The following is a 57,671-nucleotide window of genomic DNA, read 5'->3' as shown; positions in this document are numbered from 1 at the left end:
GGATATGACAGCGAGGAAGGTGACCGGCGCGGCCGGCCCATCCGGCTGAACCCTGTGGAGGCGCTGGCACCTCTCGGTCTCCAGCCGGAGGATATCGGCACCATCATCGTCACGCATCTTCACTATGACCATGCTGGTGGCCTGAAGCACTTTCCCAATGCGACCATTCACCTGCAAGCTGCAGAAATGGCCTTCGCCACAGGGCCCTGCATGTGCCACGGCACGCTCAATGCCCCTTTCACGGCCGACCATGTCTGCGAGGCCGTGCAACGGCTTTATTCGGGCCGCGTCATCTTTCACGACGGCGACGGCGACGTTCGTGAAGGCGTCACGGTGCACAGGACCGGCGGTCACAGCAAGGGCCTTCAGGTCGTACGCGTTCTGACAGACGCAGGCTGGATGTGCCTTGCCTCCGATGCCTCGCACTACTACGAGAATTTTCTGGAAGGGAAACCTTTCCCGATTGTCGTCGACCTGGACGACATGTTCAGAGGATTTTCGATCATCCAGTCCCTCGCCAGTTCGAATGACCTGGTCATTCCGGGGCACGACCCCCTGGTGCGTGAGCTTTTCCCCTCACACGGCCCGGATCACATTGTCCGGCTGGACCGCGGACCGCTGAAAGGGATTGGATCATGAAACTCGGTGTCATAGCCGATGACTTCACCGGAGCGTCCGACATTGCCCTGATGCTGTCGGAAGGAGGCATGCCGTCCGTCCAGTATGTCGGGATTCCGGACCATCCATCCGGACACGGCGTTGAGGCCGGCATCATCAGCCTGAAGTCGCGTACGGAACCGGCGCGCGATGCGATAACCCAATCGCTTAAGGCCTGCGACTGGTTGCTTGATCAGGGCTGCACGCAGATTGTCTTCAAGATCTGCTCGACATTCGATTCCACGGACAAGGGCAATGTCGGCCCGGTGACCGAAGCGCTCGCTGACCGGCTCGGCGAGACCAATGTTCTCGTCTGTCCGGCCTTTCCGGAAAACGGACGCTCCGTCTATCAGGGCCACCTGTTCGTGAAGGACAGGCTTTTGAATGAAAGCGGCATGGAGAACCATCCGCTGACACCGATGTACGATCCGGATCTGCGACGGGTCCTGCAACGGCAGACCTCCTGGTCTGTCGGTCATGTGCCCATCGACGCAGTGTGGCGCGGCGCTGACGACCTGGACGGAGAGGCAAGAAAGGCAGGAAAGGCGATGATGATCGTCGATGCCATTCGCGACGATGATCTGAGAACGCTCGGACGTGCCGCCGCAGAGCGGAAACTGCTGACGGGAGGTTCCGGCATTGCGCTCGGCTTGCCGCAGAATTTCGGCTTTGAGGCGTCGAACTCGGGCTGGGCTGGCGTCTCGGGCGAGGCGGTCGTTCTGTCCGGCTCCTGCTCCACCGCAACCCGGGAACAGGTTGCTGTCTACAAGGACCAGGCCCCGTCGCGAGAGCTTGTTGCCGACGACATCATCGCCGACAGACTGTCGCTGCAGGAGTTGGTCGAGTGGACCCTCAAGCAGGAGCGCCCGCCCCTTATCTATTCTTCCGCCGATCCGAAAGTCGTCTCGCTGGCGCAGGAAAGGTTTGGCCGCGAGCGGAGCGCTGCGGCAATCGAGCGCCTGTTTGCCAACCTGGCGGCCGCATTGTCCCAGGCAGGCGTCAAGAGGATCGTCGTTGCAGGTGGTGAAACATCCGGTGCCGTCGTTTCCGGGTTACAGGCCAACAGCCTGGAAATCGGCCCAAGGATCGCCCCCGGCGTTCCTGCGCTGAAGGTCGCCGAGCGGCCACTCGCACTGGCGTTGAAATCCGGTAATTTCGGCGGACCAACGTTCTTTTCCGAAGCGCTTGCGGTGCTGGAGGGCGCCCAATGAGCGAGATCGCAGACAGCCGCGAACAGATCTGCAGATTGTCGAAATCCCTCTTCGACCGCGGTCTGAGCCATGGATCCACCGGCAATATTTCCGTACGCCTTTCGGATGGAAGTTTGCTTGTGACACCGACCGGTTCTTCAATGGGGTTCCTGCAACCGGACCGCATCAGTCACCTGTCGGCGTCGGGTGTGCTTCATTCCGGCGATCCCCCCACAAAGGAACTGCCGCTGCACACGGCATTTTACGAGACCCGCCAGCAGACCGGCGCAGTCGTGCATCTCCATTCCTGTCACTCCGTTGCCCTGTCGATCCTTGCAGATGTCGATCCGGACAACGTTCTGCAGCCGCTTACGGCCTACGGCATCATGTTGCTCGGAAAGGTTAAACTGTTGCCGTTTTTCGTACCGGGCGACCCGGAAATGGGCGAGGCAGTCCGGCAGCTCGACGGCAAGCGTTCCGCGGTGATCCTCGCCAATCACGGCCCGGTCGTTGCGGGCAAGGATCTGGCAACAGCGGTCAATGCCACCGAAGAGCTGGAGGCAAGCGCCCGGCTCGCCCTTTTGCTGCGTGGCGCGCCTTTAAACGCCCTGAGCGCGGCCCAAACACAACAGATTGTCGACCGGTTCGACGTCGATTGGACTTAAGGATTTTCCGATGAAAATAGCCCTGATCAAAGGTGACGGTATCGGCGTCGACGTGGCCGAAGCGGCCATGACCGTTTTGGAAGCGGCTCTTGAAAAAACCGGGCAACCGCTTCCCGTCTACGATGAAATCCTGGCCGGTGCCAGCTATTTCGCAGAGACCGGCCGCGACATCGAACCTGATGGGGAAGAGCGCGCGGAAGCGGCCGACGCGATCTTTCTGGGCGCCATTGGCCTGCCGTCCATTCGACACGCGGATGGCACGGAGATCTCGCCACATCTGCGCCTGCGCGACCGGTTCGGACTTTATGCCGGTGTCCGCCCGGTCAAGGCCTATCCGAATGCGCCGCAGCGTCTTGCCGATCCCAGAGCCGCCGGCATCGACCTGGTCATCTTGCGGGAGTCGACGGAAGGCCTCTTCTATTCCGCTGCCGCTCACAAGCGCAGCCTTGTGGTCAGCGATGACGAGGTCATGGATATCCTCAGGATCACCCGTGCGACCACCACCAAGCTGCACGACTTTGCCTTCCGCCTTGCTGAAAAACGCCGGGAACGTGGCCGGCCGGGTCATCTGACCTGCGTGGACAAGGCCAACGTGTTCACATCGATGGCGTTCTTCCGTCAGCTGTTCGACGAGGTAAAAACGGGCTTCCCGGGCGTGCCGGTTGGCTACAACTACGTCGACGCCATGGCACTCGACCTGGTTCGAAAACCGTGGGATTTCGACGTGCTGGTGATGGAAAACATGTTCGGCGACATCTTGTCCGACCTGGCCGGCGGCCTCGTTGGCGGGATGGGCATGGCTGCCTGTGGCGAAATCGGCGATACAACTGGCCTGTTCCAGCCCGCTCATGGCAGTGCGCCGGACATCATGGGCGAGGACAAGGCCAATCCGCTGGCTGCCATTTTGAGCGGCGCGCTCATGCTTGACTACCTGGCGGAAAAGCTCGACAGACCGGCACTCACCGACGCTGCGGAGCTGATCAATGATGCGGTCGAAAGCGGCTTTCACGACAACGCGCTGAGGCCGATGGAATTCGGCGGTGACATGGGGACGAGAGCCGTCACCAACGAGCTCCTTGCCCGGGTCACCGGCCTGGAGCATGCCCAAAAGACCCTTAGCGCGTGACTGGGTGGCGCCTATCGGGCGGGCGCCTCCTACCTCCCTCCATCAAGAGCGACCTCGCGACACGCCGGCACAGCTTTCGCGCACGATTAGGTCGCCATGCAGCAGATGGGTCTGGTTTTCGAGGCTGCGGTTGGCAAGGCGGTCGAGAAGGATCGTCATCGCCTTTTCGCCGATATGGTGTCGCGGCTGGCGGATCGTGGTCAGTCCGGGCGTGAAATTGTTGGCAAAGGGAATGTCGTCAAAACCGAGTACGGAGAAGTCTTCGGGCACCCGATAGCCCCGAAGCTGCAGGGCCGAGATGACGCCAATTGCGGTGTTGTCGTTGAAACAAAAGAAGGCCGTCGGTAGATCGTCCTTGATGAACAGGCGCTCCACGGCAGCACGCCCGCTTTCGGCAGTGCCTTCCCCGTCGACACGCCAGTCCCGCAGGGCCTCCGGCGATTCCCTCAGCCCCTGGCGGTAGCCGGAGTGACGCAGGTCGCTGCGCACATCCGAAGGTCCGCCCGAAATGTAGGTGATGCGCCGATGCCCCAGCGAGATCAGGTACTCGGTCGCCATCTTTGAAGCAGCAACATCATCCACTCCGACATAACTCACATCCGTACGGGACAGCGGACGTTCCGTTGCAACGATGGGCGGCAAGGAGGCGAGTGGTGCCTGGGGCTCTCCGGCCACCGGAATATGCCCTGTGAGCAGCACCAGCCCATCGGCCATGCCGGTCGACAGGAAACGCATATAAGACTGCTCGATCCCGGTGGTTCCCTCCGTATTGCCGATCAGCACTCCGTAGCCCCGGTCCGCAGCGGCCTTTTCCAGCCCGGTCAGGATACCGGCAAAGTTGGGATCTGCGATGGAGGAGGCCAGAACCAGTACCATCTGCGACCTTTGCATGCGCAGGTTCTGCGCCATCGCGTTGGCGGTGTAACCGGTTCGGGCAATCGCGGCGGTGACCTTCTTGCGCGTGCTCTCGGCGACCTTCTCCGGCGATCGCAAGGCCCGGCTGACGGTCGCGATCGACACGCCCGCAAGTCTTGCAACGTCTTCAATGGTGGCCGGCCGGTCTACCGGTTCGCTCATTTTTTCGGTCCCGCGATGGTGCAGCGCAAGACGGGAATAAAGCCCTGATTCTCAACGCCATCTATGCTGTATAGAGCGCATCGCACCTTGTGAAAAGGTTTTCACAGCTCAATGTAAAGGTTTACATGATCTATGAAAACGTTTACACAAACATCATGGCGTGAATGTGGAGGAGAACATTTTCGCCCGGGAGGATTCAGAACATGAACGCGCAAGCGTCCACACCGACGGCGGTCATCGAGGCCGTCAACATCAGTAAATCTTTCGGCCCCGTCCCGGTGCTTTTCAGCGTCAGCATGGATGTGCGGTCCGGTGAGGTGCATGCACTGATCGGCGAAAACGGCGCCGGCAAGTCGACACTGATGAAAATCCTGTCCGGCTTCCACGACCCGACCTCCGGCCAGATTCGCCTGGACGGTCAGAAAACCGCCCTGCCCCCGAACGGGGCAGCCGAGAAGCTCGGCATCGTGCTCATCCACCAGGAACTCAACCTCGCCGAACAGATGACAGTCGAAGAAAACGTCTTCCTGGGTCGCGAAATTCGGTCCAAGGGTTTTCTCGACAAGGCCACCATGCGGGCCGCCGTTCAGACCTATCTGGACGAAATCGGTCTCGATATTGCCCCGACAGACCGTATCTCCGACCTCACCATTGCCCAGAAACAGATGGTTGAGATCGTCAAGGCTGTCAGTCGCAACGCCCGCATCCTGATCATGGACGAGCCGACCGCCGTCCTGACCGAAGAAGAGACGGAAGTCTTTTTCCGTCAGGTGGAAAAGCTGAAGGAAAGCGGTGTCGGCATCGTCTTTGTGTCTCACAAGCTCAATGAAGTGAAGGCGATTGCCGATCGGGTCACGATTTTGCGTGACGGCCAATGGATCGACACGCGTTCCTCCACCGAGCTGACGCCCGACATGATGGCTCAGATGATGGTGGGCCGGGAACTCTCTGACCTTTACCCACCGATGCATGAAGCCGATGTCGATGCCCAGCTTGCGCTGGAAGTTGACAGCCTTGTTGCCCCAGGCATCGGCCCTGTCAGCTTCTCGTTGCGCAAGGGGGAAATCCTTGGATTTTCCGGCCTGATCGGTTCCGGGCGGACAGCCGTCTTTGAGGCGATCTGTGGCCTGAGCCCAATTGAAAGCGGCTCCGTCAGGCTGTTTGGCCGCGACACCAGCCCCCTCTCCGTCGCAGAAGCGCGTGATCTGGGCCTTGCCTATCTGACCAAGGATCGGAAAGAAAAAGGCCTGCTGCTCGACAAGAAGATGCAACCCAATCTCACCCTGTTCGCCCTGCCGAAATTCGTGAAGAATTTTGTGCTGAACGGCAAGGTGGAAGAAGACGCTCTCAGCCGGGCCATTCGTCGCTTTGACGTCCGATCCAAGGACCGGAACATCACCGTCGGGAAGCTGTCGGGCGGCAACCAGCAGAAACTCTTGTTGGCGAAGATCATGGAATGCGATCCCAGGATCGTCATCATCGACGAGCCAACACGGGGCATCGATGTCGGAACCAAACAGCAGATCTATCACTTCATTGCCGCGCTCGCCGCGGAAGGCGTGTCGGTCGTCGTGATCTCATCCGAAATGCCGGAAATCATCGGCATCTGCCACCGGGTCGTCGTGATGCGCGAAGGCCAGATCACCGGCGTCCTGACGGGCGATCATATCAACGAAAACGAAATCATGCGCTATGCCGCCGGGCTGAAACGTGAGGACCTCCATTGACCATGATGACCGCATCCAACGAGCAAGCGGCAAAGCCGGCCAAGCGGCCTTCCGTGGACTTCAAGACCATCGGGCCGGCCCTTGCCCTGTTGATCCTGTGTATCATCGGCTTCCTGCTGAACCCGGCCTTTATCAGCGAGGGCAATCTGACCAACTTGCTGACTAGGTCGGCCTTTATCGGCATCATTGCCGTCGGTGCGACTTTCGTCATCACTGCCGGTGGCATCGATCTCTCCGTCGGCTCCATGGCAGCCGCCATAGCCGGTGTCATGATCATCATCATGAACAGTGCGGTTGAAACCATGGGCACGGGTGTTGCAACAGTTCTGCTCGGCTGCGGCTGCGCCCTTGTGCTGGGTGTTGGTGCCGGCTGGATCAACGGTGCTCTGACCACCAAGGGCAAAATCGAGGCCTTTATCGTCACGCTTGGAACCATGGGCATCTACCGCTCGCTGGTGACCTATTTCGCCGATGGCGGCACACTGTCGCTCAACTTTGACATCCGGGGCACCTACCGGCCGGTCTATTACGACAGCTTTCTCGGCCTGCCTTATCCGGTCTGGGTGTTCATCGGTGTCGCCATCTGCGGCTGGCTGCTGTTGAACCGGACGGCCTTCGGTCGCTATTGCACGGCAATCGGCTCCAACGAGGCGGTGGCCAGATACTCCGCGATCAATGTCGACCGGGTGAAAACGCTCACCTATGTCATCCAGGGTCTGTGCGTCGCCTTTGCCACCATCATCTATGTACCGCGCCTTGGCTCAGCTTCTGCATCGACCGGCGTGCTGTGGGAACTGGAGGCCATCGCGGCGGTGATCATCGGCGGCACGGTCCTCAAGGGCGGCTATGGCCGGATTGGCGGCACCATCCTCGGTGCGCTGATCCTGACCACCATCGGCAACATTCTGAACTTCACCGATCTGATCTCGAACTACCTGAATGGAACCATGCAGGGCCTGATCATCATCGTTGCGGTTCTTCTGCAGCGCAGCGACTGGAAGCTCGGCAAGAGCAAGTAGGCCGCCCGCACTGAACTCAACCGAATAGGGACCCGTCCCCAAATCTGAACCGGCTCGCACCGGACGGGAGAGGTGCGTCCAAACGGAATGACATTGGAGGAGGAAACGATGTTTATGAAAAAAGCTCTGGGCGCAGTAGCCGCCGTTGGCCTGTTGGCCTTCGCCGGAACCGCGATTGCCCAGGACAAGATCAAGATCGGCGTCAGCTACCCGACACCGACCCATGCCTGGGCCGCCGGCATGAACTGGCACGCGGAACAGGCTGAAAAACGGCTCGAGGAGCTTTATCCGGATGTGGACCTGATCCTGGTCAACTCCCCGGACCCGGAAGCCCAGGCCAGCGCGCTGGAAGATCTGGTTTCCGTCCACCAGATCGATGCCCTTGTTGTTCTGCCGTTTGAATCCGAGCCGCTCACCGACCCGGTTCTGAACGTCAAGAAATCCGGTGCCTGGATCACAGTTGTTGACCGTGGTCTCAGCCAGCCGGGCATCGAAGACCTTTATGTTGCTGGCAACAACCCGGAACTCGGCCGCGTTTCCGCACAATACATGAAGGGCCGCCTGAAAGACGGTGACAACATCGTCGTCCTGCGGGGCATTCCGACCGTGATCGACAACGAGCGTTTCGATGCGTTCATGGCGGAAATCGAGGGATCCGGCATCAATGTGCTTGACCACAAACACGCCAACTGGAACCGCGACGACGGCTTTGAAGTGATGCAGGACTTCCTGTCCCGCTTCCCGGACATCGATGCCGTCTGGGCACAGGATGACGACATTGCCATCGGTGTTGTTGCTGCCCTGAAACAGGCCGGCCGTGACGGTAACGGCATGTTTGTCGTCGGCGGCGCCGGCATGAAAGAGATCATCAAGGGCATCATGGATGGTGACGAACTGATCCCGGTCGACGTTCTTTATCCGCCGGCAATGATCGCAACCGCCATGGATGCAACGGTTCAGGCCTTCAAGTCCAACGGACCGGTTGCCGGCCGCTACATTCTCGGTGCGACGCTGATCACGAAAGAGAACGCCGAAAGCTACTACTTCCCAGACTCGCCGTTCTAAACAGCGAGCCACCTTGAGGCCGGGACTTGGTGCGATGGGACCCGGCCTCTTTTTTCCCTTCCTTGCCCATTTTCGGGAGGCACTCCATGAAAACGATAAAAGGCCCTGCCCTGTTTCTCGCCCAGTTTGCAGGGGACGAGGCCCCCTTCAACTCCTGGGCCTCGATCACGAAATGGGCGGCAGACTGCGGCTATCTCGGTGTTCAGGTGCCGAGTTGGGACGGCCGGCTGATCGATCTGGAAAAGGCGGCCAGTTCCAAAACCTATTGCGAAGAATTTGCCGGCATAGCGCAGGAGAACGGGGTCACGATCACGGAGCTCTCGACCCATCTTCAAGGACAGCTTGTCGCCGTTCATCCGGCCTATGACACCGCGTTTGACGGCTTTGCAGCCCCCCATGTACAGGGCAATCCGGCTGCCAGACAGGCCTGGGCGGTGGATCAGGTGAAACTGGCGCTGGCTGCCAGCCGCAATCTCGGCATCACGGCTCACGCAACTTTTTCAGGTGCTCTGGCCTGGCCCTATCTCTATCCCTGGCCGCAACGTCCTGCAGGCCTCGTCGAGACTGCCTTTGACGAGCTGGCCAAACGCTGGCGGCCGATCCTCGACTATGCAGACGATATGGGGGTCGATGTCTGCTATGAAATTCATCCGGGCGAAGACCTGCATGACGGCATAACCTTCGAGATGTTCCTGGAGCGCGTGGAAAACCACACGCGCTGCAAGATGCTTTACGACCCGTCCCACTACGTCCTGCAATGCCTCGATTATCTGGACAATATCGACATCTACAGGGACCGGATCGGCATGTTTCACGTCAAGGATGCCGAGTTCAATCCGACCGGACGGCAAGGCGTCTATAGCGGCTATCAGCCGTGGGTGGAGCGGGCCGGCCGGTTCCGCTCGCTCGGAGACGGTCAGGTCGATTTCGGCGCTATTTTTTCCAAGATGGCCACCAACGACTTTGACGGCTGGGCTGTTGTGGAATGGGAATGCTGCCTGAAACACCCCGAGAACGGGGCACGCGAAGGCGCGGCATTCGTTCGGGATCATATCATCCGCGTCACGGAAAAGGCCTTTGACGACTTTGCCGGCGGCGGCAGCGATGAGGCCGCTAACCGCAAAATGCTGGGGATCGGGTGAAGCTGAGACCAGTTTGAGACGCCGCAAGCGACTATTGCATGGAAGCAACCACACTTTTCTGCCTCATCCCGAGAGCCTGACCCGAAAGAGATGGCCGGGGCGAATGCTTCACTCACATTTGTCATTCCCGCGAAAGCGGGAAACCAGGACACCGTGAGGTAAGATCCAAATTTATAGAGCCGATTCATGAGTTTACTGGGACCCCGCTTTCGCGGGGATGACAACCGAGAGGGGGCGGGTTCGTGCCAGGAACGATGAAACTGCGTCCTAGAGCACTTTCGGACCAGACACTGAGGAGGACTGACAGGTCCGTCTCGACGGACCGGCCGCAGTCTCCGGAACAAGTGGCCCATCCTCCGACAAAGCACCAAAGCGCTTCCTCAGGAGGACGCAATTGGGTATGTAAACTCTTTATGTAATCGATTACAGTGCGTAGAACGACGCATCATCAAAGCTTCAGGAGGAACACCATGGCCATCGAAGGCAAAGACAACACGCAGACGCGCCCGATCCGGCTTGGCATGGTCGGTGGCGGCAAGGACGCTTTTATCGGCGCTGTCCACCGCATCGCCTCGCGGATCGACGGTGATTATGAGCTTGTGGCCGGTGCGCTTTCCTCAACCCCGGGAAAGGCCTTGGAGTCCGGACGCGCGCTCGGCCTCAAGGAAGACCGGATCTATGGTTCTTTCGCAGACATGGCCAAACGGGAAGCACGGCTGAAGGACGGTATCGAGGCCGTGGCGATCGTAACGCCGAACCACATGCATTATCCGGCGGCGAAGGAATTCCTGAAACGCGGCATTCACGTCATATGCGACAAGCCGCTGACCTCGACGCTCGCGGACGCAAAGAAATTCGCCAAGGCGGCGGAAAGCTCAGACGCGCTGTTCTTCCTGACACACAATTACACCGGTTATCCGATGGTCCGTCAGGCCCGTGAGATGGTCGCCAAAGGCGATATCGGGACGCTTCGGGTCGTTCAGGTCGAATACCCGCAGGACTGGCTCACCGTGGAACAGAACAACAAGCAGGCCGACTGGCGGACTGACCCTGCCCGGACAGGCCTCGGCGGTTCCACCGGCGATATCGGCACGCATGCCTTCAACCTGGCTGCCTTCATTACCGGAGAAACCCCGGAAAGCCTTGCCGCGGATCTGCAATCCTTCGTGCCGGGCCGGCAGGTTGATGACAATGGTCACGTGATGATGCGTTATGCCAGCGGCGCTCGCGGCATGCTGTGGTGTTCGCAGGTAGCTCCGGGCAACGAGAACAATCTGAAGATCCGTGTCTATGGCGACAAGGGTGGCCTGGAATGGCACCAGGAAGACCCGAACTACCTGCACTACACCCCGTTCGGCGCACCAAAACAGATCCTGACACGCGGCGGAGCGGGCATGCTGGACAGCATTGGCTCCGCAACCCGTATCCCGCCAGGCCATCCGGAAGGCTATCTGGAAGGGTTTGCCAATCTCTATAAGGACGCGGCTGAGGCGATCCGAGCGCACAGCCAGGGCAAGAACATGGAAACGCTCGTGCCCGGAATTGGCGACGGCCTGTCAGGCGTCCGCTTCATTGACGCCTGTGTGCGATCTTCTGCAAGGAACGCTGCCTGGGTGAAGCTGGAGAGCTAAGCCGCCTGCCCGCAGTTCAACCCGGCCGAGATGGCCGGGTTTTCCTTCGGATCTTTGCTCTGGGTTAACCGCTCATATTTCTTAACAGACAACGCAGCTTGAGCCGGTCGAATCGAGAGCAATCGAGCACCGCTGCTTGCCGCTTCATCGCCGTAAAGACCATTGTCAGTCCTGACAGAGCTCGGAAGCCGCGTTCGAACACGGATTTCATGCCCCCCGAAGACCACAACCGGCACTCAACCGCCCGCAGTTGATCCGGCGCCTTCCCGAGTGAAAAAAACCTTCAAAAAGTTTTCAGGCAGTGGAACAGCACCACCTGTTTTCAGTCTTCTGCCAGAAATCAAAAATATTCTCTAAGTATTATCCAGCTTCACACCAGCAAATCGATTACGCCTTAAAAATCATACGCTTAACAAAATTCAATTTGTTAAAAATTTACTTAAAATACTTCCAACAAATTATTATCTAATTATTGCAATTTTTTCGCCTTATTTGATCAATTTTTTCGCCAAATTGAGGCGAATACATTAATCCCATAACAACACACCACTGAAATTAATCACTTGGGCACCATACTTTTTAACGCCGTGGGCAAGCCGGCGTAGGGGATTCTTTTACCTTGTGGGAGGTCAAAATCATGCAATCGACTGCTGCGTCCAGCACCCTTTCTCCTGTCTTTTCCATTGAAGGCGATACTGAGTTTTCCGGCGAGAAAGGCGATTATCTCGACGCGGGCAATCCAGATGCGCTTGACCTGACCAACGGCACCGTGGCGCTCACCTTCAATGCAGACACTGTTGATGGAACGCGTGCGCTGTTTTCCAAGGACGGCTCAGGTTACGACGATGGCGGTCACCTGACCGTCTGGGTTCAGAACGGTCGCCTTCTCGTTCGTCAGCAGTCAGACGACAGCACCGAGTACCTAAAGGTTCCCGACCTCTATCTGACCGCCAATACCGACTATCACCTCGCCGTCACTTTCGGCGAAAACGGCCTGATGGTCTATGTCAACGGTCAACTCTTGGCAGCCGAGCCCGAATTCAAGCAGGGTATCGACATGAACGAGCGCGCCTTCCTGGTGGGCGCTTCGGGAGCCTGGCGCTCCAGCGACGGTCACACGGCGCATCAACAGTTCGACGGCACCATCTCCGATGTCATGGTCTTCGACGAGCAGATTGCCGGCGAAGACATGGCGGCGTTGGCCGGCGAAGTCGATCCGGCCTTTGCAACGGCTGCCCTGGAGGCCCTCGCCCAGGACGACCTGATGCCGGCCTTCCAGCAGCTGCATCACGGCTCCGACGAGGCAAAGGCCCTGGCCATGGCCTACGGCTTCAACCATGACGGCGAACTGACCACCGGTGCCACATATACTGAAGGCACCGACGCCGACGAGACACTCGACGGCACGGACGGGGCCGACGCCATCAATGCCGGCCTTGGCGATGACACCGTCAACGGCAATGGCGGCAACGACGTCCTCCAAGGCGGCTATGGCAATGACGAGCTCAATGGTGGCGACGGCAATGACGTGCTTGACGGTGGCCATGGCGAGGACCTCCTCAATGGCGGGGCCGGCAACGATCTGCTGATCTCCCGCTCCGACGGACGCGAGGGACCGGTCGCCTATGACCCGGACCGCGACGAAGGCGATCCGGATAACGAGCTGACCAACGGCAAGCTCTATCCCGATCAGCCGATCCCGGCAGACGATGTCCTGACCGGCGGTTCGGGCGGCGACGTCTTCTACTTCCAGACGCTCATCAATGCCAAGGAACGCTTCATCGAGGAACATACCAACGATGACGGCTCCATCCGCTGGCACGGGGTGGCTGGCGAGAACGCCAACATCCACGACCACTGGGTCGACATGATCGGCAATGATGTCATCACAGACTTCAACCGGGACGAAGGCGACCGTATCGTCATCGAAGGCCACACCACCAAGATCCGCTCAATCACCTATGGCGACAGCAATGGCGACGGCGTGGTCGATCACACGGTAATTGCCCTTTATTCCGACCAGGGCTCCGGAGGCGGTGCCCACAACAACGACGATCTCGGCACCATCACGGTCTATGGCGATCTTGTCACCCAGAACGACATCTCCACATCGGCCAAGCCAGCCTATGGCATCGTGCGCTCCATCGCGGATCTCGAAGAGGCATTGCAACCCATCGAGATGGGTGAAGACCGGGGAGACGTCGCGCCACCAGCCGATCTGCCCGCTGTCGATGACCTGCCCCTGCCCGCTGGCATGACGCCGGTCTTTGCAATCGCAGGCGACAATGAGTTCTCCGGAGAACGCGGGGACTACCTGGAGGCGGGCAATCCGGACAGCCTGGATCTGGCCGATGGTACCATCGCCCTCACTTTCAATGCCGATACCGTGGAAGGAACACGCGCGCTGTTCTCGAAGGACGGCTCCGGCTATGACGATGGCGGACACCTAACCGTCTGGGTTCAGAACGGACGCCTGCTCGTTCGTCAGCAGTCGGATAGCAAGACCGAATATCTCAAGGTACAGGATCTCTCCCTGACGGAGAACACCACCTACCACCTTGCCGTTTCCTTCGGCGACGATGGCCTAATGGTGTACCTGAACGGTGTGCTTGTTGCGGCCGAGCCCGAGTTCAAGCAGGGCCTCGACATGAACGAGCGCTCCCTGGTGGTCGGCGCGTCCGGCGCCTGGCGAAGCGATGACGCCCATACTGCGTCCCAGCAGTTCGACGGTACCATCTCCAATGTCATGGTCTTCGACGAGCAGATTGCAGGCGAAGATATGGCGGCCCTTGCCGGGGAAGTCGATCCGGCCTTTGAAGACGCTGCCCTCGCCGCCCTCGCCCAGGACGATCTGATGCCGGCCTTCCAGCAGCTGCATCACGGCTCCGACGAGGCCAAGGCCCTCGCAATGGCCTTCGGCTTCAACCATGACGGTGAACTGACCACCGGTGCGGCCTATCAGGAAGGCACCGATGCCGGCGAGACCATCGAGGGAACCGAAGGGGCTGACGCCATCAATGCCGGCCTTGGCGATGACATCGTCAACGGCAATGGCGGCAATGACGTCCTGCAGGGTGGCTATGGCAATGACGAGCTCAATGGCGGCGACGGCAATGACGTGCTCGACGGCGGCCATGGCGAGGACCTCCTCAATGGCGGGGACGGCAACGATCTCCTGATCTCCCGCTCCGACGGACGCGAGGGACCGGTCGCCTATGATGCCGACCGCGATGAAGGTGACCCCTATAACGAGCTTACCAACGGCAAGCTCTATCCCGATCAGCCGATCCCGGCGGACGATGTCCTGACCGGTGGTTCGGGCGGCGATGTCTTCTACTTCCAGACGCTGATCAATGCCAAGGAACGCTTCATCGAGGAGCACACCCAGGACGACGGCTCCATCCGCTGGCACGGGGTGGCGGGTGAGAACGCCAACATCCACGACCACTGGGTCGACATGATCGGCAATGATGTCATCACCGACTTCAACCGGGACGAAGGCGACCGTATCGTCATCGAGGGCCACACCACCAAGATCCGCTCCATCACCTATGGGGACTCGAACGGCGACGGCGTGGTCGATCACACCGTGATCTCCCTTTATTCCGACCAGGGCTCCGGCGGCGGTGCCCACAACAACGACGATCTCGGCACCATCACGGTCTATGGCGATCTCGTCACACAGAACGACATCTCCACATCGGCCAAGCCAGCCTATGGCATTGTACGCTCCATCGCCGACCTCGAGGAAGCCCTCAAGCCGATCGAGATGGGTGAAGACCGCGGTGACGTCGCTCCACCGGCCGATCTGCCCGATGTCGACGACCTGCCCCTGCCCGATGGCATGACACCTGTCTTTGCCATTGCCGGCGACAACGAGTTCTCTGGTGAACGCGGGGACTACCTGGAGGCAGGCAATCCGGACAGCCTGGATCTTGCCGATGGTACCATCGCCCTCACCTTCAATGCCGATACCGTGGAAGGCAGCCGGGCGCTGTTCTCCAAGGATGGCAGTGGCTATGACAACGGCGGTCATCTGACTGCCTGGGTCTACAACGGCACCATTCTCGTTCGTCAGCAGTCTGACAGCAAAACCGAGTATCTGAAGATCAAGGACCTGAACCTTGAGGCCAACACCGACTACCACCTTGCCGTCACCTTCGGCGAAGATGGCCTGCTGGTGTACCTGAACGGGGAACTCGTGGCGGCAGAGCCCGAGTTCAAGCAGGGCCTGGACATGAACGAGCGGTCTCTGGTGGTCGGGGCCTCCGGCGCCTGGCGCTCCGACGATGCCCACACCGCGTCCCAGCAGTTCGATGGCACCATCTCCAATGTCATGGTCTTCGACGAGCAGATTGCCGGCGAAGACATGGCGGCGCTGGCCGGCGAAGTCGATCCGGCTTTCCAGACCTCTGCTCTTGAGGCGCTGGCCCAGGACGACCTGATGCCGGCCTTCCAGCAGCTGCATCATGGCTCCGACGAGGCCAAGGCCCTCGCCATGGCCTATGGCTTCAACCATGACGGCGAGCTGACCACCGGCGCCACATATACTGAAGGCACCGATGCCGACGAGACCATCGACGGCACGGACGAGGCCGACGCCATCAATGCCGGGCTCGGCGACGACATCGTCAACGGCAATGGCGGCAATGACGTCCTCCAGGGCGGCTATGGCAATGACGAGCTCAATGGTGGCGACGGCAATGACGTGCTTGACGGTGGCCATGGCGAGGACCTCCTCGATGGCGGGGCCGGCAACGATCTGCTGATCTCCCGCTCGGACGGACGCGAGGGACCGGTCGCCTATGACCCGGACCGCGACGAAGGCGATCCGGATAACGAGCTGACCAACGGCAAGCTCTATCCCGATCAGCCGATCCCGGCAGACGATGTCCTGACCGGCGGTTCGGGCGGCGACGTCTTCTACTTCCAGACGCTCATCAATGCCAAGGAACGCTTCATCGAGGAACATACCAACGATGACGGCTCCATCCGCTGGCACGGGGTGGCTGGCGAGAACGCCAACATCCACGACCACTGGGTCGACATGATCGGCAATGATGTCATCACAGACTTCAACCGGGACGAAGGCGACCGTATCGTCATCGAGGGGCACACCACAAAGATCCGCTCCATCACCTATGGGGATTCGAACGGCGATGGTGTAGTCGATCACACCGTGATCTCCCTTTATTCCGACCAGGGATCAGGGGGCGGTGCCCACAACAATGATGACCTGGGAACCATCACGGTCTATGGCGATCTCGTCACCCAGAACGACATCTCCACATCGGCCAAGCCCGCCTATGGCATCGTCAGGTCGATTGCGGATCTCGAAGAAGCCCTCAAGCCGATCGAGATGGGTGAAGACCGGGGAGACGTCGCGCCGCCGGCCGATCTTCCCGATGTCGACGACCTGCCCCTGCCCGATGGCATGACACCTGTCTTTGCCATTGCCGGCGACAACGAGTTCTCCGGAGAACGTGGGGACTATCTTGATGCCGGTAATCCCGATGCGCTTGACCTGACCAACGGCACCATAGCGCTCACCTTCAATGCTGATCATGTCTGGGGGCAGCAGGCGCTCTTCTCAAAGGACGGATCCGGCTATGACGATGGCGGTCATCTGACCGTCTGGCTCAAGGATGGCTACCTCTATATCCGGCAACAGTCCGACGACAGCACCGAATATCTGAAGGTCAGCGATCTCAAGATCTCTCAAGACACCGACTATCATCTCGCAGTGACCTTCGGCGACGACGGTCTGATGGTCTATGTCAATGGCCAGCTCTTGGCCGCCGAGCCCGAATTCAAGCAAGGCCTGGAGATGAACGAGCGCGCCTTCCTTGTCGGCGCTTCGGGAGCCTGGCGCTCCAGCGACGGTCACACCGCGTCCCAGCAGTTCGACGGCACCATCTCCGATGTCATGATCTTCGACGAGCAGATTGCCGGCGAAGACATGGCGGCGCTGGCTGGCGAAGTCGATCCGGCCTTTGAAGACGCTGCCCTCGCCGCCCTCGCCCAGGACGACCTGATGCCGGCCTTCCAGCAGCTGCATCACGGCTCCGACGAGGCCAAGGCCCTCGCCATGGCCTACGGCTTCAACCATGACGGCGAACTGACCACCGGTGCCACATATACTGAAGGCACCGACGCCGACGAGACACTCGACGGCACGGGCGAGGCCGACGCCATCAATGCCGGCCTTGGCGATGACACCGTCAACGGCAATGGCGGCAATGACGTCCTGCAGGGTGGCTATGGCAATGACGAGCTCAATGGCGGCGACGGCAATGACGTGCTCGACGGCGGCCATGGCGAGGACCTCCTCAATGGCGGGGACGGCAACGATCTCCTGATCTCCCGCTCCGACGGACGCGAGGGACCGGTCGCCTATGATGCCGACCGCGATGAAGGTGACCCCTATAACGAGCTTACCAACGGCAAGCTCTATCCCGATCAGCCGATCCCGGCGGACGATGTCCTGACCGGTGGTTCGGGCGGCGATGTCTTCTACTTCCAGACGCTGATCAATGCCAAGGAACGCTTCATCGAGGAGCACACCCAGGACGACGGCTCCATCCGCTGGCACGGGGTGGCGGGTGAGAACGCCAACATCCACGACCACTGGGTCGACATGATCGGCAATGATGTCATCACAGACTTCAACCGGGACGAAGGCGACCGTATCGTCATCGAGGGACACACAACCAAGATCCGCTCCATCACCTATGGGGACTCGAACGGCGATGGCGTGGTCGATCACACCGTGATTGCCCTTTATTCCGACCAGGGCTCCGGGGGTGGTGCCCACAACAACGATGATCTCGGCACCATCACCGTCTATGGCGATCTCGTCACCCAGAACGACATCTCCACATCCGCAAAACCCGCCTATGGCATCGTTCGGTCGATTGCGGATCTGGAAGAGGCACTGCAACCCATCGAAATGGGCGAAGACCGGGGAGATATCGCTCCACCGGCCGATCTGCCCGATGTCGACGATCTGCCCCTGCCCGATGGCATGACACCTGTCTTTGCCATTGCCGGCGACAACGAGTTCTCCGGAGAACGTGGGGACTATCTTGATGCCGGTAATCCCGATGCGCTTGACCTGACCAACGGCACCATAGCGCTCACCTTCAATGCTGATCATGTCTGGGGACAGCAGGCGCTCTTCTCAAAGGACGGATCCGGCTATGACGATGGCGGTCATCTGACCGTCTGGCTCAAGGATGGCTACCTCTATATCCGGCAACAGTCCGACGACAGCACCGAATATCTGAAGGTCAGCGATCTCAAGATCTCTCAAGACACCGACTATCATCTCGCAGTGACCTTCGGCGACGACGGTCTGATGGTCTATGTCAATGGCCAGCTCTTGGCCGCCGAGCCCGAATTCAAACAAGGCCTGGAGATGAACGAGCGCGCCTTCCTTGTCGGCGCTTCGGGAGCCTGGCGCTCCAGCGACGGTCACACGGCGCATCAGCAGTTCGACGGCACCATCTCTGACGTCATGGTCTTCGACGAGCAGATTGCCGGCGAAGACATGGCGGCGCTGGCCGGCGAAGTCGATCCGGCCTTTGCAACGGCTGCCCTTGAGGCCCTGGCCCAGGACGCCCTGATGCCCGCCTTCCAGCAGCTCCATCATGGGTCAGATGAGGCAAAGGCCCTCGCCATGGCCTATGGCTTCAACCATGACGGCGAGCTGACAACCGGCGTCACATATACTGAAGGCACCGACGCCGGCGAGACCATCGACGGCACGGACGAGGCCGACGCCATCAATGCCGGGCTCGGCGATGACATCGTCAACGGCAATGGCGGCAACGACGTCCTGCAGGGCGGTTATGGCAATGACGAGCTCAATGGCGGTGACGGCAATGACGTGCTCGATGGCGGCCATGGCGAGGACATACTCAATGGCGGAGCAGGCAACGATCTGCTGATCTCCCAGTCCGACGGACGCGAAGGACCGGTTGCCTATGATGCCGACCGCGATGAAGGCGATCCTTACAATGAGCTCACAAACGGCAAGCTCTATCCCGATCAGCCGATACCGGCGGACGATGTCCTGACCGGCGGCTCGGGCGGTGACATCTTCTACTTCCAGACGCTGATCAACGCCAAGGAACGCTTCATCGAGGAACATACCAACGATGACGGCTCCATCCGCTGGCACGGGGTGGCAGGCGAGAATGCCAACATCCACGACCACTGGGTCGACATGATCGGCAATGATGTCATCACCGACTTCAACCGGGACGAAGGCGACCGTATCGTCATCGAGGGACACACCACCAAGATCCGGTCCATCACCTATGGCGACAGCAATGGCGACGGCGTGGTCGATCACACGGTAATTGCCCTTTATTCCGATCAGGGCTCCGGGGGCGGTGCCCACAACAACGATGATCTCGGCACCATCACGGTCTATGGCGATCTCGTCACACAGAACGACATCTCCACATCGGCCAAGCCAGCCTATGGCATCGTCAGGTCGATTGCGGATCTCGAAGAGGCATTGCAACCCATCGAGATGGGCGAGGCGCGAACAGAAGAACCAGCGTTGCCGGATGGACCAGGCATTGATGACCTGCCCCTGCCCGATGGCATGACACCTGTCTTTGCCATCGCAGGCGACAACGAGTTCTCAGGAGACTGGGGAGATTACCTTCAGGCGGGCAATCCGGATGCACTCGACCTGACTGATGGCACGATTGCCCTTACCTTCAATGCGGACAAGGTCACCGGCTCGCAGGCACTCTTTTCAAAGGATGGCAGCGGCTATGAAGATGGCGGCCATATCACCGCCTATCTGTGCAACAACAAGCTCTATATCCGCCAGCAATCCGACGACAAGTCAGAGTACCTCAAGGTGCAGAATGTCGAGATCGCCGCAAATACCACCTACCACCTTGCGGTGACCTTCGGTGAAGACGGGCTGATGGTCTATCTGAACGGTGCCCTTGTGGCTGCCGAGCCCGAGTTCAAACAGGGCCTCGACATGAATGAGCGCGCCCTTGTCGTGGGAGCGTCGGGCGCCTGGCGCAAGACCGACACGCAAACGGCCGGGCAGCAATTTGATGGCACCATCTCCGATGTCATGGTCTTTGACGAGCAGATTGCAGGTGAAGACATGGCGGCGCTGGCCGGAGAAGTCGATCCGGCCTTTGCAACGGCTGCCCTGGAGGCCCTCGCCCAGGACGATCTGATGCCGGCCTTCCAGCAGCTGCATCACGGCTCCGACGAGGCCAAGGCCCTCGCAATGGCCTTCGGCTTCAACCATGACGGCGAACTGACCACCGGTGCCACATATACTGAAGGCACCGACGCCGACGAGACACTCGACGGCACGGACGGGGCCGACGCCATCAATGCCGGCCTTGGCGATGACATCGTCAACGGCAATGGCGGCAACGATGTCCTGCAGGGTGGCTATGGCAATGACGAGCTCAATGGCGGTGACGGCAATGACGTGCTTGACGGTGGCCATGGCGAGGACATCCTCAATGGCGGGGCCGGCAACGATCTGCTGATCTCCCGCTCCGACGGACGCGAGGGGCCGGTCGCCTATGACCCGGACCGCGACGAAGGCGATCCGGATAACGAGCTCACCAACGGCAAGCTCTATCCCGATCAGCCGATCCCCGCGGACGATGTCCTAACCGGCGGTTCGGGCGGCGACGTCTTCTACTTCCAGACGCTGATCAATGCCAAGGAACGCTTCATCGAGGAGCACACCCAGGATGACGGTTCCATCCGTTGGCACGGGGTCGCCGGCGAGAACGCCAACATCCACGACCACTGGGTCGACATGATCGGCAATGATGTCATCACCGACTTCAACCGGGACGAAGGCGACCGTATCGTCATCGAGGGCCACACCACCAAGATCCGCTCCATCACCTATGGGGACTCGAACGGCGACGGCGTGGTCGATCACACCGTGATCTCCCTTTATTCCGACCAGGGCTCCGGCGGCGGTGCCCACAACAACGACGATCTCGGCACCATCACGGTCTATGGCGATCTCGTCACACAGAACGACATCTCCACATCGGCCAAGCCAGCCTATGGCATTGTACGCTCCATCGCCGACCTCGAGGAAGCCCTCAAGCCGATCGAGATGGGTGAAGACCGCGGTGACGTCGCTCCACCGGCCAATCTGCCCGATGTCGACGACCTGCCCCTGCCCGATGGCATGACACCTGTCTTTGCCATTGCCGGCGACAACGAGTTCTCCGGAGAACGCGGGGACTACCTGGAGGCAGGCAATCCGGACAGCCTGGATCTTGCCGATGGTACCATCGCCCTCACCTTCAATGCCGATACCGTGGAAGGCAGCCGGGCGCTGTTCTCCAAGGATGGCAGTGGCTATGACAACGGCGGTCATCTGACTGCCTGGGTCTACAACGGCACCATTCTCGTTCGTCAGCAGTCTGACAGCAAAACCGAGTATCTGAAGATCAAGGACCTGAACCTTGAGGCCAACACCGACTACCACCTTGCCGTCACCTTCGGCGAAGATGGCCTGATGGTGTACCTGAACGGGGAACTCGTGGCGGCAGAGCCGGAGTTCAAGCAGGGCCTGGACATGAACGAGCGGTCTCTGGTGGTCGGGGCCTCCGGCGCCTGGCGCTCCGACGATGCCCACACCGCGTCCCAGCAGTTCGATGGCACCATCTCCAATGTCATGGTCTTCGACGAGCAGATTGCCGGCGAAGACATGGCGGCGCTGGCCGGCGAAGTCGATCCGGCTTTCCAGACCTCTGCTCTTGAGGCGCTGGCCCAGGACGACCTGATGCCGGCCTTCCAGCAGCTGCATCATGGCTCCGACGAGGCCAAGGCCCTCGCCATGGCCTATGGCTTCAACCATGACGGCGAGCTGACCACCGGCGCCACATATACTGAAGGCACCGATGCCGACGAGACCTTCGACGGCACGGACGAGGCCGACGCCATCAATGCCGGGCTCGGCGACGACATCGTCAACGGCAATGGCGGCAATGACGTTCTCCAGGGCGGCTATGGCAATGACGAGCTCAATGGCGGCGACGGCAATGATGTGCTCGACGGCGGCCATGGCGAGGACCTCCTCAATGGCGGGGACGGCAACGACCTCCTGATCTCCCGCTCCGACGGACGCGAGGGACCGGTCGCCTATGACCCGGACCGCGACGAAGGCGATCCTGACAATGAGCTGACCAACGGCAAGCTCTACCCCGACCAGCCGATCCCCGCGGACGATGTGCTGACCGGCGGCTCGGGCGGGGACGTCTTCTACTTCCAGACGCTGATCAATGCCAAGGAACGCTTCATCGAGGAGCACACCCAGGACGACGGCTCCATCCGCTGGCACGGGGTGGCTGGCGAGAACGCCAACATCCACGACCACTGGGTCGACATGATCGGCAATGACGTCATCACCGATTTCAACCGGGAGGAAGGCGACCGTATCGTCATCGAGGGACACACCACCAAGATCCGGTCCATCACCTATGGCGACAGCAATGGCGACGGCGTGGTCGATCACACGGTAATTGCCCTTTATTCCGACCAGGGCTCCGGGGGCGGTGCCCACAACAACGACGATCTCGGCACCATCACGGTCTATGGCGATCTCGTCACCCAGAACGACATCTCCACATCGGCCAAGCCAGCCTATGGCATTGTTCGCTCCATCGCCGACCTCGAGGAAGCCCTCAGGCCGATCGAGATGGGGGAAGACCGGGGAGATATCGCTCCACCGGAAGACATTCCGTCTGTGAGCGATCTGAACCTGCCTGCAGGTGTCACGCCGGTGTTTGCGATTGCAGGTGCGATCGAACTCGATGGCACACGCCAAAGCGAGCTCGCCATCCAGCACTCGGACGCGCTTGAAATTGCGGAGGGTACGATAGCCTTCTCGTTCAACGCCGACACGATCACCGGTTACGATGCGCTCTTCTCCAAGGACGCGAGCGGAAACGGCACCGGAGGTCATCTGACGGCGTGGGTTACGGAGTGGGGTGAAGTGAAGGTCCGGTTCCAGACCGAAACCAGCGAGATCTGGCTGAAGGCCAGGGACGTTGTCGAAGCCGGTACAGAACACGATTTTGCCTTCACTTTCGGCGACGACGGCATCTTCCTGTTCATGGACGGCATTGAGGTCGCCAGCGACGAGGAGTTCCGGTCTGACTGGCTTGGCAACGAGGAGTTCCTGATGATCGGTGCCAATGGCTGGGGCAGCCCGTCAGGCGAGATCGGCTGGACCGGAAATCACTTCGACGGCGACATCTTCAACTTCACGGTCCTTGATGAACAGCTTGGTGCCGTGGAGGTCAGGGACGAGCTCTTTGCCTAAAAACCGGGTGTGAGCGTCTCTATCAAGAGAGCAACAAACGAAAACGCTGCCGACCCTTCCAACTGGATCGGCAGCGTTTTTTTTGGAAAAAGGACCGTCGTAGGCCTTCGCCTTCCACTACAGGAGGCGTTCATAGCTCGTTCGCCTTTGCTTCGGTGGTGATCTCAAGAAGACGAGAGAATCCGCCTTTTCAAGGAAGGCGACATTCAAAACCACTTTTTCATAAAGTGTACCGGCGTCGACACTGAAGCGTCTGTTGTATCCGATTTGGCCCCACTCCCCACAAAACACCTCCAAGCATGTCGGAACTTCCGTAGGACGAGTGATCCTTCCGGTTTTGTCCTCCACAACGAGACTGGTCTCTTCCGACAAGGAAAAACCCAAGACTTCGCATTGTGAAAAGCAAGCCGCCTTTTGGCTCAGCGTCGAATGAGGCATCGGAATACTCAGCGCGTGAGGCCGCAAGAGGCATGCTTCATAGGCGACAGGCTGGTCAGCCTCGTGATCACAGGTGAAAACTTCGACAGGTGCTGCAAACGCGTTGGTTTCGGAAAAAGCCTGATAATTCAGGACGAAGGCTTCCTGCTCCCCTGAAACCTCGTTATCCAGCGGCAAGCGCTCGGGTACACTGTTGCGAGCGCGTGCCAGCGGGGCTCCGCGAGCCGATTTACTCCATTGAACGTGAATGACCTGAACAACGATCATCGTTGGCTCGACGACAAGTTAAATGCAGGTGTTTTGCAATACAAATCCGGTACCCAATAATCCAAAGGTGCAGCTCGCCCTGGAACCGAAAAAAGCTCATCGCTGAAGCCAGGGCACAAGAAGTACCGGCGCTTCATGTTGTCAGGAAGATTTTCAAGAAGAAGAGTGGTGCCCAGAGGCGGAATCGAACCACCGACACGCGGATTTTCAATCCGCTGCTCTACCAACTGAGCTATCTGGGCTTGCTGTTCGAGGCGTCGGGGCTGGCCCTTTCGCCGAAAGCCCGGTCCTTATAGAGGCTGGATCTGACCTTGTCCAGCACCCCGGCAAAGTTTTTTGCATTTCAAACCCACCACAGCTGTTGATAACCCGAGATCGCCTCAACCTCCTGAAAAACAAACCTTTTCTCCGGCGTGATGCGACCGGCCTCCCCTTGGCACTATTGCTTTTCTCCGGCGACAATGCCGGAAGCCGACCAGGTTCCCTGAACCGCGTGGAAATCACCGATGACACCCTGGTCGTTGCCGTTCGGTCCGCTGACGACAGACGTCTGCAGCTCTCCGTTCAAACCGGATGGGCCCGACAGCGGGCCGGAAAACAGGTTGCCGTCTGCGATGCTCTGTTCGGAGACCGTGGCACTCATCGTCCTGTCGTCGAAATTGGCGATCGTTGCCGTTCCGTTTCGGGTTGAAAAGTCGAGAGACATGCTGAAATCGCCGGCCGCCAGATACTGCGATGTGCCATTGACCACGTTGCCAACGGCATGACCGGCATAGGTTGCCGTGCCCGTGCTCGGCAGATCGGCAGAGTTGGTCACCTGCCCGGCCACCCAGGTCCCGATCTGGAATGTGTCAAACCGATCGGCGGCGAAACTGCTGTCGCTGGTCTCGACCTTCGAACCCCAATAGCCCCATTCCAGAAAATCACAGGTGCACTTGGTCTTGCCGGCGAAAAGTGGCGCGTCGGCGTCGTTTACCAATGTGCTCGAAATCAGATAGCTGCTGGGCGTGGTGCCCTGCTTGACCGCAATCGTGTCACCGGTGCTGTTGGTCACGGATGTCCCGGCACCATTGGTGGTCTCGATGGCGGCAAATGTGTCCGTGTCAACGAAAACGGACTGTCCGGAACCGGACTGTTCGCCAAAGGCAAACGTATACTTGTTGACCTCGCTGTCGCTATCATTGACATCGTCGAGCGTCATGGTGGCATAAAGAGAGCCGTTCTGGCCGTCAAAACTGATCTCGAAATCACCGACTGTGGATGTGCCAAAAACCAGCGGCCCGACGAATGGCGACCCATAGTTGAAGCTGGATTCCAGGGCACCGGCGGCATAGCCCGTCAGCGTCCGGCTTGTACGGTCCAGCGTGGAAAGCTCGGTCTCGCTCGACAGTTCGGCAACATGCATCGTGCCGCTCATCTGGTCGGTGGAGGTGATCCCGGTCGGCACCGAGACATAGCCGTCGGTGAAGGTTCCGCCGTCCTCCAGATTGCCCGGACCAAGCAACATGTAACTGGCATTGTTTCCAAAGATCGTACCGCCGGTTCCGCCCTCGAGGCTTTCCACCTGCCCCCCATAAAGGGCCGCAGAGTTTGCCGCCGCCGTCCGGTGGCCTCCGCGCCGCTCACCACTCAAAACCAGAGTGCCGTTTTCGTTGCCAATGTCACCCAGCGAGACAGACACAAAGGAAGCCTGACTGCTGTCCCCCGTCGACAGATACATCGACGCGGCGACGTAGCGGGCGCCGTCCAGTGTGCCCGAACTGCTTTCCAGAACCTTCAGACCGCTGCTTTTCACATTCGACAAGAAGCCTGTCCCAAGATCCTCGGCAATGGAGGGGTTCAGGAAAAGGGCATTCGAGGTTGCGGCCTGCAACGTGTCGGTTTCGCCCACCGATGCCAGCTGAAAGGCGGTCAGAACGTCTCCGTGCAGCGTGTAGGACCTGACTTTTTCAGTGTCTGTGCTGTCAAACGTGTCGAAATTGGTGGCTTCGCCATAAAGGCCATAGAAATAATCGGTGCCGCCATAGTTGAAGGTCGGGTCCGTGCCGGGCTGGGTCGCGATGAAATGGACAAAATAGCCGAACCCCTCACCGGTAATCCGCTGACCGCGCGCGTTCTGGACAATTGTGCCGTCAATTGAGGGCGCATCGGGGATGAAGCCGGTATTGTAGGCCTCGACAATATCCCCGTCTGCATTGATCGACTGCGTGAAATACTCGTTCACCGTGTCATCCGGATCAAAAACATAGATGTTGGTCCCATCGGCTGTTCCCGTCCACAACCGGTAGGTACTGGTCTGCGTATCAGGCTGCCGGGTGAACGTGACGACCTGGTCGAAACCGGACGCGCCGCCGACAACACCCAGTGTGCCCGGCGCGAGATTGAGCGCGGTCGTGCCATTGAAGGTCGTGCCCGCGCGCAGGACCCGAGCCTGATCCGTCGTCCCTGACTGCGCCTGTTCGGTCTTCAGATCCTGGGTCGTGGTGTCCTGGGTCAGCACCTGGACCTGGAGCTGCGTGTCGACGCATTCCTGAACGGCGTTTGCGATTTGCGTGAGCGGTTTGGAGCGCGGCAAGGTCGTCACGCTCTGCAATCCCGCGATGATGCCGGACAGACCCGAGCCGACAATCTGTCTGTCGGTGGGCTTGCGCAGCGTGCCTCCATTCTGGGATCTGTTGGTCAGCGCCGTCTGGACGGAGCCGAAATCGGCGGCTGTGCTGCGACGGATGCGCGTTCCGCCCGCCCCCACTTCCATCGAGTAACCCGCCTTGTGAATGCGGGACTTCCGGCCGTCCGGGCCGGTGAAGGTAAGGTCCTTGCCGAAAATCAGTGAGAAAACAGGCGGACTGGACGTCAGGTTGAGATTGGCGATCCCTCCCCGAATGCCGATCGTCCCGACAGGCGTTTTGACCGTGACACCGCCCCGCTTCTTGCTGAGCTTGCCCCCGACGAAGCGGGCAACACCCTTGCCGAAGGTCGCAACCAACTTGCCACTGCCGGCATTCGGGTCATAGACGAATTCATCGATCACAAGGTCTGAATTGGCACCCACGGTGAACGTCGAACCGTCGACCAACAGAACCTGAACCAATCCGGTGCCGCTGGTTTCGATCCGCTCATTGTAGATGACATTGTCACCCAGCACCTTTGTGCTGCGCGCCCCGCCCGGCGGTGTGCCGAAGGCATCCGTGTTTACGGCAGCAGCAACCCCAACATCGTTGGCGTGCGCCGGCAGACCCACTGCCCAACCACTCAACAGCAACATTGAAAACAGAGAGCCTGGAGAGAGCAACATACGGCCTGTCAGCTTGGTCAAGTGCATCTGTCTCTCCTAGAAGGACTTTGTCAGCGACAAAAGCGCCGACGCGTTGGAGTAGGTTGCCAGGTCATAGTTGGAATACTGACGGCGGAATTCCCCGTTCACTCCGAGGGCCAGATCCGGACGGAACGGCACCGACAAGCCGGTTCGGACCCAGCCTTCACGGTCTTCCTGCGCCCTTGCCGGATCCACAAACGGGTCCGGAGCTTCGTAGGAGCGGTAGATAAATCCGGCCTCCAGATCCAATGACCAGGGCTGCCGGAGCTGTTTAACCGGCGAGGCAAAACGAACCGTTGCCCCGACACCGCCACCGGCTTCCCAGCTCTGTGTCCAGGCTTCCTTGGTCTCTTCAAAATCGGCAAGCACCAGGGCACGCAGCGTGACCGTCGGCGAGACCTTCCGGGAGACGGTCGCCGCGAGACGCAGATAGGACCCGGCGCGGTTCGACACTGTCGGAAACTCGGCTGTGTCGTTGTACCACCTGCGGCGCCAATCGATTTTGGTGTCCACCAGAACAGTGGGCGTTACCTGGGACACCAGGCGCGCGCCAACGCCAAGCGCCCCGTTGTAGTTTGCATGATTGAGACGAATGCCGGCCGCAATCGCGTAAAGGCCCAGGCGCGTGTCGTCGATATCGAACCGTTCAAGATTAAGCGACGGCCCGAGGGTCAGTTCGGCAAGCGCGGTGTCCAGCCGAACGATGTCCGCATAACGGGCACCGTAGAAAAGGAACTCGGTCTCTAGCAGGTCTCCCTGCGTGCCGAGGTCGTAGGTGGCTTTGACACGCCCGGCGAGAAAGGCATTGGTATCGGCGGTTCCCGTCGCGGTGTCATCGAGCAGGAACGTACCGCCGTTGAGATCGACCCGGCGGCTGCCGGGCGCCGCATTGGCGTTGCTCTGATAGCGTATGCCGGTTACCACCGCAGCCCGAAAACTTGCCGGGTCTTCCTGCTTGTCGAGTGTGGTCAGATAGAGGCTAACACGCGCTTCCACTTCGGGCGGCACATTCGTGGCGTTCAGTGTCTCCTGAAAATAGTAACGTGCGGTCTCCGTCGATCCCAGCCGAAAGTAAAGGACACCCAGCTCCAGCTGCACCCGAGGCAATCCGGGCGCATAGATCAGCATGCGCTCAAGCGTGGCGATGGCTGCTTCGTAGTCGCCCAGCAGCGACGAGACCATTGCATATTCGAATGCGGCATCGAGATCGTCCGGGGAGGCCAACATCACTTGCAGAAGAGCCGCCTGACGTGCCGCCAGGGCTTCAGGCGTCTGTGAACCGGTCGCGTCCGAAGCGATTTCCTGCGCAGACGAGGCAGTAGTCATCATCATCGGAAGTGTCAGGCCAAGGCACACGACAACAGCCACGCTCCTGAAGAACGCCGCGCACTCTCGCCCTGCCCATTGAGTGACCCTGTTCAAAAAAACTCATCTCCTGCTTCTGAAAAGCGGAGTACGCACACCACTGAAATAACTGTCGAATGCCCACGGAGTGAGCACACGCCGAAACAAGCTCCTATCTTAAAATTCATTTACCTCTAGGGCAATGCCGCTGGGGCAACCATGATCGATGCCCTTTACAACAAAAAGGCGCGCCGTTGCCGGCGCGCCTCGCAGCTTAAATGGCGTGTAAGAGCTTATTGCTCGGTAATCCGGCCGTCGGTAAAGGGCTTGTAGCCGTCTTTGGCAGCAATGAAGTCCGCCACAACAACTTCCAGGCCTGGACCGTAGTCATAGGCATTCATGCCGTTTTCGGCAAAAACCTTGTAGCCGTCACCACCGCCACGCATGTAGTTGTTGGAGACAACGCCGTAGGTCTTGTTTTCGTCGATCGGCACCCACTCACCGTCTTCCTGGACCTCCACGACGAGGACGCGGCCTTCGTTAGCAGCCTTCTTGCGGGTCCAGGAGAATTTCAGACCGGCAACCTGCGGGAAACGACCCTTGCCTTCCTCGACCTGGGAGACACCGTTCTCAAGGGCTGCAATGACGTCCGAGCCTTTCAGCTGGAATGTCGCCAGCGTGTTCTGGAACGGCAGGACCGTCAGGACTTCGCCCATGGTGACTTCGCCCGCATCGATGGAAGCACGCAGGCCACCGCCATTCTGGATGGCGATCTGAACACCCTGGTCCCTGACGCGGTCAAGCATGGCGTCGGCGACAAGGTTGCCCATCTGGCACTCGCCGGACCGGCAGGACCCACGATCACCATCGATAGCGGCTTCAGAGGAGCCGATGACCTTTGCCTTGAGCTCTTCGATCGGAGCGGCCAGTTCGGCAACACGAGCCAGAACCTCCTCGTCCGGGGTCACGGACGCGTCCAGCAGGATCGGCTCGCCTTCGGCCTTGATCACGTTGCCGTCGTCATCCCAGGTCACATTGATCTCGCCCAGGAACTTGCCATAGGCATAGGCCTGTACGATCGGCACGTCCTGGCCGTCCGGGTTCTTGACCAGAACCGGATATGGCCCCTTGGCACGCTCCTGCGTGTTGGACAGCAAGGTGTGGGAGTGACCACCGACGATCAGGTCGATGCCCGGCACGGCAGCCGCAATTTCCATGTCGCGCGGCAGGCCCATGTGGGTCACGGCGATGATCTTGTTTACGCCGGCCGCCTCAAGGCTTTCGACCGCGCCTTTCAGATAATCTTCGGCCTGAATGAAACGCACACCTTCACCCGGGGAAGACGTATCGACGGTGTCTTCGGCCAGTGCGGAGACGATGCCGATCTTTTCGCCGCCTTTTTCAACGATCAGAACGCCAGGCACCTTGCCCTTGAGCGTCGGCTCTCCGTTGACGTCAATATTGCCGGACAGGATCGGGAATTCGGCTTTCTCGATGAAATTGGCAAGGCCTTCCGGGCCGTCGTCAAATTCATGGTTGCCGACGGCCATGACATCGATGTCCATGCCGTTCAGGAACTCAACGGCGGCATCGCCCTTGTAGGTGGTGTAGAACAGCGACCCCTGAAACTGGTCACCTGCATCAACCACAAGAACGTTCTTGCCGTCGCCATCCAGCGCCGCGCGCCGCTCGTCCAGCTTGGACTTGATCCGGGCAACACCGCCAAAACACTTGCCTTCCGCTTCAGACTCGGCATTGCAGGTGCTGTCATACTTGTTGATCGATTCAATGCGCGAATGCAGGTCGTTCAAATGCAGAACGGTCAGCGAATAATCGGCATAGGCCGCCGTTGACAGCGCCGTGGTAACGGACAGCACTGCGGCGCTCAGAATGTGTTTTTTCATCGGACCCTCGCCCTTGGATAGGTTGGTGTTGCCGTCCCGGGATACGCACCCGAGACCGGCTCCCGGTGTTGTTATTGACCGGAGCAACCACCAAAGGGGCGTGTCCTTTGCGATGGACACAACCGGGTTCGATGGTGCTCGGGCCGCCGGTATAGGAAGATCTTGGTGCAGTTTTGTGACAGCCGCAAGAGCTGGAGGGGGTGAAACTGAAAAAAATTTTGCTGGATAAATATTTTTGCAGAGCCGCTCAAAATTCGCGCATTTCTGCCGACCTGAAGATCATCTTTTGAGCCCTGAGGCCCGATCAGAGGTGATCCAGCCGCTTTCCACGGCTTCGACCAGGCCACAGAGACAGGGTCTCACCCGGCATCCTGACCAGGGAGTTCTTACAAAGTTCACGGTTTGAGAAGCGTCTTGTTAGCCAGCAAATCTGTTGTTCAACAGATCAGTTCCTCCGCAGGATCACTCCTCCGGAAAATTGCTTTCATCGATATCGTCGGTTTCCACGACCGGAATGGTATAGCCTTCGGAAAACCAGCGATTGAGATCGATCTTGGCGCAGCGGTCGGAACAGAAGGGATAGGCCGCCGGTGTCGACAGTTTGGAACAGATCGGACAGGGGCGCATGCGCCGTTCGGGTTTCTCGCTGTCTGCCAAGGGTATCTCCGTTCTTGCCGCGCCATCTCACCTGCCGGTCAGGCGGCCGCTGTTGCCCAACCCTGATGGACCGGGTAGCCGGCGGCGCCCAGGAGGTTGGCGGTTTCCACCAGCGGCAGTCCGACTACAGCCGGATAGGAGCCGACAAGCTTGACGACGAAGCTGCCGGCCAGTCCCTGGATCGCATACCCACCGGCCTTGCCGCGCCATTCGCCGGAAGCGATATAGTCGTCCATATCCTTGCGGGAGAGCCGTTTGAAGCGCACCCGCGTCTCCACGAGCTTGGACCGAACCTTGCCGTTGGCCTCGGCCACGGCAACACCGGTAAAGACGCGGTGTCCGCGCCCGGACAGAAGCGACAGGCACATCAGCGCCTGGTCGGTCAGCTCCGCCTTCGGCAAGGCTCTGCGACCGACTGCCACCACCGTGTCGGCGGCCAGCACAACACTGTCGCGCAACTGGTCGGAGGCGTCCGCCGACTGGCGCACTGCTTCCGCCTTGGCCCGTGCCAGGCGCAGCGCCAAGCTGCGCGGCGTTTCGTGTTTTTTCGGCGTTTCGTCGATGTCGGCCGGCAGGAGATGATCCGGTTCAAGACCGATCTGCTGCAACAGCGCCAGTCGCCGCGGCGAGGCGGAAGCCAGGATCAACTGTGGGGTAGTGCTCATCTGCGCGCGCCTTGCAGCCGTCACCGGATAGGCCGCTTACTTGAAGCGGTAGGTGATCCGACCCTTGGTGAGATCGTACGGGGTCATTTCGACCAGAACCTTGTCACCCGCCAGGACGCGGATCCGGTTCTTGCGCATGCGCCCGGCGGTGTGCGCGATGATTTCGTGGTCATTTTCAAGTTTTACGCGGAACGTCGCATTCGGCAACAGTTCTGTCACGACGCCCGGAAACTCCAGAGCTTCTTCTTTGGCCATTTGATATCCTGAATAGAGCGGGCCCTGCCCGCGGGTGCCGCGGAACCTAGCGGATTAGGGGGAAAAAGTGAACCTTTCTTTCGGCTCCTGTGCAAAGAAAGGTCTCAGGGTGCGAAACACGGGCTGAGAAAGTACAATCGACCGTTCATTTTTCCTGCGAGACGGCCTGGTGCCGCCATTCTTCCTGCAGCAAAGCATAGTAAAACTCCTCGTCCCAGCCCCCCTTGAAAAGCGCATGTTCCCGGAAATGCGCCTCCCTGCGCATGCCGAGCCGTTCCATCAGGCGCCAGGACGGGTCATTGCGGGCATCGCAACGGCCAAAGATTCGATGCAGATCAAGATCGGCAAATCCGATGTGCAGCAATGCACCGACAGCCTCCGTCGCATATCCCTTTCCCTGGTGGGCCGGGTGCATGGAGAAACCGATCATTCCCTGGCGGGCTGCCGCATCGGTCACCTGCAGCATGACATCGCCAATCAGATCCCTGCTCTCGCGGATCTCCACGGCAAGTTCCAATGTCCCCTCCCCGTTCAGCCGATAGAGCGTCACCCACTCTGCGAGCTTCAAGCGGATCTCGTCCAGGCTGCGCGGCTCCCAGAACTGATACCGCGCGACCTCCGGCAACGACTGATAGGCATGAACGGCGGCGGCGTCGGTTTCCCGAAACGGCCGCAGCAAAAGCCGATCGGTTGTGACAGGCGACGAGATCTCGTAATCCATCTTCATATGTGCCGCACAAGTCTCGGGAGCAACGTTCAATTCACTGAGCTTTTTCAAATGATACAAATGCTTCCAGACAATCCTGAGAATACACACCTGCAGCAGTGAGGGCGTCCAGCATCAGCACCAGCCCATTTGTGCGCTCATTGAGCAAGTTCGCCTTTTTTACAAAATTCTCAATCATCGCAAACGTGCTCTTGGGAAGTTTTTGTTCAAACATTTCTTTGCTGCAAGCAGTCATCGCGATGGTCATGATCCCTTGAAACTTGCGCCGGGAAAACTCTCTGTCACTTTCACGAAACTTATATGCCTCAAGGCGGCGAGATAAAGCCTTTTCCGCATCCTCAAAAGTTTCATAGTTCTTGTCGTCGTCAGCTGATGCGAACTCCAAACCGAAATAGAAATTGTGCCCTTCCATTGAAAACTGACTGAGTAACAGGCTCGTATCCATTAAAAGTGTTTCCAGTTCATTCAGTTCGGTTGGCATTCCGTCTTTCAAAGAAAATCTTTCCAACTTTCCCGCGTGGGCAAAGTCAGTTGAAAACAGAGTCGGCAATGAAAGACACAGAAAAACAAAAACTCTTCGTAGCATATTATTTCCTCATAGAATTTTTTTCATGAAACAATCAGATCTTATTATCAACGATTCAACTCGCTGGTAAGGCTGGCTTGAATAGTTAGTGGTCAAAATCTTCGCAATCAGAAAAACCGAGACCACGTTATCCACTCGGCGGCGGTGCCCAGTCGAGCCGCTTCTTGATGCGCATCATCAGCTGGTCGCGCACCGCTCTGTATTCGGAAAGAATCTGGTCCCGGCTGCCGGTCGCCAGTGTCGGGTCCATGGTCGGCCAGTACTCCACCTCGACAGCGTCGGTGCGTGTCATGTCCAGGGCCTTGTGGTGGGCCTCAGGCGCCAGCGTCAAGACCAGGTCAAAACCGGATTCGTCTAGATCTTCAAACGTCTTGGGCTGATGCCGGCTCATGTCGATGCCGATCTCTGCCATGATGGCATCCACGAACGGGTCGATCTTGCCGGAGCGTACGCCCGCCGAGCGCACATAGATCTGGCCGGGAAAGAGTTTTTCCGTCAGGGCCTCGGCCATGGGAGAGCGTACGGAATTCATCCCGCACGCAAAAAGAACCGCAGTCGGACGCAGGCCCGGCCCGGTCATCAGCCCTTCCAGTGCAACGCGTAGACGAGGGTAAACAGACGCCGTGCGGTCTGCATGTCGACCTCGATTTTGCCGGAAAGCCGCTCCATCAGGATCGCGGAGCCCTCGTTGTGGACGCCGCGGCGGCCCATGTCGATCGCCTCGATCTGGCTCGGTGTCGCGTGCCGGATCGCCTCGTAATAGCTTTCGCAGATCAGATCGTAATCCTTGACGATCTTGCGCAGGGGCGACAGGGACAGGACATGCGTGACCACCTCGCCGTCATCCTCGGTGCGAATCCGCAAGACGAGCTTTTTCTCGACCACCGAGAGATTGAGCACATAATTCGCGGTGGGATGCCCCACCGGCTGGAACGTGTTTTCCTCAATCAGGTCATAGATCGCAACAGCACGGTCGTGCTCGACTTCAGGCGTCGAGCGGGCAATGGAGGCTTCATCCAGGACCACGTCCACCAGCCGGCTGCCGGTCTGCTGTGGATCGGATTGCGGTTCGCTCATCCTGATGAAGCCTCTTTGTTCTGCCTGCCTACAAGTTCAGCCTGATGGAAACAGAGCGGGCATGCGCCGACAACCCCTCCGATTCTCCAAGTGCGATGGCCGCGGGGCCAAGCTGTCGCAGATTGTCAGGATTGCATTTCAAAATCGAGGTGCGTTTTACGAATTCCAACACGGACAGGCCGGACGAGAACCGGGCCGAGCGCGCCGTCGGCAGAACGTGGTTGGACCCGCCGACATAATCGCCAATCGCCTCCGGCGTATAGTGCCCCAGGAAAACCGCCCCGGCATTGCGGACCTTTTTCAGGAGCGCTTCGGGATCGGCAACAGCCAGTTCCAGGTGCTCCGGTGCGATCCGGTTGGCGAGCGGCATGGCTCCTTCCAGGTCATCCACCTGGATGATGGCACCGAAATCCTGCCAGCTGGCGCGCGCGACCTCTTCGCGCGGCAAGGTCTTCAGCTGCGCCTCGACCGCCTTTTCCACCTCGTCTGCCAGCTCGGCACTGTCAGTGATCAGGATCGACTGGGCGGCGGTGTCATGTTCAGCCTGGGCCAGAAGATCGGCCGCCAGCCAGTCCGGATTGTTTTCGCCATCGGCCAGGATCAGCACCTCGGAGGGGCCGGCGATCATGTCGATGCCAACCGTGCCGAACACCCGGCGTTTGGCCGCCGCGACAAAGGCGTTGCCCGGCCCGACGATCTTGGCGACCGGTGCGATCGTTTCCGTGCCATAGGCCAGCGCGGCAACCGCCTGGGCGCCGCCGATGCGATAGATTTCCGAAACGCCGGACACTCTTGCAGCCGCCAGAACCAGCGGGTTGAGCACACCGTCCGGGCTCGGCACGACCATGACGATACGTTCCACGCCGGCGACCTGCGCCGGAACCACATTCATCAGGACCGAACTTGGATAGCTGGCCAGGCCGCCCGGCACATAGACACCGACGGCCTCGACAGCCGTCCAGAGCGAACCAAGCTCAACGCCGATGGCATCGGTGTAGCGGTCGTCCTTCGGCATCTGGCGCGCGTGATGCGACTTGATGCGGTCATGGGCGAGCTGGAGCGCGTCAAGCGTCTCGGCCGGCACCTGGCTCAGGGCCGCCTCGATCTCGGCTTCGGATACCTTGAGTTCCGCCATGGACCCGGCCTCAAGGCGATCAAACCTGGCGGTATAGTCCAGAACCGCGCGATCGCCTTCCGTGCGCACGCGGTCCAGAATGTCCCGAACGATCTGGTCGACGTCTTCGGAGACTTCCCGCTTGCCGGCCAGAAGCGCCTTGAACTGGTCCTCAAACCCGGTATCGCTGCTATTCAGGCGTAGAACCACGCGTCACTCCATTTGCTCAGGTGCCCGGCACCGGTCAATTTCCAGTTTAGTTGTTCAGCTGAGATCGTGCTGTGGCAGGTTCGGTGTCGACCAGGCGGCGCCCAGATCCGACAGCTGGGCCTCGATGCATTCCACGTCGAGTTCCAGGCTGGCCCCGCCGGCAAAGGCCAGCAGGATCTTGCCGGACGGTTCTTCACCAGCTTCGAATGTCACGGCCAGCAGCTCCAGCACGGCGCCCTTGGCCCGCTGGTTGATGTTCTGCGCTTTCATCGCCGTGACCTGCGCAAAGGCAAGTGCAGACCGGCGGCGCTCATGTTCCTTCGACCGCTTGTCGGCTTCCTTGTCCCAGACAAAGCGGTTCAGCACGAACACCGCCTTCTGCTCCTTGGGCAGGTAGCGGATGTCGGCGACCGTCAAGACGGCGTCCTGAAGGTGGGCGGAGAGAACCTGAAGATCCTCCAGATCAAGGGCGGCGAGTTTCAGCTGGTCCATTTGGTCTTGTTCTGATCCGGTCAATCGTTCTGTGGCAGAAGGCATATAGGCGATTTTCGCCCCGCCCCCAAGTGGGATGACCTAATGGGGAATTGGCACTTTGGCAATGTGCAATCCTGTCAGACCCGGCATGCTGCCAACTATGGCCCCTCATCGACCCGCTGGCGCAGGTCCTTCTTGACCTCGTCGAGTGTCGCGATGCGCATGAAGACGCGCCGTCCGAGCCAGAGGCCGAAGACCAGCAGAAACAGAGCCAGCGTCGGACCATAGGGCGCCTGCACGAAGACAACCGCCACCATGCCGGCCATCGCGAAGGAGACCTGGATCAGGAACCGGATTGTCTGTGCACCCATGATCGTCCGCTCCTGAATTGTGAGATCCCCGATGACACGACCGGCACCAGCGCCGCTGATCTTGCAATCCACCGTGTCATCCAAGAAACTGCCCCAATGATCAAGATAATGCCAGCACTGGCGAGAGCGACATGAAGAAACTGCTGTCCGGCCTTGTTCTCGTTGCCGGCCTTTTCGCCCCTGCCACGGCCCCGGCGCAGGACTTCACGGAAAAGGTCCTTGGCGAGACAATCTATGTGCCCGCCTATTCGCGCGTTTTTTCCCATCCCAACCGGTCGGACCTTCTGGCGGCCACGCTGGCGGTTCACAATGTCGATCCGGACACGGAAATCACGCTGACCCGCGTGGATTATCACGGCGAGGATGGCAAGTTGCTGCGCGCGCTCCTGGAGGCCCCTGTCACCCTTGCGCCGCTGCAATCGAGCACCGCACTCATTCCGATCAACGATACAAGTGGCGGGGTCGGCGCCAATTTCCTCTTGGAATGGACGTCCGAAACGCCCGCCCTCAGCCCGATCGCGGAAGCGATCATGACCAGCGGCAGCGGCGGCCCCGGGCCGTCCTTTGCCTCACGCGGACGGGTGATCGAACGGAAATTGGCGGGCGACTAGAGCACTTCCCGCGATCAGCCGGAAATGCGCTCGATCTGTGCGCCGCAGCGGGTGAGCTTGTCTTCCAGGCGTTCAAAACCGCGGTCGAGGTGGTAAACGCGGCTGACCGTGGTTTCACCTTCCGCCGCCAGGCCGGCAATCACCAGCGAGACGGATGCGCGCAGGTCGGTGGCCATCACCGGCGCGCCGCGCAAGGTCGAGACACCGTCGATGGTTGCCGTGCGGCCGTCAATATGGATCTGGGCGCCCAGGCGCGCCAGTTCCTGGACATGCATGAACCGGTTTTCGAAGATCGTCTCGGTGATCCGGCTGGTGCCGCCCGCCTTGGTCATCAGCGCCATGAACTGCGCCTGAAGATCTGTCGGGAACCCCGGGAACGGTTCGGTGGTGACGTCCACCGGCTGGATGCCATTGCCGTTCCGGTAGACCTTGATCCCGTCCGGTGTCTGGGTGATGTCCGCTCCGGTCTGGCGCAGGGTATCCAATGCGGCATCCAGAAGATCGGTGCGGGCGCCCTGAAGCAGCACGTCGCCACCTGTCATGGCAACAGCCATGGCATAGGTGCCGGTCTCGATCCGGTCCGCCACCACGGCGTGATGGGCGCCGTGAAGGCGCGGCACGCCCTGGATACGAATGGTTTCGGTGCCCTCACCTTCAATGCGCGCGCCCATGGCCTTCAGGCACTTGGCCAGATCGACGACTTCCGGCTCGCGGGCCGCGTTGACGATTTCCGTCTCGCCCGCCGCCAGCGTTGCCGCCATCATGATGGTGTGGGTCGCGCCGACGGAGACCTTCGGAAACTCCACGCGGCCGCCTTTCAGGCCACCCGGCGCCCGAACGACCACATAGCCGCCGTCGATCTCGATCTCCGCGCCAAGCGCGGTCAGGCCGTCAATGAAGAAATCGACCGGACGCGTGCCGATGGCACAGCCGCCGGGCAGCGACACGCGCGCCTCGTGGCAACGGGCCACCAGCGGGCCGATGACCCAGAAACTGGCACGCATCTTGGAAACAAGTTCATAGGGCGCGGTCGTGTCGACAATCTCGCGTGCGGTCAGATTGAGCGTCTGACCGGCCAGTTCATCCTGGCCGCTGCGCTTGCCATTGACCGAATAGTCGACGCCGTGATTGGACAGGATCTGCATCAGCTGGGCAACGTCGCGCAGGCGCGGCACATTCGACAGCGTCAGGGTTTCATCCGTGAGGAGCGAGGCGATCATCAGCGGCAGCGCCGCGTTTTTTGCGCCCGAAATCGGGATGGTTCCGTTCAGCTCCGTACCGCCAACGACCTTGATACTGTCCATGTTTTTCCCCGAACCAGCCCGCGCGCCCCGCGCGGTCATCCCTAGAAAGTGCTCAACCAGAGCCAGCGGTCTACACGCAACTTATGGCCCATGCAAGGCAGCGACGCGCCCGCTTTCGGGCAATTTCGCGGCCGGCCACCGGGCAACCGGCGCACACAAGCACGCATCATCCGTCCTTGCGCGCCTTTGCAGCGGATTTGCGACGACGCAGGTTGGCTCTCAGCGCTTCTGCCAGCCGCTCGTCCTTCGATTTGACCGCCGCCTTATCCGCCTTTTGGTTCGCAGGTGTCCCCTCAGCCTCTTCACCTTCGGCAACAGCCTGGTCTTTCAACTCTTTTTCGCTCATGGCGCCCTTGTCCATCTTGCCGGTTTCCTCTTCTTACCAACCGGGCACAGGCTTGCAAAGCCCGCGCCGGCGCCCGGAATTGGCTCGCGCGCGCCAATTAAAGAGACGTCCGAGCGCCCCGCCCTCTCCGTCTTTCAAGGCAGGAGACAGATTTCTCGCGCAGGCGGCCCGCCCTTGGCCCCTTGATTAATATCCACAGGGGTCTCTCCAGCCGGCAGGACCGGCTTTTGGCCACTTTCCTGCAATCCCTGCAGCCGCTTTCTTCGCCATCCGGCACGTCTTGAAAAAAATGCAAAACTCCGCTTGCGTCCCCAGGGCTCTTATGGCAAAAGCCCCCTCATTCCGGTCGGCGCCGCTGATCGGGGCCAGCTTCCGCGTCCCAAACGCCCGGCGTTTTCAACGCTCCGGCCCGGACCTGGAAAGCGTCCACCAGCGACGCATAGGCTGCCGTAGCTCAGGGGTAGAGCACTCCCTTGGTAAGGGAGAGGTCGAGAGTTCAAATCTCTCCGGCAGCACCATTCCAAACCACCGACATCTCAGAAAACACCACCTCTCCCAATGTGGCCCCCCGCGCTCGGCAAAGCTTTGCCAATCGGCTGCCTGTGATGCCGCGAGCCGGAGCTCGCGAAAAACGGCCTCCCTGGCTTTACGCGGCGTTTTCCGGCCAGAAAGGCTTCCGGAACGGTTGTGACCTCCGCCACCTGAGGCTAGGGTTGTGCAGTTGCCGTTGCACAAGTCCTGGTCAGGCAAACGGGAGAAGCACATGGTCGATTTCGAGGCACTGGACGAGCGGCTGGAACAGGCTGCGCGGCGCAGGATCAGCGCGACGGAAAGCGAACGGGAAACCACGCTGGCCTCGCTCGACGGCGACCCGCTGACCAGCGAACCGAACACCAGCCGGCGGCGCGCTGCGTCCCTCAGGCGGGAAGCCAGCATCAGCAACCGGCCGTCGGGCGCCGAAGCGCGGCAGGGACCGCGGAGCAATTTTGTGCCCGTGGCCTTTCTGGAGGCGGGTGCCATGGCCGCACGATCGGTTGCCCGCGTGTCGCTGTTCGGCGGCTCCAGAACCGGAACAGGGTTCCTGATCTCCCCGGATCTCTTCATCACCAATTTCCATGTGCTGCCCAGCCCGGACCACGCCAATGCGGCTGAAATCGAGTTCGAGCTGGAAGTTGATCCGAGCGGGCGGACACGGCCGCAAACCGTCTACCGCCTGGATGCCGACCGGTTGTTCATCGCCAGCGACGTCGATCTTCTCGACTATGTCATCGTCGCCGTCGGCGAGCGTGTGTCCGGCCCACGCCAGCTGCAGGACTTCGGCTACAACGCGCTGTCGGCCTCAGCCAACAAACATGCGATCGGCGAATTCGCCAATATCATCCAGCATCCGGACGGGCGGCCCAAGGAGGTCGTGCTGCAGGACAACCTGATCGCCGCCCGCTACGAGACCGCCCTGCATTATCTCGCCGACACCGAACCCGGTTCCTCCGGCTCGCCGGTGTTCAACAATCTGTGGCAGGTGATCGCCCTTCACCACTGGGGCGCGGTCAAGGACCCAGGCGCGCATCCGACAGGTTTTGCCCCGGATTCCGTCAATGAGGGCATCCGGATCAGCCGGATCGTCAAGGACATCACCGAGCAGCAGGACGGTTTGGCCGTTCCGAGACGCGAGCTCGTCATCAACGCGCTCGACAGGGGCAATTCCGCCCGCCCCTATGAGACAACACGGTCCCGCAAGGACACGGAGCCGGTCGCCGCACCCCACCAGCGTGTGAATGCGGACGGCACGGTCACCTGGCAGTTCCCGGTGGAAATCACGGTCGGCGTCGGCGGCGCCGGTCATGCGCCGGCCACTCCGGCGCACATCGCCCCGCCCGAACACCAGTCCAGGGCTTCCACCGACACCAGTACCGGCACTGGCAGGCCCTTTGGCCCGGAAGCGCGCGACATGAGCGCGCTGGCCGCGTCGGAGGGCTACGACCAAAATTTCCTGCCCGGTGTGGTTATTCCTCTGCCCGAAATCCGGGACGGTGTCGCCGTGGACCTCTTCCCACAGTTTCAGCGCCGCTGCCGGCCGAGCCACGAGCTTGCCTATACGCATTTTTCGGTCGTCATGCACAAGGCGCGCAAGATGGCCATGCTGACGGCCTGCAACATCGACGGCGAATCCGTGTTCGGCCTGACCCGAAAAACGGGAGAAAGATATCTATACGCCGACAGGCCCCAGGCGATCAGCGCCAGGCTTGCCGAAGCCGCCGAGGCCTCCAGCTGGTTCTACGACGACAGGATTGGCCGGGAATTTCAGACCGGCGCCCCTTTTTACGACCGGCGGAACAACAACCGGCTGGCTCCTGGCGAGGACCAGGGTTTTGCCGCAAGGATCGATTTCTCGCGCGGGCATATCGTGCGCAGGCTCGACCCGGTCTGGGGCACGCTGGAACAGGGACTGGCCGCTGACGCCGACAGCCACGCCTGGCCCAATGTTGCGCCGCAGACGTCCAAGTTCAATGCGCATAATCGCGATTCCTCCGACTGGTCTCCGGGGGAGGAAAAGCGTCTTTGGGCCGCCCTGGAAAACGCCATCCTGCGCGCCGCCCATGACGACAAGAAGCGGATCACTGTGTTCGGCGGTCCCATCTTCTCCGTCGACGATCCGGTCTATGCCGGCCTGCCGGACAACGAATACCGCCGCCACGTGCCGCTGGAGTTCTGGAAAGTTGCCTGCTGGCTTGGCGAGGACGGCGATTTGCGCAGCCTGGCGATGCGCGTCAGCCAGCGCGACACGTTGCTGCGGGCCGGAGCGGAAGCCCTGGACGACACAGCGTCGCTGCTGGCGCTCAAGGATTTTCTGACCACCGTCGCCAAACTGGAAGAAGACATCGACATGCGTTTTCCGGATGTCGTCAGACAGGCAGATATCCGGCGCGGCCGGCAAGGCGAGGAACTCGCAACGCTTTCGCTGGAGGAGACGTTGGACAGGGTGTCACCGACGCGCTGATTCCTCCCGAACGGGTCGTTTGACGGACGGCGGAGACAAATGGTGCAAGAGCGTAGCCGTTGTCTCAGGTTTGCCGGTCGCAAATGATGAAAAGGGTGCGAATTCGGCCAGGCCCCTCTCAACACCCGGAATTTGAGAGACCGACAGGCCGCGCGCAAGCAACACGCGCAATTCCCGGGTTGCTGACAGGTTACCGGACTTGAGCAGCACCACGTGCTTGCCGTCCTCGACCAGCGCGCTCATGTCCTCAATGATTTTGGCATCTTGTCCGCGCGGGGCGCCAAGCTGCTTTTTGATGACCACCCTCTTCGCCTCCCGGCGGGCGAGTTCCAGGACATCGTCCTCGACACACGCGTCAAAAAAGATCACGTCGGCCGATTGCAGGGCCCGGACGGCTTTCAGTGTCAGAAGTTCCGCGTCTCCGTCGCCTGTGCCCACCACGGAAACACGTCCCCTCCCCGTTTCGGCCGCTTCCTGAAACAAGGATCCGACATCGCATCCCAGGGGGTCTTTTGGTGCCGTCTTTCCCGAAAAGGCCAGATCCGTGAACCGTTCCCAGAACCGGCGACGTTCCGCACCGGCCTTGAGGGTCTCCAGCACGCGGCCACGCACCAAGCCGGCAAAGGCGGCCCAGGCCTGAAGCGAGCGCGGCAAGAGCGCCTCGATGCGGCGGCGGATGGCCTGACCGAGGATCGGAGCGACGCCGTTGGTGGAGATGCCGATCACAACGGGCGAGCGATTGACGATGGAGCCGAACTGGAATTCGCAGAAGCGCGGGGTGTCAATGACATTGACCGGAACGCCAGCGGCGCGGGCCGCGCAATAGAAGGCCTGGGCTTCGCCCTCGCTACCGGCGTCGGCTATCGCCAAAGTTGCCCCTTCGAAACTGGTCGCACTCCAGGGCTGCCTGTGGTGGATGAAGGTCCCGCCTGCCCCTCCCTTTTCAAGGAGTGCAGCGAAACCTTCGTCCAGTTCTTCGGCAAAGATGTGAACGCTCGCGCCGGACGCTGCCAATAGTTCCGCCTTCCAGCCTGCTGCTTCCGTGCCGCCGGCCAGAACAACCTTGCGGCCGTCCAGGCGGAAGAACAGAGGCAGACTTGCGAGCGCTTCAACACGCGGCGGTCTGCGACGCGTGCGTTTTTCAACCGGCTTGTGCGATCTTGGCATCGTCGGCGATGTCCTTGCTGCTGGCATCGAGGAGGGACTGGATCTCGGAGCGGCAGGAGCCGCAATTGGTGCCGGCCTTCAGGCAGGTTCCAACGGCCTGGACCGTTGCAGCCCCTCCGCCAATGGCCGCCTGGATTTCGTTGACGCCAACCTGGAAACAGGAACACACGATTGCGCCCTTGTCCGGGCTGCCGACCGGCGGACCGCCGGCCAGAACCTTGAACCGGGTTTCCGTCGCAATCTGTTCGGTCAGCAGCCCACACGCCCATGGCCGCGACACGGCAACCGGATCCGGTCCGAAAAAGAAGGCGCCCTTGAAGGTTGCGTCTTTCCACCCCGCGATACGCAGCAACCCTTTGCCCGGGTCTTCAAACCTCAAGAGGTCGACATCGGATGTCAGGTACCGAGCCGCGAAGGCAACATGGTCGCGGTCGTCCGCGCCGGCCATTTCAACGCGCCAGCCGCCCCGTGTCGGCGCAATGGCCCAATAGTCACACTCGAGCTGATCCGGCTTTTCCTGCAGCACCGCAAAGCCATGCCAGGCAAATACGCGCTTCTTCAGCGCGACCGGTGTGAATTTGGACCCCGGCTGGCCGGAGACCGGATCGGTTTCCGGTGCAACCACCGTGTCGATCCGGGCCCTTGAGGACACCTGATCAGTCCAATGGATGGGTACGAAAACGGACCCCGGCTGCGCGCGCTCGGATATTTGGGCCCGCACCAATGCCGATCCGTGCGGGCTGGTCACGTCCACCAGATCCGCCGCTGCAATGCCGGCCCGCCGGGCATCTTCTGGATGCAGTTCCACATAAGGCTCTGCGATATGGGACAACAACCGACCCGTCTTGCCCGTGCGCGTCATGGTGTGCCACTGGTCGCGAATGCGGCCGGTGTTGAGCACAAACGGATAGCGGCGCTCGGTCTTTCGCACCGCTCCCTGCCTGACGGCAATGAACGCCGCCTTGCCGTCGTGCGTGAAAAAACCGCCCTTTGCAAAGAAGCGGGTTTCGGCCGCCGGTGCTTCACCTTGCGCCTGTGGCCACTGGATCGGATCCAGCGCGTCAAATGCCTCCTGAGACAGGTCTTTCAGCCGGCCGATGTCAAAATCACGGCGGCCCTTGTTCTCAAAGCCAGACAGTGCGGCATGTTCCCGGAAGATCGCATCCGGCCCCGAATAGGCAAAGGCCTCGGCAAAGCCCATGCGCTGCCCCACCTGGCTAAGCTGCCACCAGTCTGGCCTCGCTTCTCCAGGCAAGTCCAAAAAGCCGCGTTGACGTGAAATCCGGCGCTCGGAGTTGGTGACCGTGCCATCCTTTTCGCCCCAGGCTGCAGACGGCAGCAGCACATCGGCATAAGCAACCGTGTCGGCGGCACGGGTCACGTCGGAGACGACGACGAACGGGCAGGTTTTCAGCGCCGCTGCAACCGCATCCGCATCCGGCAGACTGTCAACCGGGTTGGTGGCCATGATCCAGAGCGCCTTGATCTTGCCCTCGCCAACAGCCCGGAAAAGATCGACCGCCTTGAGCCCGGCCTTGTCCGCGATCTCCGGGCTTTTCCAGAAGGACTGGACCAGGGCCCGGTGATCCGGGTTTTCCAGCGCCATATGGGCGGCAAGCATGTTCGCCAGACCGCCGACCTCACGCCCGCCCATCGCGTTCGGCTGTCCGGTCGCGGAGAACGGTCCCATACCCGGCCGCCCGATGCGACCGGTGGCCAGGTGGGTGTTGATGATCGCATTGACCTTGTCGGTGCCCACCACTGACTGATTGACGCCCTGGCTGTAGACTGTGACGGTCTTTTCCGTGCGAGCCACCATTGTGTAAAAGGTCGCCAAAACCGCTGGCGACAGACCGGTTTCTTCCGCGATCCGGTTGATTTCGCAAGGTCCGGCAGCCTCCAGCGCCTGCCGGAACCCATTGGTATGCGCGGCGATGTAACCGTGGTCGAGCGTGTCGGATTCCGCCAGAAATGCCAGAAGGCCATTAAAGAGCGCAACATCCGTATCCGGCTTGAGCGCGAGGTGCAGGTCCGCCAGTGCGCAGGTCGCCGTCTCACGCGGATCGATCACCACAACACGCATATTGGGGTTGGCCGCCCTGGCTGCCTCGACCCGCTGGAACAGCACCGGATGGCACCAGGCGAGGTTCGAACCCACCAGCACCAGGAGGTCGCTGCTCTCCAGATCCTCATAGGTGCCCGGCACCGTATCGCTGCCGAAGGCGCGCCGGTGACCGGCAACGGAAGAGGCCATGCACAGCCTGGAATTGGTATCGATATTGGCCGAGCCGATGAACCCCTTCATCAGCTTGTTGGCAACGTAATAGTCCTCGGTCAGGATCTGCCCGGAGACATAAAAGGCAACACTGTCCGGACCGTGTTCACGGATTGCGTCCGTGAATTTTTCCGCCACCAGGTCGAGCGCCGTCTCCCAGCTGGTTTCCCTTCCGCCGACTTCCGGTTGAAAGAGCCTGTCATCAAGCGACAGGGTTTCTCCAAGAGCCGATCCCTTGGAACAGAGCCGGCCGAAATTGGCCGGGTGATCCGGGTCACCGGCAATGGACACAGATCCATCCTGTTTGACTGTAGCCAGCACACCGCACCCGACCCCGCAATAGGGGCAGGTTGTCTTGACCGTTCTTTCCGGTTCTTGTGCGGTCATGCGCCGGGACTCCTTGGGCTTTCCTCGATTTTATGGATGGTTGTGTCTGGTGTCAGCGCGCCATGCGGCGGGCCAGATCGTCGGCGGCAAGCAGCACCTTGCCCTCCTCGACCCTGGCTGCAGTGACAGGCACCGCCCCCTCATCGGCACCACGTGCCAGGCCGGTGGCCAGATCAAAGACCCAGTTGTGCAACGGGCAAGTCACGGACGTGCCGTGCACGATGCCCTGGCTCAGTGGTCCGCCCTTGTGCGGGCAGCGGTCGTCCAGTGCAAAGACGTCGTCGTCTACGGTCCGGAAGACGGCGATGCAGCCCGCATCGGTCTTGACCACCCGCGCGCCCTCGCGCGGGATATCGGCAAGGTCGCCGATGGCGACCCAGTTTCTGGTTTCCGCGTTCATTCGGCAGCCTCCCGGGTCAGAACAGCCATCGGCTTGAATTCGTGCTTGTCCTTGCCGGAGACCCGCTCGGACCATGGATCAACCTGGGCGAATTTCTGGGAAAAGACGAAGCGGTCAAAATAGGCTTTCCTGCGTTCCGCATCGTCCAGGATCTGACTGCGGATCTCGTCATAGCCGATACGCTTGGCCCATTTGTAGATGCGCTCCAGATAGTGTCCCTGTTCGCGGTACATCTGGGTGAGCGCAACGATGTGCTCGAGCGCCTCGTCCTCCGTTTTGACCAGCCCGAGCACTTCCGTGCCCTTGATGTCGAGACCGGCGGCACCTGCGAAGTGGATTTCAAATCCACTGTCGACACACACAACTCCGATGTCCTTGCAGGTGGCTTCCGCGCAATTGCGCGGGCAACCGGAGACAGCCAGTTTGAGCTTTGCCGGTGTCCAGGACCCCCACATGAATTTCTCGATCCGGATCCCGAGACCGGTGGAATCCTGCGTGCCGAAGCGGCACCAGTCCGAACCGACACAGGTCTTGACCGTCCTGAGCCCCTTTGCGTAGGCCTGACCGGAGACGAACCCGGCCTTGCCGAGATCTTCCCAGACCGCGGGCAGGTCCTCCTTCTTGATGCCAAGCATGTCGATGCGCTGGCCGCCGGTGCATTTCACCGCGGGAATGTTGAACTTGTCGACCACATCGGCAATTGCCCGCAACTCCTTCGATGACGTCATGCCACCCCACATGCGCGGGACCACCGAATAGGTGCCATCTTTCTGGATGTTGGCGTGAACACGTTCGTTGATGAACCGCGACTGGTAGTCATCGGCATATTCATCCGGCCAGTCGGAGACGAGATAATAGTTCAGCGCCGGGCGGCACTTGGCACAACCGCCGGAGGATTTCCATTCCAGTTCCTGCATGACGACAGGAATGGTCTTGAGACCCTTGGACTTGATCAGGCGCCGCACCTCGCTGTGGCCAAGATCGGTACAGCCGCACATCGGCGTCACTGCCGCCGGATTATAGGCATCGCCAAGCGTCACCTGCATGAGCTGTTCGACAAGCCCGGTACAAGTGCCGCAGGATGCCGATGCCTTGGTGTGCGAACGCACATCATCGAGCGCGGTCAGGCCTTTCTCATTGATCGCGTTGACGATCGTTCCCTTGCATACGCCGTTGCAGCCGCAGATTTCCGCATCATCCGGCAAGGCTGCAACGGCCGCCGTAGGGTCCAGGGGGGCGCCCCCCTGATAGGCCTGGCCGAAGATCAGTGTCTCGCGCATTTCCGAGACATCCGATTGTTTTTTCAAAAGGTCGAAGAACCATGGTCCATCGGAGGTTTCGCCGTAAAGCACCGCTCCGATGATCCTGTTGTCCTTCAGGACCAGCCGCTTGTAGACGCCCGCAGTGGCATCGCGCAGGACGATTTCCTCACGGTCCTCGCCCTCGGCAAAGTCACCGGCCGAATAAAGATCGACACCGGTGACCTTCAGCTTGGTCGCTGTCACAGACCCGGTGTATGCGGCGCTTCCCTCCAACAGGTTATCAGCGATCACTTCCGCCATTTCGTAGAGTGGAGCGACGAGGCCGTAGCACTGGCCGCGGTGTTCGACGCATTCACCGAGGGCAAAAATATCCGGGTCGCTGGTGCGCATGTCGTCGCCGACGAGAATGCCGCGATTTGTCTCCAGCTCCACGGCTTTGGCGAGATCCGCCGACGGACGAATTCCAACCGCCATGACAATGATGCTGGCTTCGATCTCCGTGCCGTCATCCAGCCGGATCGCCTTGACCCTGCCGGTGCCGTCATCGACGATTTCGTGACTGTTGGCCTTGGTCAGAACATCGATGCCCCGGCGCTTGAACTCCTCTTCCAGGAGAAAGCCGGCAGCGGGGTCGAGCTGGCGTTCCATCAGGGTTGGCATCAGGTGCAGGACAGTGACGTCCATGCCCTGCATCTTGAGACCGGCGGCAGCTTCCAGACCCAGAAGGCCACCCCCGATGACAACGGCGCGCCCGCCCAGCTTGGCAGCGTCCAGCATCTTGTCGACATCGTCGAGATCGCGATAGGTCAGAACGCCCGCAAGATCCTTGCCAGGCAACGGAATGATGAAGGGATTGGAGCCTGTCGCTACGACGAGCTTGTCATAAGGTGCGGTGATGCCCGTCTCCGAGGTGACCGTCTTCCCGGCCCGGTCGATCTCGGCAACACGCGCCGACTTGTGAAGCGTGACGCCGTTTTCGGCGTACCAGTCATCCCCATGAGTGATGATGTCTTCGTAGGTCTTTTCACCGGAGAGAACCGGCGACAGCATCAGCCGGTTGTAGTTCACACGCGGTTCGGCGTTGAAGATGGTGACGTCGTAGGCATCCTTGTCCTTGTCGAACAGGTATTCGAGCATCCGCCCCGGGGCCATGCCGTTGCCGACAACGACGAGTTTCTTTCTTGTCATGATTTCCCTCCCCTGGCCTATTCGGCAGCCTCGACCGCAGCCCGTTGACGGGCCAGGCGGGCGGCGCGTTTTTCCTGGATGGATTTCAACTGGTCTTCGCTCGGATCAGCCCCGCCCTCATAGGCTTCCAGGAAGTCCAGAAGCTCTTCGCGGTAGGCGTAGTAATCCGGGTGGGCGAGCAGTTCCTTGCGCGAGCGCGGCCGCGGCAGGTCCACTTCCATGATATTGCCGATGCGGGCGTTCGGCCCGTTCGACATCATGACGACGCGGTCGGCGAGCAGGATCGCCTCGTCGACGTCATGGGTAACGCAGATCGCCGTCACCTGAGTTCGTTTCCAGACGTCCATCAAGACGTCCTGCAGCTCCCACCGGGTCAGGCTGTCCAGCATGCCGAACGGTTCATCGAGCAGCAGCAGTTTCGGAGAAAGCGCGAAGGCACGGGCAATGCCGACCCGCTGCTTCATGCCGTTCGACAGATCCACGGCCGCTTTCTGCATGGCATCTGCCAGGCCAACCTTCGACAGGTAGTATTCAATGACATCCCGCTTCTCTGCCTTGGAGGCATCCGGATAGACCTTGTCGACCCCAAGGGCGACATTCTCGTAAGCCGTCAGCCAGGGCATCAGGCTCGGAGCCTGGAACACCACGGCACGGTCGGGGCCAGCCTGGGTCACGTGTGTACCGTCCAGGACAATGGCGCCTTCCGTGATCGGGTTCAGACCGGCGACCATCGACAGCACCGTGGACTTGCCGCATCCGGAATGGCCGATCAGGGTGATGAACTCCCCCTTCTTCATCTTCAGCTCGAAGCCGTCGACCACCGTCAGCGGTCCCTTTGGTGTGGGATAGACTTTCTTGAGCCGTGAAAACTCCAGGAAGCGGCTGTCGTTATGGGTTTCCGCCGCACGCTCATACGCGGCCGGAAGCGTGTCGTCGCCTTTCACCCGCTGGGTGATCGGCACGATGTTGGGCAGGATGATGTCCCGCTCCAGATCGGCACCGCGTTCCGCACCGACTTCCATCAGGTATTCGGTAATGTCGGCCCGAAGCTTGATGAACGCGTCGTTGTGGTTGAGCTCGCCGCGGTCCCGAGGCCGTTTGAACGGTACCTTGAATTCCGGACCGAGCGTTGCCTTTGCGCCGGGCTTCAAGGGAATGATCCGGTCGGCCAGGAGGATGGCCTCGTCGACATCGTTGGTGATCAGGAGAATGGTCTTCTTTTCCTGCTCGCAGATCGCTGCGAACTCGTCCTGCAGCTTTGCCCGCGTCAGGGCGTCAAGCGCTGACAGCGGCTCATCGAGCAGCAGCAGTTCCGGCTGCATGGCAAGCGCCCGGGCCACCGCCACCCGCTGGCGCATGCCCCCGGAAAGCTCTGCCGGTTTGCGATCGCGAGCGTGACCGAGACCGACCATCTCGATATACTTGTCACAGATCGCCTTGCGCTCTTTGGCGGACTTTTTCTTGAAGACACTGTCTACGGCGAGCGCCACATTGCCGGTGACCGAAAGCCAGGGCATCAACGAATAGGACTGGAACACGACACCGCGATCCGGGCTCGGGCCGTCGATTTCCTTGCCCTTGAAGATCACACCACCCGTGTCCGGCTCGATCAGACCGGCAAGCAGAGAGATCAAAGTGGTCTTGCCGGTTCCCGAGAAGCCGACGATGGCGATGAACTCGCCCTCGTCTACTTTCAGGTTGATGTCATCCAGGACGTCGGTCCGTTCAGCACCTTCGCCATAGGACTTGGAGACACCGGAAATTTCCAGAAAGGACATTTGGCTCTCCTTAGCGGTTCGCGCTGAATGTGAAGGCGCGCTGCAAGGCGAACATCAGCCGGTCCAGCATGAAGCCGATAAGGCCGATGGTCAGAACCGCGACCATGATCTTGGCGAGCGACTGCGAGGAACCGTTCTGGAACTCGTCCCAAACGAATTTGCCGAGACCCGGGTTCTGCGCGAGCATTTCAGCCGCGATCAGCACCATCCAGCCCACGCCCAGCGACAGACGCAGGCCGGTGAAGATCAGGGGCAGCGAGGACGGCAGCACAAGCTTGGTGATTGTCTTCCAGGTCGGCAGCTGCAGGACGCGGCCGACATTCATCAGATCCTTGTCGACCGAGGCGACACCGAGCGCGGTGTTGATCAGCGTCGGCCACATGGAGCAGAGCGTCACGGTGACGGCGGAGATCAGCAGCGACTTGGAGAGCCAGTCATAGGGGTTGGCGTAAGTCGCCGAGACGATCATGGTCACGATCGGCAACCAGGCGAGCGGCGACACCGGCTTGAAGATCTGGATCAGAGGATTGATGGCGCCGTTGAAGGACCGGGAGAGACCGGAGGCAATACCAAGCGGGACGGCAATTATGGTTGCGATCAAGAAGCCCAGGCCGACGGTCTTGAGCGAGGTGCCGATCTGGTCGATATAAGTCGGCTTGCCGGTATAGGTCCGGTGCTTGATCTTGTCGGTCTTGCCCTCAGCTTCATATTTGGCGTTGCGGGCATCCTGGCGCTCGTAAAAGGCGGTCGCCTTTTCGCGCTCGCGGACATGGTCTTCCCAAAGGTTGATGGTCTGGCTCCAGACCTGCGCCGGTCCGGGCACCGCGCCAAGCGACGTCTGCACCTGCGGTGCGAGGGCTCCCCAAAGAACCAGAAAGGCGATGATGCCGAGCAGAGGGATCAGCAGCACGCGCTTCAGTTCACCCAACTGCTCTTTCGGGCTGTCGCCCGCGGCGATCTTCATCAACGGCACCAGCCAGGAGAAGCCGAGGGCGTCCAGCCAACCGCCGGTCTTGTTGATCCAGGTGAAGAGTTTTTCTTTCCGGGCGGCCCGTGCAAGGTCCGCAGAGCCGGCGGTATCGGCGTTGGCCATGGGAATGGTCCCTTAAGTCTTGTCTTGATCTTTTGAAAAAAGGGAGCGGCGGCGCTGCGAACCGCCGCTCCAAAGGGCTGGGATCAGCCCCCCACGACCTCGTTGCCGTCAACGATCTGCTTGCCTTTCAGGCCGATCGGAAGGCTGTCGATATAGGCGTTCGGCTGTTTGCCGTCATAGGGAATGCCGTCGATGATGTCGGCTGCAGGCGTCGGCGCACGGTAGCCGTCTGAGTCCCACGGGAAATCCTCTTCGGCGACATGACCTTCCTCGACCAGCAGGCGCGCGGCTTTCAGATAGGTTTCCGGCAGATAGACGGACTTGGCGACTTCGTCATACCAGCTGTCCGGCTTGTGCTCCGGGATCTGCCCCCAGCGGCGCATCTGGGTCAGGTACCAGACGGCATCGGAATAGTAGGGATAGGTCGCAAAGTAACGGTAGAAGACGTTGAAGTCCGGAACGTCCCGCTTGTCGCCTTTCTCATACTCGAAGGTACCGGTCATGGAATTGGCGATCACTTCCGCGTCGGCGCCAACATATTCGGACCGGGCCAGGATCTCGACCGCTTCCATACGGTTGGCATTGTCGTTTTCATCCAGCCACTTGGCCGCACGGATCAGGGCCTTCGTGATGGCCAGCGTGGTGTTCGGGTTTTCCTCGGTGAATTCCTTGGTCAGGCCGAAGACCTTTTCCGGGTTGTTCTTCCAGATCTCGTAGTCGGTGATGACCGGAACGCCGATGCCCTTGAACACAGCCTGCTGGTTCCAGGGTTCGCCAACGCAGTAGCCGTAGATCGTGCCGGCTTCGAGCGTTGCCGGCATTTGCGGCGGCGGGGTCACGGAGAGCAGCGCTTCGCCCTGGATCTGACCGGAAATGTCGGTCTCGGAATAAAAGCCCGGGTGAATGTCACCGGAGGCCAGCCAGTAGCGCAGCTCGTAATTGTGGGTCGAGACCGGAAACACCATGCCCATGTTGAACGGCTTGCCTTCGTCGATGAACTTGTCGACCACAGGCTTCAGGGCAGCTGCCGAGATCGGATGCTGCGGACGGCCGTCTTCCATGGTCGGGATGTTTGGCTTCATCATCTCCCAGATCTCATTGGAAACGGTGATGCCATTGCCGTTCAGGTCCATGGAGAACGGCGTCACGATATGCGCCTTGGTGCCGAAGCCGATGGTTGCGGCGAGCGGCTGACCGGCAAGCATGTGAGCGCCGTCCAGTTCGCCTGTGATCACGCGATCAAGCAGCACTTTCCAGTTGGCCTGGGGCTCCAGGGTGACAAAGAGCCCTTCCTCTTCGAAATAGCCGAGCTCATAGGCGACAGCGAGCGGTGCCATGTCGGTCAGTTTGATGAAGCCGAAAGTCAGTTCATCCTTTTCCACGTCGAGCATTTCCGCGAAGGCGGATGTTGCCGGAACCATGGCCGTGGCGGCCATCAAGGCACCCAGTGCCGCCCGGCGCGTCATCTGAAAAATCTTTGCCTGTGTCACGTCCGTTCCCTCTTTTTCCACGTCCTTGTGCGGACGCTGGCTGAAAACAAAAAAAACCGCCGTCTTGATCTGCGCATAGGAGGAGAGAATGCAGATCAGAACGGCGGCTTTGCCTGGGCGCCCGTCCGTGGGCGCGATATGTGTTAGGCCAGCGTCGGCCTCGAAGTCTACTTAGCATGAAGCGTGCCAGTCTCGCCTCACTGTCGTTTTCTTCTATTTTTCAATCACTTGTTGTTTTTACTTTAAAAGGAGCCGGATCATGACTGCCTGTTTCGTTGGCCCAGCTTTGAGGCAAGTGATCTTTTTTTGTGCAATGCAGCGCGCGCTTTGCGATGCAATGGGCGGCAGTCTCTTTCCCGGTGCTCACCGCTTCGGCCTGTCAAAGAGCTGCGGTGACCGGTCTTCCGGTGCCGCTTCGATCTGCAGCGCTTCCAGATAGGCTTGCGGCGAAAAAAGTGCGCTGACTTCCGCTTCGTCTTCCGCCGTATGACTGGCCTGGTTCCAGCGCGCCATCTGCCGGTAGAACCAGACGCCTTGCGCGGGTGCAGGCGCTCCTTTCACGCCGCCGGAGAAGACCAGGAAGTCCGGGATCGACCTGGTCACCCCATCTCCGAGCCTGATCTCGCCACTCAGCGCCGGCAGGCACAGCTCTTCAGGGCAGGCCAGATAATCCGGACCGGCGAGGATCTCTGCGAGCGTGCTTCGATTGGCGGGATCCGCGCACCAGTCGGCAGCGCGGGCAAGAGCGCGCATCATGGCCGACAACGTGACCGGGTGAGCTGCCGCCCATTTCCGCGTCACGCCAAGGACCTTCTCGGGACTGTCCGGCCAGATTGCCTGTTTGTAGGTGACTATGCGCCCGGTTCCGGCCAGAACGGCAGCGGTGTTCCAGGGTTCGCCGACGCAATAGCCGTCCAGCTGCCCCGCCGCCAGTGCGTCGGCCATGAGCTGCGGGGCCAGAACGGAAATCTCGACATGCCCGTCCGGGTCGATCCCTGCTGCCGCAAGCCAGTAGCGAAGCTCATAGGCATGGCCTGAGAAGGGGTGCACGACGCCGAAACGCAAGGGTGGGTCAGTTGCCTCAAGTCTGCGGGTGACGACGGACGCAAGAGCCTGACCTGTCGACGCCGGGCCTCCATTCTGGTCCGCACCGCGTTCCCGCATTTCCCCCCAAAGCGTCTTGGAAACCGTGATCGCATTGCCGCCGAGGCCGAGCACCATCGGTGCGAGCATCGGAACGGCCAGGCTGGTCAGGTTGAGCGTTGCGGCGATCGGCATGGGCGCCAGCATGTGTGCAACGTCGAAATGCCCAACGGCGATCCGATCGCGAATGTTGGCCCAGGAGGTTTCGCGGATCAGCTTCAGGTCAATGCCCTCCTGTTCCGCAAAACCCTTCTCCCTGGCGACTGCCAGCACGGCGCAGTCGAGGAGCGGAATGAACCCGGCAATGACGGGTGTCAGATGCGTTTCCATTTTCCTCCGGTCTCCATACTGGCCGCTCCTCCCCGACCGGGTTGTTGGTGTGGCATCGCCTAGTCTCCCAGCAGTCCGCTTGCAATCACCAGGCTTTGGGCCACGTCGATGATCTTTCGGCTCTGGTTCATGGCTGTCCGCCGCAGAAGATCGTAAGCCTCCTGCTCGGTCAGCCCCTTGGATTTCATGAGAATGCCCTTGGCGCGATCGATGGTCTTGCGGTCGGCAAGCTCGGAGCGCGCCTCTTCCAGATCCTTGGTCAGCTTTGAAAAGGCCCGGAAACGGCTGATTGCCATATCGAGGATCGGCTTGACCCGTTCGCGCTTCAACCCGTCGACAATATAGGCCGATACCCCCGCATCGACGGCCGCTTCGATCGACTGACTGTCTGCCTTGTCGACAAACATGGCAATCGGTCTTTGCACCGCGCGCGAGACCTGGAACATGTGCTCCAGCCGGTCCCGATTGGGGTTTTCAAGATCAATGACAATGACGTCCGGATTGATGTCCGCGATCTGGCGCACCAGGCCGTCCATCTGGTGCACGAGAATAACCTGGTCATGCCCGGCATCGCGCAATCCCTCTTCAATGATGGATGCCCGGATCTTGTTGTCATCAATGACCAGAATCGAAAGCCCGCCGCTCATGCCGCAATTATGCGCAGGGCTATTTTTTATGCAATCTTTTTGTTGCGTCGCAGCATTTTCTTTGAAGCAGCCGCCCTTGCCCGGGATTTTCTGCGCCAGAAACGCGCACGGCTCCCGTCAAGAACGGGAGCCGTGCAGCATCCGGATTGTGCCGGACTTTATCGAGCCGGTTTATTTGCGCAGGGCGTCCAGGCTGAACCGGCCGGCTCCGAACGCAACGATCTGCAGGAGACCGCCCGCGATTGCAATGTTCTTGAAGAAGTGAATGAACTGGTTCTGATCGCCGAGCTGATTGTGGAAGGCCAGCGCGGCAGCCACCGTGAACAGCGCCATGATGGCTGCCACGTAACGGGTCTTGAAGCCGGCAATCAGCGCAAGGCTGCCGAAGATCTCCACAACCACGGCCGCGATGTAGCCGAGTGTTGCAAAAGGCAAGCCGGCTGCATCGATCCAGGCAATGGTTGCCTCGGCGGAGCCCAGCTTGTTGAGACCGGAAAGCAGGAAAAGCGGTGCGATCAGAAAGCGCGCGGCAAGCGGAGCAAGACCTTCAAGGGACTTGTTCAGCGCACCGTCGGTGCCTTGTGCACCAGCAGTTACATCGAGATTAGCCATTGGATTTTGTCCTCATCTGTCAGGCGATCCCGATGACCGCCTCCTGTGAGACCAAGATATTGTTTATCTTAATTATGATAAGATCGATAATATTTGTCTATTTGTTCGTTAAAATTGAACAATACCCTTCGCCTGATCCTCTCTTCTTGTCATACCGGTTTGGCATCGCCAAGACCGGGACCCAGTACGCCGTGTCGATAATGCAATCCGCTAAACACAGCCAAGCGGATACTAGGTCCCGGCCTTGCGCTTCGCTCCAGCCGGGATGACAAGGAGGGTGTGCGCCACATCCCCTGCACACTGACGCCTCAGGGTGCACCTCGTGACATTGACTTTGTCGACGAGAGTGACCCCAAGGGACATCTAACCGCCCGACCCCGTCTCCTCTTTCCGGAACTTCACCGGCGGTGATTTCTCCGGCAACAGCCCGGCGCGGAATTTCTGCAGCACCACTTGCAGCAACAAACCGACCAGCAGCATGCGAATGAAGGAGCTGCGCGTTGCCCATTCCGGCGGCAGACGGTTGGTGAAGATCTCGGTGACCGACCAGAGCGTCCAGATGCTGAGCGCCCCCAGGATGGCGCCCCGGTTGTTGCCGGAGCCACCGGCCATCAGCATTACCCAGACGAGGAACGTAACCAGCAGCGGATCGGTTGCGGTCGGCGACAGGAAGCGGAAGTAATGCGCCGACAGGCCGCCGGCGATCCCCATCACCGCGCAACCGATCACGAAGGTCTGGATCCGGAATTTCTCGACATTCTTGCCGGCGGCAGCGGCCGACGTTTCATTGTCCCGGATGGCCCTGAGGCTGCGCCCCCAGGGACTGTCGTAAAGCCGGCTGGAGGCCAAATACACCAGCAACACCACCACCCAGACGAACCCGAGAAACACAACGTCGCTCATGCGGCCCGTTGCCAGATCGCCGAAGGGGCGCGGAATTCTGGAGAGCCCCAGACTTCCATTGGTGAGCCAGTCCTCGTTGACGATGACCAGCCGCAGGATCTCGGCAATGCCGATGGACGCCATGGCCAGGTAATCGCTCTTGAGCCGGACGCAGATCCTGGCAACAGCCCAGCCCGCCAGACCGGCAATGACGGCCGCCCCCAGAAGACCGATCGGCACAGGCAGACTGAACCCGCCAAGATGCTTGGACGAAGCGGCTGTCGTCAGGATGGCGGAGGAATAAGCGCCGACGCCATAAAAACCCGCAATCCCGGCATTGAACAAACCGCCCATGCCCCACTGGATGTTAAGCGCAAGACACAACAGGGCGTAGATCCCGCCCAGGATCAGCAGACTGACGAGATAGAAGAAGAGACCGGTCAGTTCCATCAGAGCAGCCTCCCCTTGAAGAGGCCCTGTGGCCTAAAGATCAGAAGCGCGATCATGCAGATGAAGGCCACGGCGGTTTTGTAGGACGGCGAGATCAGCGCCTCGTCCCCGATCCAGTGATAGGAGGAAAGCTCCTCGGCCAGACCGATGATGAAGCCGCCGGCCATTGCCCCCATGGGCTTGCCGATCCCGCCCAGGATCGCCGCGGCAAACATCGGCAGAAGCAGGTTCCAGCCGAGATTGGGATGCGCACTGGTG

General features: G+C 60.3%; 41 protein-coding genes and 2 tRNA genes (2 of these 43 running past the window's edge). 13 read left to right on the top strand and 30 right to left on the bottom strand.

Annotated features, from left to right (window positions below; translation table 11 throughout):
- The 4 genes in view from CHH27_RS27470 to CHH27_RS27455 are tightly spaced (at most 10 nt apart) and all read left to right on the top strand, a layout consistent with a single transcriptional unit that may run on beyond the window.
- Nucleotides 1-639 carry the 3' portion of an N-acyl homoserine lactonase family protein gene (locus CHH27_RS27470; RefSeq protein WP_094069758.1) on the top strand. Its footprint begins 159 nt before the window's first position, so 639 of the gene's 798 nt are visible here — the last part of the coding sequence; its start codon lies off the left edge, out of view; the stop codon is at nt 637-639.
- A complete protein-coding gene (gene otnK / locus CHH27_RS27465) occupies nt 636-1,868 on the top strand; it encodes a 3-oxo-tetronate kinase (protein ID WP_094069757.1) in 1,233 nt (410 codons plus the stop codon). Before CHH27_RS27470 ends, otnK begins: the two co-directional genes overlap by 4 nt.
- On the top strand, nt 1,865-2,512 hold the full coding sequence (otnC, locus tag CHH27_RS27460) for a 3-oxo-tetronate 4-phosphate decarboxylase (protein ID WP_094069756.1): 648 nt from the start codon (nt 1,865-1,867) through the stop codon (nt 2,510-2,512). The genes otnK and otnC overlap by 4 nt, the downstream gene beginning before the upstream one ends.
- Before the next feature lie 10 nt (nt 2,513-2,522).
- A complete protein-coding gene (locus CHH27_RS27455; protein WP_094069755.1) occupies nt 2,523-3,638 on the top strand; it encodes an isocitrate/isopropylmalate dehydrogenase family protein in 1,116 nt (371 codons plus the stop codon).
- Between the two features lie 42 nt (nt 3,639-3,680).
- Here the strand turns inward: CHH27_RS27455 and CHH27_RS27450 are convergent, their stop codons facing one another.
- Nucleotides 3,681-4,715 (bottom strand): LacI family DNA-binding transcriptional regulator, encoded by a 1,035-nt coding sequence (locus CHH27_RS27450; RefSeq protein ID WP_094069754.1) that lies wholly within the window; start codon nt 4,713-4,715, stop codon nt 3,681-3,683.
- A gap of 203 nt (nt 4,716-4,918) precedes the next feature.
- Between CHH27_RS27450 and CHH27_RS27445 the strand changes: the two genes are divergently transcribed.
- From CHH27_RS27445 to CHH27_RS28420, 6 genes are all read left to right on the top strand, one after another.
- Nucleotides 4,919-6,442, top strand: a complete 1,524-nt coding sequence (locus CHH27_RS27445) for a sugar ABC transporter ATP-binding protein (protein WP_094069753.1) — start codon at nt 4,919-4,921, stop codon at nt 6,440-6,442.
- 2 nt (nt 6,443-6,444) lie between these two features.
- Nucleotides 6,445-7,461, top strand: coding sequence for an ABC transporter permease (locus CHH27_RS27440; protein ID WP_198338315.1), 1,017 nt, complete (start codon nt 6,445-6,447; stop codon nt 7,459-7,461).
- A 108-nt stretch (nt 7,462-7,569) separates the two neighbouring features.
- Nucleotides 7,570-8,526, top strand: coding sequence for a substrate-binding domain-containing protein (locus CHH27_RS27435; protein WP_094069752.1), 957 nt, complete (start codon nt 7,570-7,572; stop codon nt 8,524-8,526).
- An 86-nt stretch (nt 8,527-8,612) separates the two neighbouring features.
- Nucleotides 8,613-9,668, top strand: a complete 1,056-nt coding sequence (locus CHH27_RS27430; RefSeq protein ID WP_094074419.1) for a sugar phosphate isomerase/epimerase — start codon at nt 8,613-8,615, stop codon at nt 9,666-9,668.
- Nucleotides 9,669-10,138: 470 nt separating this feature from the next.
- A complete protein-coding gene (locus tag CHH27_RS27425) occupies nt 10,139-11,299 on the top strand; it encodes a Gfo/Idh/MocA family protein (protein WP_094069751.1) in 1,161 nt (386 codons plus the stop codon).
- Nucleotides 11,300-11,936: 637 nt separating this feature from the next.
- The gene (locus tag CHH27_RS28420) at nt 11,937-23,645 is read left to right on the top strand and encodes a LamG-like jellyroll fold domain-containing protein (RefSeq protein WP_247646168.1); all 11,709 of its coding nucleotides are present in this window, start codon (nt 11,937-11,939) and stop codon (nt 23,643-23,645) included.
- Nucleotides 23,646-23,762: 117 nt separating this feature from the next.
- Here CHH27_RS28420 and CHH27_RS27415 read toward each other — a convergent pair whose 3' ends face one another.
- The 15 genes from CHH27_RS27415 to CHH27_RS27345 all read right to left on the bottom strand — a co-directional run bounded on the left by CHH27_RS27415 (nt 23,763) and on the right by CHH27_RS27345 (nt 37,134).
- Nucleotides 23,763-24,350 (bottom strand): hypothetical protein, encoded by a 588-nt coding sequence (locus CHH27_RS27415; RefSeq protein ID WP_094074417.1) that lies wholly within the window; start codon nt 24,348-24,350, stop codon nt 23,763-23,765.
- Between the two features lie 166 nt (nt 24,351-24,516).
- Nucleotides 24,517-24,592: transfer RNA gene (locus tag CHH27_RS27410), tRNA-Phe, on the bottom strand.
- Between the two features lie 197 nt (nt 24,593-24,789).
- Complete coding sequence (locus CHH27_RS27405) at nt 24,790-27,672, bottom strand: FecR domain-containing protein (protein ID WP_094074416.1); 2,883 nt, start codon at nt 27,670-27,672, stop codon at nt 24,790-24,792.
- Between the two features lie 9 nt (nt 27,673-27,681).
- Nucleotides 27,682-28,998, bottom strand: coding sequence for a lipopolysaccharide assembly protein LapB (locus CHH27_RS27400; protein ID WP_157739122.1), 1,317 nt, complete (start codon nt 28,996-28,998; stop codon nt 27,682-27,684).
- Nucleotides 28,999-29,303: 305 nt separating this feature from the next.
- Nucleotides 29,304-30,914, bottom strand: a complete 1,611-nt coding sequence (locus CHH27_RS27395) for a bifunctional UDP-sugar hydrolase/5'-nucleotidase (protein ID WP_094074414.1) — start codon at nt 30,912-30,914, stop codon at nt 29,304-29,306.
- Nucleotides 30,915-31,376: 462 nt separating this feature from the next.
- Nucleotides 31,377-31,571: a DNA gyrase inhibitor YacG gene (yacG, locus tag CHH27_RS27390; protein WP_157739121.1), complete on the bottom strand. Its 195-nt coding sequence runs from the start codon at nt 31,569-31,571 to the stop codon at nt 31,377-31,379.
- A gap of 38 nt (nt 31,572-31,609) precedes the next feature.
- On the bottom strand, nt 31,610-32,236 hold the full coding sequence (locus CHH27_RS27385) for a Maf-like protein (RefSeq protein ID WP_094074412.1): 627 nt from the start codon (nt 32,234-32,236) through the stop codon (nt 31,610-31,612).
- A gap of 36 nt (nt 32,237-32,272) precedes the next feature.
- Nucleotides 32,273-32,491: a translation initiation factor IF-1 gene (gene infA / locus CHH27_RS27380; RefSeq protein WP_006939340.1), complete on the bottom strand. Its 219-nt coding sequence runs from the start codon at nt 32,489-32,491 to the stop codon at nt 32,273-32,275.
- Between the two features lie 145 nt (nt 32,492-32,636).
- A complete protein-coding gene (locus CHH27_RS27375; RefSeq protein ID WP_247646167.1) occupies nt 32,637-33,218 on the bottom strand; it encodes a GNAT family N-acetyltransferase in 582 nt (193 codons plus the stop codon).
- A 34-nt stretch (nt 33,219-33,252) separates the two neighbouring features.
- The gene (locus tag CHH27_RS27370; RefSeq protein ID WP_094074411.1) at nt 33,253-33,699 is read right to left on the bottom strand and encodes a hypothetical protein; all 447 of its coding nucleotides are present in this window, start codon (nt 33,697-33,699) and stop codon (nt 33,253-33,255) included.
- 232 nt (nt 33,700-33,931) lie between these two features.
- Nucleotides 33,932-34,384 (bottom strand): low molecular weight phosphatase family protein, encoded by a 453-nt coding sequence (locus CHH27_RS27365; RefSeq protein WP_094074410.1) that lies wholly within the window; start codon nt 34,382-34,384, stop codon nt 33,932-33,934.
- Complete coding sequence (locus CHH27_RS27360; RefSeq protein WP_094074409.1) at nt 34,384-34,881, bottom strand: UPF0262 family protein; 498 nt, start codon at nt 34,879-34,881, stop codon at nt 34,384-34,386. Before CHH27_RS27360 ends, CHH27_RS27365 begins: the two co-directional genes overlap by 1 nt.
- A gap of 28 nt (nt 34,882-34,909) precedes the next feature.
- Nucleotides 34,910-36,205, bottom strand: a complete 1,296-nt coding sequence (hisD, locus tag CHH27_RS27355; protein WP_094074408.1) for a histidinol dehydrogenase — start codon at nt 36,203-36,205, stop codon at nt 34,910-34,912.
- Between the two features lie 54 nt (nt 36,206-36,259).
- Nucleotides 36,260-36,697 (bottom strand): DUF2948 family protein, encoded by a 438-nt coding sequence (locus CHH27_RS27350; RefSeq protein ID WP_094074407.1) that lies wholly within the window; start codon nt 36,695-36,697, stop codon nt 36,260-36,262.
- A 140-nt stretch (nt 36,698-36,837) separates the two neighbouring features.
- Complete coding sequence (locus tag CHH27_RS27345) at nt 36,838-37,134, bottom strand: hypothetical protein (protein ID WP_094074406.1); 297 nt, start codon at nt 37,132-37,134, stop codon at nt 36,838-36,840.
- Nucleotides 37,135-37,181: 47 nt separating this feature from the next.
- Between CHH27_RS27345 and CHH27_RS27340 the strand changes: the two genes are divergently transcribed.
- Nucleotides 37,182-37,661, top strand: a complete 480-nt coding sequence (locus CHH27_RS27340) for a DUF3124 domain-containing protein (RefSeq protein WP_094074405.1) — start codon at nt 37,182-37,184, stop codon at nt 37,659-37,661.
- Nucleotides 37,662-37,675: 14 nt separating this feature from the next.
- Here CHH27_RS27340 and murA read toward each other — a convergent pair whose 3' ends face one another.
- Together murA and CHH27_RS27330 are read right to left on the bottom strand one after the other, a co-directional pair.
- Complete coding sequence (gene murA / locus CHH27_RS27335) at nt 37,676-38,965, bottom strand: UDP-N-acetylglucosamine 1-carboxyvinyltransferase (RefSeq protein WP_094075051.1); 1,290 nt, start codon at nt 38,963-38,965, stop codon at nt 37,676-37,678.
- Between the two features lie 166 nt (nt 38,966-39,131).
- Nucleotides 39,132-39,326 (bottom strand): hypothetical protein, encoded by a 195-nt coding sequence (locus tag CHH27_RS27330; RefSeq protein ID WP_094074404.1) that lies wholly within the window; start codon nt 39,324-39,326, stop codon nt 39,132-39,134.
- A gap of 428 nt (nt 39,327-39,754) precedes the next feature.
- Between CHH27_RS27330 and CHH27_RS27325 the strand changes: the two genes are divergently transcribed.
- Both CHH27_RS27325 and CHH27_RS27320 read left to right on the top strand, forming a co-directional pair.
- Nucleotides 39,755-39,829, top strand: a tRNA-Thr gene (locus CHH27_RS27325).
- A gap of 245 nt (nt 39,830-40,074) precedes the next feature.
- Entirely contained in the window at nt 40,075-42,309 is a 2,235-nt protein-coding gene (locus CHH27_RS27320; RefSeq protein ID WP_094074403.1) for a DNA/RNA non-specific endonuclease, read from the top strand.
- On the opposite strand, the gene CHH27_RS27315 is transcribed toward CHH27_RS27320, so the two are convergent.
- From CHH27_RS27315 to CHH27_RS27255, 12 genes are all read right to left on the bottom strand, one after another.
- Nucleotides 42,295-43,476 carry an SAM-dependent methyltransferase gene (locus CHH27_RS27315; RefSeq protein ID WP_094074402.1) on the bottom strand — a complete coding sequence of 394 codons (1,182 nt, stop codon included), beginning with the start codon at nt 43,474-43,476 and terminating at the stop codon, nt 42,295-42,297. The two genes, CHH27_RS27320 and CHH27_RS27315, sit on opposite strands and share 15 nt — an antisense overlap.
- Nucleotides 43,451-46,138, bottom strand: a complete 2,688-nt coding sequence (locus tag CHH27_RS27310) for a nitrate reductase (RefSeq protein ID WP_094074401.1) — start codon at nt 46,136-46,138, stop codon at nt 43,451-43,453. The genes CHH27_RS27315 and CHH27_RS27310 overlap by 26 nt, the downstream gene beginning before the upstream one ends.
- A gap of 52 nt (nt 46,139-46,190) precedes the next feature.
- Complete coding sequence (gene nirD, locus CHH27_RS27305) at nt 46,191-46,538, bottom strand: nitrite reductase small subunit NirD (RefSeq protein WP_094074400.1); 348 nt, start codon at nt 46,536-46,538, stop codon at nt 46,191-46,193.
- A complete protein-coding gene (gene nirB / locus CHH27_RS27300) occupies nt 46,535-48,988 on the bottom strand; it encodes a nitrite reductase large subunit NirB (RefSeq protein ID WP_094074399.1) in 2,454 nt (817 codons plus the stop codon). Before nirB ends, nirD begins: the two co-directional genes overlap by 4 nt.
- A 17-nt stretch (nt 48,989-49,005) precedes the next feature.
- Nucleotides 49,006-50,766, bottom strand: a complete 1,761-nt coding sequence (locus CHH27_RS27295; RefSeq protein WP_094074398.1) for an ABC transporter ATP-binding protein — start codon at nt 50,764-50,766, stop codon at nt 49,006-49,008.
- Nucleotides 50,767-50,776: 10 nt separating this feature from the next.
- Nucleotides 50,777-51,859 carry an ABC transporter permease gene (locus CHH27_RS27290; protein ID WP_094074397.1) on the bottom strand — a complete coding sequence of 361 codons (1,083 nt, stop codon included), beginning with the start codon at nt 51,857-51,859 and terminating at the stop codon, nt 50,777-50,779.
- Between the two features lie 83 nt (nt 51,860-51,942).
- Nucleotides 51,943-53,325: a CmpA/NrtA family ABC transporter substrate-binding protein gene (locus tag CHH27_RS27285; protein ID WP_208989038.1), complete on the bottom strand. Its 1,383-nt coding sequence runs from the start codon at nt 53,323-53,325 to the stop codon at nt 51,943-51,945.
- Nucleotides 53,326-53,712: 387 nt separating this feature from the next.
- Nucleotides 53,713-54,822 (bottom strand): CmpA/NrtA family ABC transporter substrate-binding protein, encoded by a 1,110-nt coding sequence (locus tag CHH27_RS27280; protein WP_094074396.1) that lies wholly within the window; start codon nt 54,820-54,822, stop codon nt 53,713-53,715.
- A 59-nt stretch (nt 54,823-54,881) separates the two neighbouring features.
- Complete coding sequence (locus CHH27_RS27275; RefSeq protein WP_094074395.1) at nt 54,882-55,469, bottom strand: ANTAR domain-containing response regulator; 588 nt, start codon at nt 55,467-55,469, stop codon at nt 54,882-54,884.
- A gap of 171 nt (nt 55,470-55,640) precedes the next feature.
- Nucleotides 55,641-56,081, bottom strand: a complete 441-nt coding sequence (locus CHH27_RS27270; protein WP_094074394.1) for a DoxX family protein — start codon at nt 56,079-56,081, stop codon at nt 55,641-55,643.
- A gap of 363 nt (nt 56,082-56,444) precedes the next feature.
- The gene (locus CHH27_RS27260) at nt 56,445-57,413 is read right to left on the bottom strand and encodes a branched-chain amino acid ABC transporter permease (protein ID WP_094074392.1); all 969 of its coding nucleotides are present in this window, start codon (nt 57,411-57,413) and stop codon (nt 56,445-56,447) included.
- A protein-coding gene (locus CHH27_RS27255; RefSeq protein ID WP_094074391.1) for a branched-chain amino acid ABC transporter permease crosses the window boundary here: on the bottom strand, nt 57,413-57,671 show its end. Its footprint extends 632 nt past the window's final position; 259 of the gene's 891 nt are visible here — the last part of the coding sequence; the start codon falls outside the window, past its right edge; its stop codon occupies nt 57,413-57,415. Before CHH27_RS27255 ends, CHH27_RS27260 begins: the two co-directional genes overlap by 1 nt.

Origin of the sequence: Labrenzia sp. VG12, assembly GCF_002237595.1 — a bacterium.
Lineage (GTDB): Bacteria > Pseudomonadota > Alphaproteobacteria > Rhizobiales > Stappiaceae > Roseibium.
This window is presented reverse-complemented; position numbering and strand designations above follow the sequence as displayed.

Bases quoted from the DNA above. Each gene is read 5' to 3' on its own strand.
- otnK (WP_094069757.1), top strand. From the start codon at position 636: ATGAAACTCGGTGTCATAGCCGATGACTTCACCGGAGCGTCCGACATT.
- otnC (WP_094069756.1), top strand. From the start codon at position 1,865: ATGAGCGAGATCGCAGACAGCCGCGAACAGATCTGCAGATTGTCGAAA.
- CHH27_RS27455 (WP_094069755.1), top strand. From the start codon at position 2,523: ATGAAAATAGCCCTGATCAAAGGTGACGGTATCGGCGTCGACGTGGCC.
- CHH27_RS27450 (WP_094069754.1), bottom strand. From the start codon at position 4,715: ATGAGCGAACCGGTAGACCGGCCGGCCACCATTGAAGACGTTGCAAGA.
- CHH27_RS27445 (WP_094069753.1), top strand. From the start codon at position 4,919: ATGAACGCGCAAGCGTCCACACCGACGGCGGTCATCGAGGCCGTCAAC.
- CHH27_RS27440 (WP_198338315.1), top strand. From the start codon at position 6,445: ATGATGACCGCATCCAACGAGCAAGCGGCAAAGCCGGCCAAGCGGCCT.
- CHH27_RS27435 (WP_094069752.1), top strand. From the start codon at position 7,570: ATGTTTATGAAAAAAGCTCTGGGCGCAGTAGCCGCCGTTGGCCTGTTG.
- CHH27_RS27430 (WP_094074419.1), top strand. From the start codon at position 8,613: ATGAAAACGATAAAAGGCCCTGCCCTGTTTCTCGCCCAGTTTGCAGGG.
- CHH27_RS27425 (WP_094069751.1), top strand. From the start codon at position 10,139: ATGGCCATCGAAGGCAAAGACAACACGCAGACGCGCCCGATCCGGCTT.
- CHH27_RS28420 (WP_247646168.1), top strand. From the start codon at position 11,937: ATGCAATCGACTGCTGCGTCCAGCACCCTTTCTCCTGTCTTTTCCATT.
- CHH27_RS27415 (WP_094074417.1), bottom strand. From the start codon at position 24,350: ATGATCGTTGTTCAGGTCATTCACGTTCAATGGAGTAAATCGGCTCGC.
- CHH27_RS27405 (WP_094074416.1), bottom strand. From the start codon at position 27,672: ATGCACTTGACCAAGCTGACAGGCCGTATGTTGCTCTCTCCAGGCTCT.
- CHH27_RS27400 (WP_157739122.1), bottom strand. From the start codon at position 28,998: ATGATGATGACTACTGCCTCGTCTGCGCAGGAAATCGCTTCGGACGCG.
- CHH27_RS27395 (WP_094074414.1), bottom strand. From the start codon at position 30,914: ATGAAAAAACACATTCTGAGCGCCGCAGTGCTGTCCGTTACCACGGCG.
- CHH27_RS27385 (WP_094074412.1), bottom strand. From the start codon at position 32,236: ATGAGCACTACCCCACAGTTGATCCTGGCTTCCGCCTCGCCGCGGCGA.
- infA (WP_006939340.1), bottom strand. From the start codon at position 32,491: ATGGCCAAAGAAGAAGCTCTGGAGTTTCCGGGCGTCGTGACAGAACTG.
- CHH27_RS27375 (WP_247646167.1), bottom strand. From the start codon at position 33,218: ATGAAGATGGATTACGAGATCTCGTCGCCTGTCACAACCGATCGGCTT.
- CHH27_RS27370 (WP_094074411.1), bottom strand. From the start codon at position 33,699: ATGCCAACCGAACTGAATGAACTGGAAACACTTTTAATGGATACGAGC.
- CHH27_RS27365 (WP_094074410.1), bottom strand. From the start codon at position 34,384: ATGACCGGGCCGGGCCTGCGTCCGACTGCGGTTCTTTTTGCGTGCGGG.
- CHH27_RS27360 (WP_094074409.1), bottom strand. From the start codon at position 34,881: ATGAGCGAACCGCAATCCGATCCACAGCAGACCGGCAGCCGGCTGGTG.
- CHH27_RS27350 (WP_094074407.1), bottom strand. From the start codon at position 36,697: ATGGACCAGCTGAAACTCGCCGCCCTTGATCTGGAGGATCTTCAGGTT.
- CHH27_RS27340 (WP_094074405.1), top strand. From the start codon at position 37,182: ATGAAGAAACTGCTGTCCGGCCTTGTTCTCGTTGCCGGCCTTTTCGCC.
- murA (WP_094075051.1), bottom strand. From the start codon at position 38,965: ATGGACAGTATCAAGGTCGTTGGCGGTACGGAGCTGAACGGAACCATC.
- CHH27_RS27330 (WP_094074404.1), bottom strand. From the start codon at position 39,326: ATGGACAAGGGCGCCATGAGCGAAAAAGAGTTGAAAGACCAGGCTGTT.
- CHH27_RS27320 (WP_094074403.1), top strand. From the start codon at position 40,075: ATGGTCGATTTCGAGGCACTGGACGAGCGGCTGGAACAGGCTGCGCGG.
- CHH27_RS27315 (WP_094074402.1), bottom strand. From the start codon at position 43,476: ATGCCAAGATCGCACAAGCCGGTTGAAAAACGCACGCGTCGCAGACCG.
- CHH27_RS27310 (WP_094074401.1), bottom strand. From the start codon at position 46,138: ATGACCGCACAAGAACCGGAAAGAACGGTCAAGACAACCTGCCCCTAT.
- nirD (WP_094074400.1), bottom strand. From the start codon at position 46,538: ATGAACGCGGAAACCAGAAACTGGGTCGCCATCGGCGACCTTGCCGAT.
- nirB (WP_094074399.1), bottom strand. From the start codon at position 48,988: ATGACAAGAAAGAAACTCGTCGTTGTCGGCAACGGCATGGCCCCGGGG.
- CHH27_RS27295 (WP_094074398.1), bottom strand. From the start codon at position 50,766: ATGTCCTTTCTGGAAATTTCCGGTGTCTCCAAGTCCTATGGCGAAGGT.
- CHH27_RS27290 (WP_094074397.1), bottom strand. From the start codon at position 51,859: ATGGCCAACGCCGATACCGCCGGCTCTGCGGACCTTGCACGGGCCGCC.
- CHH27_RS27285 (WP_208989038.1), bottom strand. From the start codon at position 53,325: ATGACGCGCCGGGCGGCACTGGGTGCCTTGATGGCCGCCACGGCCATG.
- CHH27_RS27280 (WP_094074396.1), bottom strand. From the start codon at position 54,822: ATGGAAACGCATCTGACACCCGTCATTGCCGGGTTCATTCCGCTCCTC.
- CHH27_RS27275 (WP_094074395.1), bottom strand. From the start codon at position 55,469: ATGAGCGGCGGGCTTTCGATTCTGGTCATTGATGACAACAAGATCCGG.
- CHH27_RS27270 (WP_094074394.1), bottom strand. From the start codon at position 56,081: ATGGCTAATCTCGATGTAACTGCTGGTGCACAAGGCACCGACGGTGCG.
- CHH27_RS27260 (WP_094074392.1), bottom strand. From the start codon at position 57,413: ATGGAACTGACCGGTCTCTTCTTCTATCTCGTCAGTCTGCTGATCCTG.